This is a genomic window from Streptomyces sp. NPDC002730 (assembly GCF_042888805.1).
Classification (GTDB): Bacteria; Actinomycetota; Actinomycetes; order Streptomycetales; family Streptomycetaceae; genus Streptomyces.
The window spans coordinates 110,214-165,749 of sequence record NZ_JBIAQG010000006.1; the positions used below are offsets into that span (position 1 = coordinate 110,214).

At 70.3% G+C, this 55,536-nt stretch carries 55 protein-coding genes, 1 tRNA gene and 1 pseudogene (2 of these 57 running past the window's edge); 23 read left to right on the plus strand and 34 right to left on the minus strand.

Going from position 1 to position 55,536, the window contains the following annotated elements:
- On the minus strand, positions 1 to 244 hold the 5' end (the start) of the coding sequence (locus ACFYXH_RS16795; RefSeq protein WP_389563197.1) for an aldehyde dehydrogenase (NADP(+)). It extends 1,295 nt beyond the left edge of the window; only the first 244 of its 1,539 coding nucleotides appear in the window; its start codon is at positions 242 to 244; its stop codon lies off the left edge, out of view.
- 129 nt (positions 245 to 373) lie between these two features.
- Here ACFYXH_RS16795 and ACFYXH_RS16800 point away from each other — a divergent pair, with 129 nt between their 5' ends.
- From ACFYXH_RS16800 to ACFYXH_RS16825, 6 genes are all read left to right on the plus strand, one after another.
- Positions 374 to 1,144 carry an IclR family transcriptional regulator gene (locus ACFYXH_RS16800; protein ID WP_362688503.1) on the plus strand — a complete coding sequence of 257 codons (771 nt, stop codon included), beginning with the start codon at positions 374 to 376 and terminating at the stop codon, positions 1,142 to 1,144.
- Entirely contained in the window at positions 1,144 to 1,629 is a 486-nt protein-coding gene (locus ACFYXH_RS16805) for a GNAT family N-acetyltransferase (RefSeq protein ID WP_389563199.1), read from the plus strand. The genes ACFYXH_RS16800 and ACFYXH_RS16805 overlap by 1 nt, the downstream gene beginning before the upstream one ends.
- A 78-nt stretch (positions 1,630 to 1,707) precedes the next feature.
- A complete protein-coding gene (locus ACFYXH_RS16810; protein WP_389563201.1) occupies positions 1,708 to 2,742 on the plus strand; it encodes a hypothetical protein in 1,035 nt (344 codons plus the stop codon).
- Positions 2,739 to 3,998: a sensor histidine kinase gene (locus tag ACFYXH_RS16815; protein WP_389563203.1), complete on the plus strand. Its 1,260-nt coding sequence runs from the start codon at positions 2,739 to 2,741 to the stop codon at positions 3,996 to 3,998. The genes ACFYXH_RS16810 and ACFYXH_RS16815 overlap by 4 nt, the downstream gene beginning before the upstream one ends.
- The gene (locus ACFYXH_RS16820) at positions 3,995 to 4,651 is read left to right on the plus strand and encodes a response regulator (protein ID WP_389563206.1); all 657 of its coding nucleotides are present in this window, start codon (positions 3,995 to 3,997) and stop codon (positions 4,649 to 4,651) included. Before ACFYXH_RS16815 ends, ACFYXH_RS16820 begins: the two co-directional genes overlap by 4 nt.
- A gap of 92 nt (positions 4,652 to 4,743) precedes the next feature.
- Positions 4,744 to 6,192 (plus strand): peptidoglycan D,D-transpeptidase FtsI family protein, encoded by a 1,449-nt coding sequence (locus ACFYXH_RS16825; RefSeq protein WP_389563208.1) that lies wholly within the window; start codon positions 4,744 to 4,746, stop codon positions 6,190 to 6,192.
- A gap of 91 nt (positions 6,193 to 6,283) precedes the next feature.
- Here the strand turns inward: ACFYXH_RS16825 and ACFYXH_RS16830 are convergent, their stop codons facing one another.
- Entirely contained in the window at positions 6,284 to 7,690 is a 1,407-nt protein-coding gene (locus ACFYXH_RS16830) for an NCS2 family permease (protein ID WP_389563209.1), read from the minus strand.
- 226 nt (positions 7,691 to 7,916) lie between these two features.
- Here ACFYXH_RS16830 and ACFYXH_RS16835 point away from each other — a divergent pair, with 226 nt between their 5' ends.
- The gene (locus ACFYXH_RS16835; RefSeq protein WP_389563211.1) at positions 7,917 to 9,137 is read left to right on the plus strand and encodes an MFS transporter; all 1,221 of its coding nucleotides are present in this window, start codon (positions 7,917 to 7,919) and stop codon (positions 9,135 to 9,137) included.
- Positions 9,138 to 9,271: 134 nt separating this feature from the next.
- Here ACFYXH_RS16835 and ACFYXH_RS16840 read toward each other — a convergent pair whose 3' ends face one another.
- Entirely contained in the window at positions 9,272 to 10,435 is a 1,164-nt protein-coding gene (locus ACFYXH_RS16840; RefSeq protein ID WP_389563213.1) for a hypothetical protein, read from the minus strand.
- Positions 10,432 to 11,376, minus strand: coding sequence for a 5-dehydro-4-deoxyglucarate dehydratase (locus ACFYXH_RS16845; RefSeq protein WP_389563215.1), 945 nt, complete (start codon positions 11,374 to 11,376; stop codon positions 10,432 to 10,434). Before ACFYXH_RS16845 ends, ACFYXH_RS16840 begins: the two co-directional genes overlap by 4 nt.
- A gap of 236 nt (positions 11,377 to 11,612) precedes the next feature.
- On the opposite strand from ACFYXH_RS16845, the gene ACFYXH_RS16850 reads away from it, so the two are divergent.
- From ACFYXH_RS16850 to ACFYXH_RS16860, 3 genes are read left to right on the plus strand one after another with little or no spacing between them, the layout of a single operon-like run.
- On the plus strand, positions 11,613 to 12,437 hold the full coding sequence (locus ACFYXH_RS16850) for an NAD-dependent epimerase/dehydratase family protein (RefSeq protein WP_389563216.1): 825 nt from the start codon (positions 11,613 to 11,615) through the stop codon (positions 12,435 to 12,437).
- Positions 12,438 to 12,493: 56 nt separating this feature from the next.
- A complete protein-coding gene (locus ACFYXH_RS16855; RefSeq protein WP_327322824.1) occupies positions 12,494 to 12,712 on the plus strand; it encodes a hypothetical protein in 219 nt (72 codons plus the stop codon).
- A gap of 47 nt (positions 12,713 to 12,759) precedes the next feature.
- Positions 12,760 to 13,974 carry a TerD family protein gene (locus tag ACFYXH_RS16860; RefSeq protein WP_389563218.1) on the plus strand — a complete coding sequence of 405 codons (1,215 nt, stop codon included), beginning with the start codon at positions 12,760 to 12,762 and terminating at the stop codon, positions 13,972 to 13,974.
- A gap of 75 nt (positions 13,975 to 14,049) precedes the next feature.
- Here ACFYXH_RS16860 and ACFYXH_RS16865 read toward each other — a convergent pair whose 3' ends face one another.
- The 7 genes from ACFYXH_RS16865 to ACFYXH_RS16895 form a co-directional block, all read right to left on the minus strand.
- A complete protein-coding gene (locus ACFYXH_RS16865; RefSeq protein WP_215093417.1) occupies positions 14,050 to 14,280 on the minus strand; it encodes a hypothetical protein in 231 nt (76 codons plus the stop codon).
- Between the two features lie 39 nt (positions 14,281 to 14,319).
- Complete coding sequence (locus ACFYXH_RS16870; RefSeq protein WP_389563220.1) at positions 14,320 to 15,336, minus strand: 1-aminocyclopropane-1-carboxylate deaminase; 1,017 nt, start codon at positions 15,334 to 15,336, stop codon at positions 14,320 to 14,322.
- A 23-nt stretch (positions 15,337 to 15,359) separates the two neighbouring features.
- On the minus strand, positions 15,360 to 16,016 hold the full coding sequence (locus ACFYXH_RS16875; protein ID WP_389563222.1) for a GntR family transcriptional regulator: 657 nt from the start codon (positions 16,014 to 16,016) through the stop codon (positions 15,360 to 15,362).
- Positions 16,017 to 16,113: 97 nt separating this feature from the next.
- Positions 16,114 to 17,691, minus strand: a complete 1,578-nt coding sequence (locus ACFYXH_RS16880) for a TROVE domain-containing protein (protein ID WP_389563224.1) — start codon at positions 17,689 to 17,691, stop codon at positions 16,114 to 16,116.
- A 343-nt stretch (positions 17,692 to 18,034) separates the two neighbouring features.
- Positions 18,035 to 18,104 (minus strand) — tRNA-Lys (locus ACFYXH_RS16885).
- A 200-nt stretch (positions 18,105 to 18,304) separates the two neighbouring features.
- Positions 18,305 to 19,753: an alkaline phosphatase PhoX gene (locus ACFYXH_RS16890; RefSeq protein ID WP_389563226.1), complete on the minus strand. Its 1,449-nt coding sequence runs from the start codon at positions 19,751 to 19,753 to the stop codon at positions 18,305 to 18,307.
- A gap of 691 nt (positions 19,754 to 20,444) precedes the next feature.
- The gene (locus ACFYXH_RS16895) at positions 20,445 to 21,893 is read right to left on the minus strand and encodes a hypothetical protein (protein ID WP_389563227.1); all 1,449 of its coding nucleotides are present in this window, start codon (positions 21,891 to 21,893) and stop codon (positions 20,445 to 20,447) included.
- 262 nt (positions 21,894 to 22,155) lie between these two features.
- Between ACFYXH_RS16895 and ACFYXH_RS16900 the strand changes: the two genes are divergently transcribed.
- A complete protein-coding gene (locus ACFYXH_RS16900) occupies positions 22,156 to 24,006 on the plus strand; it encodes an endonuclease/exonuclease/phosphatase family protein (RefSeq protein ID WP_389563228.1) in 1,851 nt (616 codons plus the stop codon).
- Between the two features lie 64 nt (positions 24,007 to 24,070).
- Here the strand turns inward: ACFYXH_RS16900 and ACFYXH_RS16905 are convergent, their stop codons facing one another.
- On the minus strand, positions 24,071 to 24,778 hold the full coding sequence (locus tag ACFYXH_RS16905; RefSeq protein ID WP_389563888.1) for an antibiotic biosynthesis monooxygenase: 708 nt from the start codon (positions 24,776 to 24,778) through the stop codon (positions 24,071 to 24,073).
- A 103-nt stretch (positions 24,779 to 24,881) separates the two neighbouring features.
- Entirely contained in the window at positions 24,882 to 25,556 is a 675-nt protein-coding gene (locus ACFYXH_RS16910; protein WP_389563230.1) for a hypothetical protein, read from the minus strand.
- A 258-nt stretch (positions 25,557 to 25,814) separates the two neighbouring features.
- Between ACFYXH_RS16910 and dapA the strand changes: the two genes are divergently transcribed.
- Complete coding sequence (dapA, locus tag ACFYXH_RS16915; RefSeq protein ID WP_389563232.1) at positions 25,815 to 26,711, plus strand: 4-hydroxy-tetrahydrodipicolinate synthase; 897 nt, start codon at positions 25,815 to 25,817, stop codon at positions 26,709 to 26,711.
- 88 nt (positions 26,712 to 26,799) lie between these two features.
- Here dapA and ACFYXH_RS16920 read toward each other — a convergent pair.
- From ACFYXH_RS16920 to ACFYXH_RS16945, 6 genes and pseudogenes are all read right to left on the minus strand, one after another.
- Positions 26,800 to 26,895: pseudogene (locus tag ACFYXH_RS16920) on the minus strand (muconolactone delta-isomerase); the annotation flags it as partial.
- An 18-nt stretch (positions 26,896 to 26,913) separates the two neighbouring features.
- Positions 26,914 to 27,903 carry a 2,3,4,5-tetrahydropyridine-2,6-dicarboxylate N-succinyltransferase gene (dapD, locus tag ACFYXH_RS16925; protein ID WP_389563234.1) on the minus strand — a complete coding sequence of 330 codons (990 nt, stop codon included), beginning with the start codon at positions 27,901 to 27,903 and terminating at the stop codon, positions 26,914 to 26,916.
- An 87-nt stretch (positions 27,904 to 27,990) separates the two neighbouring features.
- Positions 27,991 to 28,941 (minus strand): hypothetical protein, encoded by a 951-nt coding sequence (locus tag ACFYXH_RS16930; RefSeq protein ID WP_389563236.1) that lies wholly within the window; start codon positions 28,939 to 28,941, stop codon positions 27,991 to 27,993.
- Complete coding sequence (locus ACFYXH_RS16935; RefSeq protein WP_389563237.1) at positions 28,934 to 29,539, minus strand: RNA polymerase sigma factor; 606 nt, start codon at positions 29,537 to 29,539, stop codon at positions 28,934 to 28,936. Before ACFYXH_RS16935 ends, ACFYXH_RS16930 begins: the two co-directional genes overlap by 8 nt.
- Positions 29,540 to 29,749: 210 nt before the next feature.
- Positions 29,750 to 30,286 carry a TetR/AcrR family transcriptional regulator gene (locus tag ACFYXH_RS16940; protein ID WP_389563238.1) on the minus strand — a complete coding sequence of 179 codons (537 nt, stop codon included), beginning with the start codon at positions 30,284 to 30,286 and terminating at the stop codon, positions 29,750 to 29,752.
- Positions 30,286 to 30,624 carry a DMT family transporter gene (locus tag ACFYXH_RS16945; RefSeq protein ID WP_389563240.1) on the minus strand — a complete coding sequence of 113 codons (339 nt, stop codon included), beginning with the start codon at positions 30,622 to 30,624 and terminating at the stop codon, positions 30,286 to 30,288. Before ACFYXH_RS16945 ends, ACFYXH_RS16940 begins: the two co-directional genes overlap by 1 nt.
- A 95-nt stretch (positions 30,625 to 30,719) precedes the next feature.
- Here ACFYXH_RS16945 and ACFYXH_RS16950 point away from each other — a divergent pair, with 95 nt between their 5' ends.
- Positions 30,720 to 31,223 carry a MarR family winged helix-turn-helix transcriptional regulator gene (locus tag ACFYXH_RS16950; protein WP_389563241.1) on the plus strand — a complete coding sequence of 168 codons (504 nt, stop codon included), beginning with the start codon at positions 30,720 to 30,722 and terminating at the stop codon, positions 31,221 to 31,223.
- 134 nt (positions 31,224 to 31,357) lie between these two features.
- Entirely contained in the window at positions 31,358 to 32,368 is a 1,011-nt protein-coding gene (locus ACFYXH_RS16955) for a hypothetical protein (RefSeq protein ID WP_389563243.1), read from the plus strand.
- A 32-nt stretch (positions 32,369 to 32,400) separates the two neighbouring features.
- Here ACFYXH_RS16955 and ACFYXH_RS16960 read toward each other — a convergent pair whose 3' ends face one another.
- From ACFYXH_RS16960 to ACFYXH_RS17000, 9 genes are all read right to left on the minus strand, one after another.
- Positions 32,401 to 32,766 carry a VOC family protein gene (locus ACFYXH_RS16960; protein ID WP_389563244.1) on the minus strand — a complete coding sequence of 122 codons (366 nt, stop codon included), beginning with the start codon at positions 32,764 to 32,766 and terminating at the stop codon, positions 32,401 to 32,403.
- A 55-nt stretch (positions 32,767 to 32,821) separates the two neighbouring features.
- Positions 32,822 to 33,160 (minus strand): metal-sulfur cluster assembly factor, encoded by a 339-nt coding sequence (locus ACFYXH_RS16965; RefSeq protein ID WP_326649154.1) that lies wholly within the window; start codon positions 33,158 to 33,160, stop codon positions 32,822 to 32,824.
- Positions 33,157 to 33,621 (minus strand): Fe-S cluster assembly sulfur transfer protein SufU, encoded by a 465-nt coding sequence (gene sufU / locus ACFYXH_RS16970; protein WP_327322844.1) that lies wholly within the window; start codon positions 33,619 to 33,621, stop codon positions 33,157 to 33,159. Before sufU ends, ACFYXH_RS16965 begins: the two co-directional genes overlap by 4 nt.
- A gap of 11 nt (positions 33,622 to 33,632) precedes the next feature.
- Entirely contained in the window at positions 33,633 to 34,889 is a 1,257-nt protein-coding gene (locus ACFYXH_RS16975) for a cysteine desulfurase (protein ID WP_389563246.1), read from the minus strand.
- The gene (gene sufC / locus ACFYXH_RS16980; protein WP_327322846.1) at positions 34,886 to 35,650 is read right to left on the minus strand and encodes a Fe-S cluster assembly ATPase SufC; all 765 of its coding nucleotides are present in this window, start codon (positions 35,648 to 35,650) and stop codon (positions 34,886 to 34,888) included. Before sufC ends, ACFYXH_RS16975 begins: the two co-directional genes overlap by 4 nt.
- Before the next feature lie 7 nt (positions 35,651 to 35,657).
- Positions 35,658 to 35,978, minus strand: coding sequence for a non-heme iron oxygenase ferredoxin subunit (locus tag ACFYXH_RS16985; RefSeq protein WP_215093443.1), 321 nt, complete (start codon positions 35,976 to 35,978; stop codon positions 35,658 to 35,660).
- Positions 35,978 to 37,159, minus strand: a complete 1,182-nt coding sequence (gene sufD, locus ACFYXH_RS16990; protein ID WP_389563248.1) for a Fe-S cluster assembly protein SufD — start codon at positions 37,157 to 37,159, stop codon at positions 35,978 to 35,980. Before sufD ends, ACFYXH_RS16985 begins: the two co-directional genes overlap by 1 nt.
- Positions 37,160 to 37,220: 61 nt before the next feature.
- Positions 37,221 to 38,642 carry a Fe-S cluster assembly protein SufB gene (gene sufB / locus ACFYXH_RS16995; RefSeq protein WP_327322849.1) on the minus strand — a complete coding sequence of 474 codons (1,422 nt, stop codon included), beginning with the start codon at positions 38,640 to 38,642 and terminating at the stop codon, positions 37,221 to 37,223.
- A complete protein-coding gene (locus ACFYXH_RS17000; RefSeq protein WP_389563250.1) occupies positions 38,639 to 39,379 on the minus strand; it encodes a helix-turn-helix transcriptional regulator in 741 nt (246 codons plus the stop codon). The genes sufB and ACFYXH_RS17000 overlap by 4 nt, the downstream gene beginning before the upstream one ends.
- 148 nt (positions 39,380 to 39,527) lie before the next feature.
- Here ACFYXH_RS17000 and ACFYXH_RS17005 point away from each other — a divergent pair, with 148 nt between their 5' ends.
- From ACFYXH_RS17005 to ACFYXH_RS17020, 4 genes are all read left to right on the plus strand, one after another.
- The gene (locus tag ACFYXH_RS17005) at positions 39,528 to 40,454 is read left to right on the plus strand and encodes an ABC transporter ATP-binding protein (RefSeq protein WP_389563252.1); all 927 of its coding nucleotides are present in this window, start codon (positions 39,528 to 39,530) and stop codon (positions 40,452 to 40,454) included.
- Entirely contained in the window at positions 40,451 to 41,236 is a 786-nt protein-coding gene (locus ACFYXH_RS17010; protein ID WP_389563253.1) for an ABC transporter permease, read from the plus strand. Before ACFYXH_RS17005 ends, ACFYXH_RS17010 begins: the two co-directional genes overlap by 4 nt.
- A 49-nt stretch (positions 41,237 to 41,285) precedes the next feature.
- The gene (locus ACFYXH_RS17015; RefSeq protein WP_389563255.1) at positions 41,286 to 42,395 is read left to right on the plus strand and encodes a hypothetical protein; all 1,110 of its coding nucleotides are present in this window, start codon (positions 41,286 to 41,288) and stop codon (positions 42,393 to 42,395) included.
- Positions 42,396 to 42,467: 72 nt separating this feature from the next.
- Positions 42,468 to 43,427: a heme A synthase gene (locus ACFYXH_RS17020; protein ID WP_389563256.1), complete on the plus strand. Its 960-nt coding sequence runs from the start codon at positions 42,468 to 42,470 to the stop codon at positions 43,425 to 43,427.
- A gap of 62 nt (positions 43,428 to 43,489) precedes the next feature.
- On the opposite strand, the gene ACFYXH_RS17025 is transcribed toward ACFYXH_RS17020, so the two are convergent.
- The 3 genes from ACFYXH_RS17025 to ACFYXH_RS17035 form a co-directional block, all read right to left on the minus strand.
- Positions 43,490 to 44,575, minus strand: coding sequence for an amidohydrolase family protein (locus tag ACFYXH_RS17025; RefSeq protein ID WP_327322855.1), 1,086 nt, complete (start codon positions 44,573 to 44,575; stop codon positions 43,490 to 43,492).
- A 65-nt stretch (positions 44,576 to 44,640) separates the two neighbouring features.
- Entirely contained in the window at positions 44,641 to 44,961 is a 321-nt protein-coding gene (locus tag ACFYXH_RS17030; protein WP_389563257.1) for a hypothetical protein, read from the minus strand.
- Positions 44,962 to 45,110: 149 nt separating this feature from the next.
- Positions 45,111 to 46,058, minus strand: coding sequence for a heme o synthase (locus ACFYXH_RS17035; protein WP_389563259.1), 948 nt, complete (start codon positions 46,056 to 46,058; stop codon positions 45,111 to 45,113).
- A gap of 317 nt (positions 46,059 to 46,375) precedes the next feature.
- Between ACFYXH_RS17035 and tkt the strand changes: the two genes are divergently transcribed.
- The 5 genes from tkt to pgl are packed head-to-tail and all read left to right on the plus strand — an operon-like array spanning position 46,376 to position 53,006.
- The gene (tkt, locus tag ACFYXH_RS17040; protein WP_389563262.1) at positions 46,376 to 48,496 is read left to right on the plus strand and encodes a transketolase; all 2,121 of its coding nucleotides are present in this window, start codon (positions 46,376 to 46,378) and stop codon (positions 48,494 to 48,496) included.
- Between the two features lie 34 nt (positions 48,497 to 48,530).
- Entirely contained in the window at positions 48,531 to 49,649 is a 1,119-nt protein-coding gene (gene tal / locus ACFYXH_RS17045) for a transaldolase (protein WP_389563264.1), read from the plus strand.
- A 5-nt stretch (positions 49,650 to 49,654) separates the two neighbouring features.
- Complete coding sequence (gene zwf / locus ACFYXH_RS17050) at positions 49,655 to 51,187, plus strand: glucose-6-phosphate dehydrogenase (protein ID WP_389563266.1); 1,533 nt, start codon at positions 49,655 to 49,657, stop codon at positions 51,185 to 51,187.
- The gene (gene opcA / locus ACFYXH_RS17055; protein ID WP_389563267.1) at positions 51,184 to 52,227 is read left to right on the plus strand and encodes a glucose-6-phosphate dehydrogenase assembly protein OpcA; all 1,044 of its coding nucleotides are present in this window, start codon (positions 51,184 to 51,186) and stop codon (positions 52,225 to 52,227) included. Before zwf ends, opcA begins: the two co-directional genes overlap by 4 nt.
- Complete coding sequence (pgl, locus tag ACFYXH_RS17060) at positions 52,224 to 53,006, plus strand: 6-phosphogluconolactonase (RefSeq protein WP_389563269.1); 783 nt, start codon at positions 52,224 to 52,226, stop codon at positions 53,004 to 53,006. The genes opcA and pgl overlap by 4 nt, the downstream gene beginning before the upstream one ends.
- Positions 53,007 to 53,231: 225 nt before the next feature.
- On the opposite strand, the gene ACFYXH_RS17065 is transcribed toward pgl, so the two are convergent.
- The 3 genes in view from ACFYXH_RS17065 to ACFYXH_RS17075 are tightly spaced (each overlapping or abutting the next) and all read right to left on the minus strand, a layout consistent with a single transcriptional unit that may run on beyond the window.
- On the minus strand, positions 53,232 to 53,642 hold the full coding sequence (locus ACFYXH_RS17065) for a DUF3052 domain-containing protein (RefSeq protein ID WP_389563271.1): 411 nt from the start codon (positions 53,640 to 53,642) through the stop codon (positions 53,232 to 53,234).
- A complete protein-coding gene (locus tag ACFYXH_RS17070; RefSeq protein ID WP_389563272.1) occupies positions 53,639 to 55,192 on the minus strand; it encodes a PH domain-containing protein in 1,554 nt (517 codons plus the stop codon). Before ACFYXH_RS17070 ends, ACFYXH_RS17065 begins: the two co-directional genes overlap by 4 nt.
- A protein-coding gene (locus ACFYXH_RS17075; protein ID WP_389563274.1) for a PH domain-containing protein crosses the window boundary here: on the minus strand, positions 55,189 to 55,536 show its 3' portion. The gene runs 153 nt beyond the window's last position; 348 of the gene's 501 nt are visible here — the last part of the coding sequence; its start codon lies off the right edge, out of view; its stop codon occupies positions 55,189 to 55,191. The genes ACFYXH_RS17070 and ACFYXH_RS17075 overlap by 4 nt, the downstream gene beginning before the upstream one ends.

Genomic DNA, 55,536 nt, shown 5'->3' on the forward strand with positions numbered 1-55,536 from the left:
GGCGGGTGGGGCCGAGCGCGGTCTCCGCGTCGGCGGCCTCGATGACATGTTCACCGGCCTCGTCGAGCAGGTCGGCGGCGGCGCGCAGCAGCCGCGCGCGTACACTCCGGTCGGCGAGTGCGGGGCGGGTGGCGTGTGCGGCGCGGACCGCGCGGTCGATCTCCTCAGTGGTTGACTCGACCGCAACCTGCTCACGCGGCTTCCCGGTTCGGGGGTCGACACTCCAGACTGGTGCTGCTGCCACCGCGGCTTCCTTCCCGGTCTTCTGCCATCCCTCAGGATTTGTTCGGTATTCTGAACAGTGTTCCCGATGGTGAATATATGGGGACTCTATTTCCGGGCGTTCTGCGCGGTCAAGAAGGGGCGAAGAGCAATGTCAACTGCGGATTCCGGCGGAGCACAGGTCAAGTCCGCGGTGCGGACGGTGGAATTGCTCGAGTACTTCGCCGGGCGCCCCGGCATGCACTCCCTCGCCGCGGTCCAGGAGGCCGTCGGCTACCCCAAGTCCAGCCTCTACATGCTGCTGCGCACCCTGGTCGAGCTCGGCTGGGTGGAGACGGACGCGACGGGCACGCGGTACGGCATCGGCGTGCGCGCCCTGCTGGTGGGCACCTCCTACATCGACGGCGACGAGGTGGTCGCGGCCGCCCGCCCCACCCTGGACCGGCTCTCCGACGACACCACCGAGACCATCCACCTCGCCCGGCTCGACGGCACCAACGTCGTCTACCTCGCCACCCGGCAGTCGCAGCACTATCTGCGCCCCTTCACCCGCGTCGGCCGCCGGCTGCCCGCGCACTCCACCTCGCTGGGAAAGGCGCTGCTCGCCACCCACAGCGACGAGCAGGTGCGCAAGATGCTGCCGGAGACCCTGGCGCCGCTGACCGAGCACACCATCACCGACCGGGAGAAGCTCATCGAGGAGCTGCACCTCGTCCGCGAGCAGGGCTACGCCGTGGACCGCGAGGAGAACACCCTCGGACTGCGCTGCTTCGGCATCGCCATCCCGTACCGCACCCCGGCGCGGGACGCCATCAGCTGCTCGGTGCCGGTGGCCCGGCTGACCCCCGCGCATGAGCAGATGATCAAGGACGCGCTCTTCGACGCGCGCGACCGGCTGACGCTGGCGACCCGGCGGCTCTGATGTCCCCATTGTCCCCGCGCGTCACGCTGCGCAAGGTGACCGACAGCGATCTGCCGGTCTTCTTCCGGCACATGAGCGACCCCGAGTCGAACCTGATGGCCGCCTTCACCAGCAAGGACCCCACCGACCGGGCCGCTTTCGACGCCCACTGGGCGCGGATCCTCGTCTCCGACGCCGTCATGCGGACCGTCCTCGCCGACGACGTGGTCGTCGGCCACACCGCGGTGTACGGACCGCCCGAGGAGCGCGAGGTCACGTACTTCATCGACCGCGCGTACTGGGGCCGCGGCGTGGCCACCGCCGCGCTGCGCGCGCTGATCGCACTCGTACCGCAGCGTCCGCTGCACGCCCGCGCCGCCGCCGACAACGCCGGCTCGATCCGGGTCCTGCAGAAGTGCGGATTCACCGTGACCGGCGAGGACCGGGGTTACGCGCATGCCCGCGGCGCCGAGACCGACGAGGTGCTCCTCACCCTGGCGGACTGACCCTCTCCGCCGCGCGGCGGAGAGGGATCGTCGCAGCGCAGGAGGTGCGGGGCTCCCGGAACCGGGAGCGTAAGCGGCATGAGCCCGCACAGTGTTCCCCGGTCCCGCCCCTTCCCGAAGGCAGGGGCAGGCCCCCGCACCCCCGAGCGGCGGCTTCGCAGCGCACCCGAGCGGCACAGCCCCGCACGCCGACTGCTGCGGGCGCTGGCCATAGCCTCCTGCGTCCCCTATCTCTCGCTCAAGATCGCCTGGATCGCGGGCAGCAGGATCGGCATCCCCGACGGCAGTAAGTTGCTTGAGAGCCGCGGTCTGATGGCCGCGGCCAACAGCGTCACCGTCCTGATGGACGGCGCCGTCATCGTCCTGGCGCTGCTGCTCACCCAGGCATGGGGCCGCCGCGTCCCCGCCTGGCTCCTCGCCACGCCCATCTGGATCGCGGGCGGTCTGCTCGCCCCGATCATGGTCGGCTTCCCGGTGCAGCTGCTGACCCACGCCGTCACCGGAGACGGGTCCCAGAAGGTCGGGGACCGACCCTTCCTCGACGAGTGGGTCTTCGGAGTCGTCTACACGGGCTTCATTGTCCAGGGCCTGGCCCTTGGAACGCTCTTCGTGCTGTATGCGCGAGAGCACTGGAGCCATATGTGGCGGGGCCGGGTCTGGGACCTGCCCAGGGCAGCCACCGGGCGGACGCTGAAGGTGACCGCCGTGGCCGCCGCCGTGCTCGCGCTCTTCCCCGCCACGATGCGCCTGCTGTGGGCCTGCGGCGCGACGACCGGTCTCTCCGCGACGCGGATCGAGCAGCGTACGGCCGACTTCTACGTACTCGAAGGGATCAGCGCCCTGTTCGTGGCCGTCGCCGTGGCCGGAGCGCTGCTGCTCGCCTTCCGCCGGGGCCCCGGACTGCCGCTGAAGATTCCGCTGGCCATGGCCTGGCTGGGCTCCGGCGCGGTGGGCTGCTGGGGCATCTGGCTGCTGATCGCCGCGGTGCTGCCGGGAGGCGAAGAAGGCGAGCGGGCATCGGGGTTGATGGCCCTGACCTACGCTGTGGGCATGATCGTCGGTCTGCTCGTCGTCACCGGGACCGCCTCGTTCCTGCGGCGGCGCGGCGCGTGAGAAAAGTGCTGAAGGCGTTCGGCCGGGCGCTGTTCGGGACGCGGGCCAGGCTGCGCTGGCTCCATCTGGTCCTGGGCGGCGCCCTGTTGATGCCGTACTGGCTGGTGGGCACGGTGATCGTCGGCCCGCTCGTCGGTGCCGAGAGCATGTTCCCCAACTCCGTTGCCCTGCAGTTCGGTGCGTACGGAATTGCCCTGCCGATAGCCGCGGCGACCGCGCTCTTCCCGATGGCCAGACCGCTCTCGGTGGCCGCAGCGAAGGCGCTCTGCGGGGTGCCCGCCGAGCGGTTCGCGGAGGGGCCGGCGCGCTCGCGGGCCGCGCGGCTGCGGACCTCGGGCTGGTTCACGCTGCATGTGGGGATCGGTGCGCTGATCAGCGGTGCCACGCTCGCGCTGCCGCCGTTCGCCGTGACGTTGATCCTGCTGCCGCTCTCCGGAGGGCTCAGGGACTGGGTTATGGTCCCCGACTACCTCGACCACGCCTGGGCACTGGCCCTGTGCCCGTTCGCCGGGATCGCCATGCTGACCGCGCTCGCCGCCTGCGCGGCGGCGGCCGGGGCGCTGCTGGCCCGCCAGGCGCCGGTACTGCTCGGCCCCACGCCCGCGGACCGGCTGCAGGCCGCCGAACGCCGGGCCACCGAACTCGCCGAGCGCAACCGCCTGGCCCGCGAGCTGCACGACTCGGTGGGCCACGCCCTCAGCGCCGTCACCCTGCAGGCGGGCGCGGCCCGCAAGGTCCTGGACAGCGATCCGGAGTTCGTACGGGAAGCACTGGCCGCGATCGAGGAGACCACGCGGCGCACGGTGGGCGAACTGGACTCCGTACTGGGCCTGTTGCGCCGAGACGATGAAGCTGCCAACACCGCCCGGCTCACCGGGCCGACCCTGGACACCCTGGACGGTCTGATCGCCCGCAGCGGCGTCCCGGTGTCGCTCACTTCCGACGGCGACCTGGCCGCCGTCCCCGCGCTCGTCTCGCGCGAGGCGTACCGCATCGTCCAGGAGGGGCTGAGCAACGCCCTGCGCCACGCCGGGGCGTCCCCGGTGTCCCTGTGGATCGCCCTGCGCGGCGAGGAGTTGGAGATCACGATGGAGAATCCGCTGCCCGACAGGGCCCCGGTCATCCGCCCGGGAGGCGGCCGTGGTGTGCGCGGTGTCGCCGAGCGGGCCGCGCTGCTCGGCGGACACGCGCAGGCGGGCCCGCAGGACGCGGTGTGGCGGCTCTCGGCCCGGCTCCCGCTGGCGGGCCGCCGATGAGCGCGATCCGGGTCGTCCTCGCCGACGACGAGCGCATGGTCCGTACGGCGCTGCGCGTCATCCTCGACGCCGAACCCGATCTGGAGGTGATCGGCGAGGCGGCGACGGGCGCGGAGGCGGTGTCGGTGGCGCGTGCGCTGCGGCCCGATGTGGTGCTGATGGATGTGCGGATGCCGGAGATCGACGGCATCCGGGCGACCGAGCAGATCCTGGCCACGCTCGACGGGCCGCCGCGGATCGTGGTCGTGACGACCTTCGAGAACGACTCCTATGTGTACGACGCCCTGCGCGCCGGAGCGGCCGGATTCCTGCTCAAGCGCGCCGCGGCGGAGGAGCTCGTCCAGGCGGTCCGGCTGGTCGCCCGCAGTGACTCGCTGCTCTTCCCGGCAGCTGTGCGTTCACTGGCCGCCGAGTACGGCCGCAGCCGGCCCGCGGCTCCCCCGCCGTGGGCGGCGCGGCTGACCGAGCGCGAGGCCAAAGTGCTGCGGCTGATGGCGACGGGCCTGACCAACGCGGAGATCGCCGGGCGGATGGGCGTAGGACCTGCGACGGCGAAGACCCATGTGGCGTCGGTCCTGGCGAAGACGGGCACCCGGGACCGTACGCAGGCGGTGATCGCGGCGTACGAGTCGGGCTTCATCTCGCCGCGCTGAGGCCCGTCCGCCGGCCGCTCCGGATGAGGAATTCCTGAGAAACCGGGCAGGCAGGGAACGTCGTCCTCCGCCCCGTTCGTCCCTTCTACGGGATGAACAAGACGATCAGGAATGCCGCGGTCTTCAGCCTGCTGCTGGTGCTCGCCCTACTGCTGCGGGCGACCTGGGTCCAGGCGTACGAAGGCAGAGCGCTGGCGGACGACGACCACAACCGACGGAAGATCATCGCGCAGTACGCGCAGCCGCTCGGCGACATCATCGTGGCCGGGTCACCGGTCACCGGCTCGAAGAGGACGGCGAGCAGTGATCTCGCGTACAAGCGCACCTACACCGACGGCTCGCTCTACTCGGCCGTCACGGGCTACAGCTCGCAGGCGTACGGAGCCACGCAGCTCGAAGGCATCTACAGCGAGGTCCTCGACGGGACCGACAGCCGGCTGAAGAACCCGGTCGACGCGCTCACCGGGAAGCAGCAGAAGCCCGGCGATGTGGTGACGACCATCGACCCGGCGGTGCAGAAGGCCGGCTACCGGGCGCTCGGCGACACAAAGGGCGCGGCCGTCGCCATCGACCCGAAGACCGGCAAGATCCTGGGAATGGTCAGCACACCCTCGTACGAGCCGTCGAAGATCAGCGGGATGACGGACGGCGACGTCTGGCAGAAGCTGCTCGCGGACCAGGACAAGCCGCTGGTCAACCGGGCACTGCGGCAGCCGCTGCCGCCCGGCTCGACGTTCAAACTGGTTGTCGCGGCCGCGGCGCTGGAAGACGGTCTCTACGGCTCGGCCGACGAGAGGACCAAGAGCCCGAATCCCTACACACTGCCCGGCACGCGCACGGTCCTGGAGAACGAGAACACCGCCGCGCCCTGCGAGAACGCCTCCATCCGCACGGCACTGCAGTACTCCTGCAACAACGTCTTCGGGAAGATGGCCGCCGATCTGGGGCAGGACAAGGTCAGGTCGATGGCCCAGAAGTTCGGCTTCAACGACACGGCGCAGGACGTGCCGGTGCGGGCCTCGGCGAGTCTGTATCCGACGGGCATGGACAAGGCGCAGACGGCGCTGTCGGGTATCGGCCAGTTCGATGTGACCGCGACGCCGCTGCAGATGGCCATGGTCTCCGCGGCAATCTCCAACGACGGTGTGCTGGAGTCGCCGCACATGGTCTCGAAGGTCGTCGACGCGGACAGCAACACGCTGCAGTCCTTCGAGGACGAGAAGTCGCAGCGGATCGTCTCCTCCTCGACCGCCGAACAGCTGCGCAGCGCGATGGTGACGGTCGTGAACGACGGCACCGGGACCAACGCCAAGGTCGACGGGGCCGAGGTGGGCGGCAAGACGGGTACCGCGCAGCACGGCGAGAACAACAGCAAGACGCCGTACGCCTGGTTCACCTCGTACGCAAAGGACTCGTCCACCGGCAAGGAGGTCGCGGTCGCCGTGATGGTCGAGGATTCGGGCGCGGCCCGCTCGGAGGTCAGCGGCAACGGTCTGGCCGCGCCGATCGCGCAGAAGATGATGGCGGCGGCCCTGAAGTGAGGGTTGGGGACCCTCACTTCAGGGCGGGCCCTCACTCCGGGGCGGGGCTGCCCTCACGCCAGGGCGGAGGCTGCTTGCCATCGGGGCCAGGCTACTTGGCGCCGAGCAGCTGCTCGACCGGGTCGATCGCGAAGTAGACGGCGAACAGCGCCGCCGTGCCCCACAGCAGCCAGTGCACCTCGCGCGCCCTGCCCAGCACCGCCTTGATGACGACGTAGGCGAGGAAACCGGCGCCGATGCCGTTGGTGATGGAGTACGTGAACGGCATGACCGCGATCGTCAGGAAGGCCGGGATGGCGATGTCGTACCGCTCCCAGTCGATGTGCCGCACCTGCGCCATCAGCAGGAAGCCGACAGCGACGAGCGCGGGTGCCGCGGCCTGCGCCGGGACGACGGTGGCGAGCGGGGTGAGGAAGAGCGCGAGGCCGAACAGCGCGCCGGTGACCACGGAGGCGAGGCCGGTGCGGGCGCCCTCGCCGACACCGGCCGCGGATTCGATGTACGAGGTGTTGGAGGAGGCGGAGGCCGCGCCGCCCGCGACAGCCGCCACGCCGTCGATCAGCAGCACCCGGCCGAGGTTCGGGACCTTGCCGTTCTCGTCGAGGAGACCCGCCTCGTTGGAGACACCGACGACGGTACCCATGGTGTCGAAGAAGTCGCTCAGGATCAGTGTGAAGACCAGCAGGACAAGGGTGACGACGCCGATCTGCTCGAAGGCGCCGAAGGGGCTGAAGTTGCCGACGAGCCCGAAGTCGGGGGCGGAAACGATGTCGTCGGGCATAGCCGGCACGGTCAGGCCCCAGGCGAGCGGCTCGATGTCGGCGATCTCGTTGATGACGACCGCGAGGACCGTCGTCGCGACGATGGAGATGAGGATGGCGCCCTTCACCTTGCGGGCCATCAGCGCGACGGTGAGCAGCACGCCGAGACAGAAGACCAGGACGGGCCAGCCGGAGAGGTGACCGCTCGCGCCGAGCTGGACGGGTACGGAGCCGGTGTCGCCGGGGATGCGGGTGGCGAAGCCCGCGTCGATGAAGCCGATGAAGGCGATGAAGAGGCCGATGCCGACGCTGATGGCCTGCTTGAGCGACGGCGGGATGGCGTGCATGACGGCTTCGCGCAGCCCGGTGACGACCAGGACGCAGATGAGGATGCCTTCGAGGAAGACCAGGCCCATCGCGTCGGGCCAGCTCATCAGGGGCGCGATCTGGAAGGCGACGACCGCGTTGAGCCCCAGTCCGGCGGCGATGGCGAGCGGCAGATTGCCGCCGAGGCCCATGATCGCGGTCATCACCGCGGCCACCAGGGCAGTGACGGTGACCAGTTGGGGACCGGAGAGATGGGCGCCGAACTTGTCCTCGGCACTGCCCAGGATGATCGGGTTGAGGACGAGAATGTAGGCCATCGTGAAGAACGTGGCGAAGCCGCCGCGTATCTCTCGCCCGAAGGTCGAACCTCGTGCGCTGATCTGGAAGTAGCGGTCGACCTGTGCGGACATGGCTCTCCTCGGGGTATCCATCCGGCCTGCGGGTAGCTGGATTGTGCCCACGGGAGGAGCGTTTCAGGTTATGCGCGTGTTACGTGATATCCGTCCCAGCGCTTGATCGTCGCGACGCGGCGCCCAGCGTAGGTCAACTGCCCGATCCGGTAAGGCGTCCTTAGCCGACACGCTGGCCGTACGAGGAGCCGTACGAGCGGCCGGGCAAGGGGCTGGAGGGTCGAGCGTGGGCTGGACGGCGGGAGCGGTGCTGCGGGACCGCAACGCGGGGCTGTATCTGTCCGGGGTGGTCGTGTCCGGTTTCGGCACCTCCGCGATGTGGCTGGCGGCGGGCATCTGGGTCAAGTCGCTGACCGGGTCGGACAGTCTGGCGGCCCTGACGACCTTCGCGATGTGGGCGCCGATGCTGGTGGGGCCGCTGCTGGGGACGGTGGCCGACCGGGTACGCCGCAAACCGCTGCTCATCTGGACGAACCTCGCGATGTCGTTACTGCTGCTGCCGCTGCTCGCCCTCGACTCGGCGACGCGCGTGTGGATCCTGTTCGCAGTGCTGACGGTGTACGGCGTGAGCTGGGTCGTGCACGACGCCGCCGAGGCGGGCCTGGTGGCGGCGGCCGTCGACAGCCGTCTCCTCGGCGACTTCAACGGCCTGCGGATGACCGCGAACGAGGGCATGAAGCTGATCGCGCCGCTCGCCGGGGCGGGGCTCTTCGCCCGGTTCGGCGGGCCCTCGGTCGCCCTGCTGGACGCGGTGTCCTTCGCGCTGGCCGCCGGGATCTTCGCGCTGCTGCGGGTGCGCGAGGAGAAGCCGGCCCGCGCGGACGGGGGCAACTGGCGTACCGACACCGCCGAGGGCGCCCGTTGTCTGTGGCGTTCGCCGGTGCTGCGGCCGCTTGTCCTCGCCGGTGGTGCGGCCATGTTGCTGGCGGGCCTGAACGGCGCGCTGATCTTCGCCGTCACCGACAAGGTACTCGGCCACTCCCCCGCGTTCGTGGGCCTGTTGTACGCGGTGCAGGGCGTCGGTTCCGTACTGAGCGGGCTGCTGGCCGGGCCGTTGCTGCGCAGGCTGCCGGAGCGGACGTTCGTCGCCGCGGGCATCGCGGTGTTCGCCGTGGCCGTGGCGCTGCGCTCGCTGCCGTACGACGCGGTGGCGCTGATGTGCAGCGCGGCGATCGGGCTCGGGCTGCCATGTGTGCTGATCGCCGCGATGACGGCGGTGCAGCGCGAGACGCCGGACGCGGTCCTGGGCCGTACCGCCGCCACCGCCAACACTTTGATCTTTGTGCCGAACGCGGTGGCGCTGGCGGTGGGCGCGGGGCTGGTCACGGTTGTCGACGTGCGGGTGCTGCTGCCGGTGATCGGCGCGGCGGGGGTGGCGCTGGCGGTTGCGCTGACGCTGCTGGGGCTCCGCCCCGGACCCCACGCCTCAATCGCCGGCGGGGCTTGATTTTTCATTCAAGCCCGTCCGGCGATTGAGGACAACGCCCGAAGGGCGTACGGGGGTCTGGGGGCTTGCCCCGCAGGTGGCGGAGCCGCATATCGACACAGCGGGAAGGGTGGGTCGGGGAACAAGCCAGGCCTTCAGGCCAGCCGGGACAGCGCGTCCGACACCAGCGTCAGGTCCGCGTCGGAGGCCAGTCCGGCGTGGTAGAGCCGCAGTTGGTTCGCGCCGAGCCCGGCGGCGCGGGCGGCGTCGTCCGCGAGCGTGCCGGGGCTGCCGCCCATGCCGCCGACGACCGTGAAGTTGGCGGCCAGCACGGAGTCTTCGGCGCGCTGGTCCGCGAAGGGTGTCAGCAGCCGAGGCCCGCCGGTGCAGGGCACGACCACGCCGTCGGCGACGGACAGGATGTGCGCCGGATCGACGCCGGCGTTCGCACCGCAGTGGTACGCGACGGGGTCGGCGTGCAGCAGTACCTGGAAGCCGTCCGGGGCGGCGGCCCGCACCGCGGCGACCGTGTCCTCCTGGAGCGTACGGGCAGTTCGTGTCCGGAACTCCAGGGTGACCGCGGCGAGTTCGGCGCCGAGCAGCTTCTCGATCCCGGCGTCGGCCGGCGCCGCGCCCTGCCAGACCGGCTCCAGGCCGTGCCGTACGGCGGCGGCCAGCAGGTTGGGCTCCAGGCCCTGTTGTACGTAGCCGTCGCGGCAGGCGGTACAGAAGCAGAGAGACATCAGATACTGCGCCGCGTCGCCGAGGCCCACGCCCGCGATCTTGTCGTGGGCGTGCAGATGCGCGAGGCCGTACCAGCCGCAGGACTCCAGCTCGGTGCCGAGCGCACCGGGCCGTGTCGCCGCCTCCGCCGCCAGCTCCACCAGCAGGGCGCGGACGGCGGGCTGCGCGATACAGGGCGCCCAGGGGTAGCGGTCGCCGTAGGCGTTGACCACGCAGGTGTCCGGACGCTCGGCGCCGAGGCGGGAGTTGTGGGCGAGGACCACCCAGGTGTGCACCTCGAGTCCGGCTTCGGTGAGGGCGGCGGCCGCCTCGCCGTAGGCGTCGCCGGGAGCCCAGGCCCCGGCGGCGTACGGGCACAGCTCCCGGCCCGCCCAGCGCGCCTCGTCCATCTCGTAAAGCACGGCGGCGTGCTGTGCGGTGATGATCCGGTGCCGGGGGTGGCGCGGCGTCAGGGCCCGGGTGGAGTGGTAGGCGGCGGCCAGGGTGACCTGCTGGACGCCGAGGTCCGCGATCCGGGAGGCGGCGTGCGGGTCGCCTACGACGTCCCACGGGTAGAGGAAGGCGGAGGTCTTCACGCGCGCTCCTCCAGCAGGGCGCGGCCGCGCTCGATCAGTGCCGCCAGGGCCCTGATGTGGAGGGCGAGGGGTTCGCTCAGCGGCGGCCGCACCTCGCCGACGTCCAGACCTCCCAGCCGCACGCCCGCCTTGACGAGCGACACGGCGTAGCCGCGCCCGAGATTGCGCAGTTCGACCAGCGGCACGTAGAAGCTGTCCAGCAGTCTGCCGACCGTCTTGTCGTCGCCGGTGGTCAGCGCGCGATGGAAGGCGAGCGCGATGTCGGGCGCGAAGGCGAAGACGGCGGAGGAGTACAGGGTGATGCCGATGCCGCGGTAGGCGAGACCGGTGAGTTCGGCGGTGGGCAGCCCGTTGAAGTAGAGGAAGTCCTGGTCGGGCAGGTCGCGGCGGACGGCGCTGACGATGCGCTGCATCAGATCGAGGTCGCCGTAGCCGTCCTTGAGGCCGATGATGCCGTCGACCTGCGCGAGTTCGACAACGGTCTCGGGAGCGAAGACGGCGTTGTCGCGCTGGTAGACGATGACGTCGAGCGAGGTGGCGGCGGCGAGCGCGGTGTAGTGGCGCAGCAGTCCGCGCTGGTCGGCGACGACGAGGTACGGCGGCATGGCGAGGAGCCCGTCCGCGCCCGCCTCTTCGGCGAGCTTCGCGAACTGGACGGCGAGCGCGGTGCCGTAGCCGGCGCCGGCGACGACGGGCACCTCGCCCGCCGTCTCCTCGACGGCCGCGGCGATGCAGTCGCGGAATTCCTCCGGGGTCAGGGCGTGGAACTCGCCCGTACCGCAGCAGGCGAAGACCGCGGCCGCGCCGGCGTCGATACCGGTTCTCACGTGGGCGCGGAAGGCATCGAGGTCGAGGGTGCCGTCCGGCCCGTACGCGGTGACGGGGAAGAACAGCGGTCCTTGGGCCCGGGTGAGCCGGGCGGCGAGCGGGGCTGAGGTCACGGGCGCTCCCTGGGCCGTACACGGAGCCTCTGCGACCCGTGCACAATTCTGATCGACGTCCACATTCCTGAACGCCGTCACGCTAGGGCAGCCGGATGGCACCGGTCAAGACGGAAAACCGCAACTCAGAGGCGGAGTCGGCCCCTCCGCGCCACACTTGACGGTGCCCTGACCGCAGCGTGTCCATGCATGTGAATGCCGTCTACGGACCTGAGCATTTTCGAGGAGATCCGCCCATGCCCGCTCCCCGCACCGTCCTGCTCACCGGCGCCGCAGGCGGCCTCGGCACGCTGATGCGGGGGCTGCTGCCCGCGTACGGCTACGAGCTCCGCCTCTTCGACGCCACTCCCATCGAGGGGGTGCCGGATGCGGTCACCGCCGACCTCGCCGACAAGGAGGCGCTGCGCGAAGCGGTGCGGGGCGTCGACGCGATCATCCACCTCGCGGGGATCTCGCTGGAAGCCCCCTTCGAGAAGATCCTGCGCGCGAACATCGAAGGGACGTACAACCTCTACGTGGCGGCCCGCGAAGAGGGCATCGAACGCATCGTCTTCGCCTCCAGCAACCACGCGGTCGGCTTCACCCCGCGCCCGCACGGGCTGCCGCCCTTCGCGTCGCACCAGCTGATCCCCATCGACACCCCGCGGCGCCCCGACACCTTCTACGGCCTGTCCAAATGCTTCGGCGAGGATCTGGCCCAGCTCTACTGGGATCTGCACGGCCTCGAGACCGTCTCCGTCCGCATCGGCTCCTGCTTCATGGAACCGACGTCCGTACGGATGCTGTCGGTCTGGATGAGCCCGGGCGACGGCGCCCGCCTCTTCCACGCCGCCCTCACCGCCGAGAACGTCGGCCACGCCGTCGTCTACGGCTCCTCCGCCAACACCCGCCTGTGGTGGGACCTCACGACGGCGCGCGCTCTCGGCTACGAGCCGCAGGACGACTCGGAGCAGTACGCCGAAAAGCTCGTCGCGCAGCAGGGCGAACTCGACCCGGACAACCCGGACCACGCACACCTGGGCGGCCACTTCACCACCAACCCGCCCCAGTGGCCGTACTGATCACGCCCAGGAAATTCGCGTGCCGAGCGGGCCGTGCCCCGGCCAGGATGTGGGCCATGGCCAAGCCCTTCGGATTCAGCTACGCGCAGCACGGCGACGGCAGCGTCGTCATCACCCACCGCGGCCGCGCGGCCGGCACGCTGCGCGGCGCCCGCGCCGAGAAGTTCCTGGCCGAAGTGGAGTCGGGCGACGCCCAGCTGGTCATGGCCCGCTGGACCGGCGCGTACAAATTCGGCAATGAGCGCACGGCCCGCAACCACCCGCGCAACAGATAGCCCGAAGGTAAGGGAACGGTAAAGCGCCCTCAATCGTTATCCCTGGCATGACAGCTATGACCCCCGGCTCGAACATCCCTCTCTCCGTCGCCCGCGTGGTGGTGGACGTCGCCGCCCCGGTGCGGCTCGACGTATCGGGCCTGCTGCTCACCGCCGACGGCAAGGTGCGCTCCGACGACGACTTCATCTTCTACAACCAGCCGGCGGGCCCCGGTGTCAGCTACCGCTCCGGTGGCGGCAGTGCGCCCGACGCGATCGTGGTGGACACCGCCGCCGTCCCGCCCGGTATCGAGAAGATCGTCGTCACGGCGAGCCCGGACGCCGCGGGACAGACCTTCCAGGGCATCGAGCCGACCGCCACCATCCGGAGCGCCGACGACGGCAGCGCGCTCGCCACCTTCACACCGCCGCAGCTCGGTGCCGAGACCGCGCTGGTCGTCGTGGAGATCTACCTCCGTAACGGCGGCTGGAAGGCCCGTGCCGTCGGCCAGGGCTATGCGAACGGGCTGGCGGGCATCGCCACCGACTTCGGCGTCTCCGTCGATGAGGAGCCCGCCGCCGCACCCGCTCCGGCCGCCACACCCGCCCCTGTGGCCGCACCGGCGCCGGCGCCGGTCGACCCGCGCCTGGCCGCGGCTCCGCCCGCCCCCTCCATGCCCCCGGCCGCACCCGCCGCCGGCGCCGGAAAGATCAACCTGGACAAGGGCCGGGTCAGCCTCCAGAAGAATCAGACCGTCTCCCTGGTCAAGGGCGGCCGACCGCTGCTCTCGCAGGTCAAGATGGGCCTCGGCTGGGAGCCCGCGTTCGGCGGCAAGGACATCGACCTCGACGCCTCCGTCATCGCCTACGGCCCCAACCGCAACCACCTGGACAGCTGCTACTTCGGCAAGCTCTCGATCCTGAACGGCGCGATCAAGCATTCCGGCGACAACCTGACGGGTGAGGGCGCGGGCGACGACGAGGTGATCGTCGTGGATCTGGGCCGGCTTCCTGCCGAGGCGACGGGCCTGGTCTTCACCGTCAACTCATTCTCGGGACAGAAGTTCACCGAGGTGGCCAAGGCCTACTGCCGACTGATCGACGCGGCGACGGGCGAGGAGCTGGTCCGCTTCGATCTCACCGGCGCGGAGCCGCAGACCGGCGTCATGATGGCAAAACTGATCAAGCAGTTCTCGGGCGAATGGGACATGACCGCCATGGGCGATTTCGTGAAGTCCCGCACCGTGCGCGGCATGGTGAAGCCGGCCGCCCAGGCACTGTGATCCGCCGAGCACCGTGACCTGCGCCGCCGGGGCCGCCATCGCTGCTAGGTGATGGCGGGCCCGGGGGCCAGGTCCTCAGAGTTTGGCCAGCTTGGAGTATGGGCTCAGGATTCTTCCCTGACGCCCCGAGAAGTCGACGAGCACAGCGGCGTTGTCGCCCTCGACTGCGATGACTCTTCCGAGTCCGAACTGGTCATGCGAGACCCGGTCCCCCACTTCGTATTGCTCAATGGGTGGGGCAGCCGCGGCCGGTTTGTTGAAGGGACTGGAGGGCAGGTAGCGCCGGGATCCGGCTGACTTTGTCATTACCTCGAGTATGCGCCCTCGGGCCCCCGCCACGCCACGTCAGAACAGCGCGCTATACGCATTGAGCGCGGGCTGGCCGCCGAGATGGGCGTAGAGCACGGTCGCTTCGGACCCGATCTCACCACGTGTGACCAGGTCTGTCATCCCGGCCATCGACTTCCCCTCGTACACCGGATCCGTCACCATCCCCTCCGTACGGGCCGCAAGACGCATCGCCTCCAGCGTCGTGGCGTCCGGGATGCCGTATGTCCCCGCGTGGTACCGCGCGTCCAGTTCGATGTCCTGATCCGGTAGCTCGCGCTCCACTCCGATGAGTGAGGCGGTATTGCGTGCGATGCGCCCGATCTGCTCCCGGGTCCGCTCCGGGGCGGCCGAAGCGTCGATGCCGATCACGCGCCTCGGCCGGCCGCCGGCCTCCTCGAGCGCCGCGAAGCCCGCGATCATTCCGGCCTGTGTACTGCCGGTGACCGAGCAGACCACGACGGTGTCGAAGAAGACCTCTGACGCCCGCTCCTGCTCGGCCACTTCGTACGCCCAGTTGGCAAAGCCGAGCCCGCCCAGCGGATGATCGGAGGCACCGGCCGGGATCGCATACGGACGGCCGCCGCTCTCCTCGACGTCGCGCAGTGCCTGCTCCCAGCTCTCCTTGACGCCGATCCCGAACCCGGCGCGCACCAGCCGGACGTCGGCGCCCGCGAGCCGGCTGATCAGGATGTTGCCAACCTTGTCGTACACGGCGTCCGGCCAGTCGACCCAGCTCTCCTGCACCAGTACGCAGCGCAGCCCGGCGTGGGCGGCGACGGCCGCGACCTGGCGGGTGTGGTTGGACTGCACTCCGCCGATGGACACCAGGGTGTCGCAGCCCTTGGCGAGGGCGTCGGCGACGAGGTACTCAAGCTTGCGCGTCTTGTTGCCGCCGTAGGCGATACCGGAGTTGCAGTCCTCGCGCTTGGCCCACAGTTCCGCGCCGCCGAGGTGGCGGGTCAGCCGGTCGAGCCGGTGCACCGGCGAGGGACCGAACAGCAGCGGATAGCGCTCGTACGACGTGATCGACACGCTGACTCCCTTGATTCGGATGATCAGAGAAGGTCCGGTTCGTCCGCAAGCTCTTCGAGCGCGCGCCAGATCCGCGCGGTGACCCGGGCCGCCTCGTCGGCATCGCCGGCGGCGCACGCTTCGATGAGCCGCTCATGCAGCTCGGCCGACCGCAGCGCGCTCGCCTCGGCGAACTGCCGCCACTCCAGCCTGCGGATCAGCGGGGTGTGGCGCGCGATCGTCGCCGCGACGGCGCGGTTGCCGCAGGCCCGTACGAGTACGTCATGAAGTTCGTCGTCGGCCTGCAGCGCCTCGCCGACGGCACCGGTGCGGGTCGCGCTCTCGAAGCGGCTGTTCGCCTGGCGCATCTCGGCGATGTCCTCGCCCGTGAGCAGCGGTACGGCGGCACTCGCGGCCAGCTCGTGCATGGCGCGCACGACGACGGCGGCCTCGCGCACGGCGCGCGGGTCGAGCCGCGTCACCCGCGTATAGCTCTGCGGCTTGGTCTCGACGAGCCCTTCCTCCGCGAGCCGTGCGAGCGCCTCGCGCACCGGGGCGCGCGAGAGCCCGAGCCGCTCGGCGAGGCCGGCGTCGCGCACGGGATCTCCCGGCGGCAGCTCGCCGCGCACGATGGCGTCCCGGATCGCCGCGTACGCCGTGTCGCGCAGCAGAGTCCGCCGTACCGGCCGCAGTGCACCCATGAACTGACATGTTAGATGTCAGCTCATAGGCGCACAACGGCCGCACTCATCCCCGGCTCACTTCCCGGGCTTCACGCCGAGGACTCAATTCCAGGGCTCACTTCCAGGGCCAGTCGGCATCCCGGCCCCGCTCGAGCAGCGGCACCATGCGGAAGGCCGCGTCAGTGAGTCCCCCGAAGGTGTGCCGGTTCGGCTTGCCCGACGGCGCGTGGCCGGCCCGGTAGCCCGCCAGGTTCCAGGTGTAGACCGGGATGTCCGCCGGGACCTGCTCGGTCGGGTCGCCGTGGTAGTTGTACGCCGCCTGCTCGTCGGTGACGATCAGCACCCGGTCGTGCTTCTTGTAGTGCCTGCGGACCGCCTCGGTGGTGTTGGTGCCGCCGAGGTCGCCGAAGCGCTCAAGGACCTTCAGTACGGACTCGCCCTTGCGGTACCTCACGGACGCGCTGCTCGTACCGAACTCGACGAGATCCGCGCGGTCCGCCCGCATCGCCACCGCCGCGCCGAACACCGCCGCCGCGTCGGCGCGGTTGAGCTCGGAGCGGTCCGAGAGCCGTGCCCACATGGAGCCCGAACGGTCGACCAGGATCAGCGTCCGGCCGGGCAGCGCGGGCACATTGGCCAGCGAGTGGCCGAGCGCCCGCTCCAGCGGGTACGACCAGCGCAGCGACGGCGCGTGCTGGTACGCGGCGAGGTAGCGGAAGGGGAACTGCCGCGATGCGGCGACCACTTCGGGATCCGAGATCTCCGCGGCGACCTGCGCGGCGACCTGGTCCGAGACGCCGGCCTCGTCGAAGTTCCGCAGGTTGCGGACCAGCGCCATCGGACCCATGGACGGGATGACGGCCTCCCAGGCCGCCGCGTCCATCGGACCCTGCAGCCAGCCCGCGAGCGCCTCCCAGGTCATGCCCGCCTCGGCGAGGCGCGCCGCGCCGTCGGGCGCGGTGATCACCGCGCGCCGCTCGGCGGCCGGCACCGCCATCAGCGCCCGGTGGGCGGTGAGCGTGCGGTTCGTGGCGGGCGGCTCGGCCGTGTCCGGGTTGTGCCGGCGGTCGAGGGCGTACTGGAACAGCGCGCCCTGCCACGGCTTCCCGGGGTCGGGCGAGGCGTGAACGAGGTTGAGGATGTCGCCGAAGCGGTAGCCCTTGGAGGCGGTGTCGTACTTCAGCAGCGACTTTCCGCTGTAGAGGCGGGACACGGCGTCCGCGATACCGCGCTTGACGGGCTTGGGGACATTGCGGCCGTACTGCGAGGTCCAGTAGCCGAGCATTTCGCCGGGCTCGTCAGCACGCCGTAGTACGGAGTCGACGACCTGACGGTTCGTCGGACCCGCGGTCACGGACGCGTCGAGGCGCGCCTTGACGTATTCGGCGGCGCCGACGATGGAGGCGGTCCGCATATTGCCCTCGCCGCGCAGCCACGCGAGCAGGCCGGCGGTCCACTCCGGGTCCTCGACGGCGAGTCGGCGTACGAGAGCGGTGAAGCGGTTGTCACGGTCGCCGCCGGACTCGTAAAAGGTCTGCTGTGAAACGAAGTTGGCGACGGCGAGCAGAAAGAGCTCGGAGCGTGCGTCGCGCTCGGCGCCGATGCCGCCCTGGTGGGTGCGGACGGCGCGACCGGTCGACCGCACGGGCGAGACGGCCCCTGCCTTGGTGGTACGGGTGTTGAAGCGTGCCATGTGAATTCCCCCGAATTCCTGGGGGAAGCGCAGCAAAAGGGTGCCCGAGATCAGGAGTCGGCGACGGACTTGTGCCGGGCGTGATTCCGGATTTCACCACCAGCCGTGGCTGGGCGGGATTCGAACCCGCAGCCTCCCGGTCCGAGGAAGTAACCGTTGCCTGCGCACCGGGCACCCCGAATGCTGAGCCTCCCGAGATCAAGAGTGGCTGCGGCGTGATTTCGTTGGAAGAAGTAGCCGCGGCCTTCGCACCGGGAGGTGCATGAAATTGTGGTGTGTCCAGAGATCGAGGCCGGCGGAACCGACAAGGTGCTCTGCCAACTGAGCTACACCGGCCCGAAGCCGGTGACGGGACTCGAACCCGCGGCCTCCCCATTAAGAGTGGAAGTAGGTCCTGCCTTCGCACCTGGACGAGGATCACTTTAGGAGAGCAACGTCCGGGTGCGCCAAGGGTTTTCCGGGGCAGCGACGGTCGCCGCGAAGAGGGTGCGTGAACACCTCGCCGCGGCGGGCTGCTACGCCCGTACCGGCACGAGGACGGTACGGGCGTACAACCGGGGCGGCTTCAATGGCGCCGTCAGAGCTGCCGTCAGAGGTGCCGTCAGAAGTGCTGCTACTGGCGCTTCCAGGGCCCCGTGATCGCGAGCATGATGCCCGGGGTCTGGATGTTGGCGTAGAGCGTCCGGCCGTCGGGCGAGAAGACGACTCCGGTGAACTCGCTGTACTCGGGCTCCGCTGCGGTGCCGATGTTCAGCTCGTTGCGCGCGATCGGGTACGTACGGCCGCGCTCGGTCGCGCCGAAGAGGTGCTGGACACCCTCGCCGTCCTCGGCGATGACCAGGCCGCCGTACGGCGAGACGGTGATGTTGTCCGGGCCGTCGAAGGCGCCGTCCTTGGACGGGTCGGAGTTGACGCCGAGCAGCACCTTCAGCGTGAGGGTGCGGCGCTTGGGGTCGTAGAACCAGACCTGGCCGTCGTGCTGGACGGGGCTCTCCTCACGGGCGTACGAGGAGACGATGTACACGCCGCCGTCGCCCCACCACATGCCTTCGAGCTTGCGGGCGCGGGTGATGTCCTTGTCGGCGAACTGCGTGCGCACGGAGACGGTGCGGCCGTCGCGGTCGGGCACGTCGACCCAGTCCACGCCGTAGACCGTGCCGATCTTCGTGGCGCGGGACAGATCGTCGACGAAGCGGCCGCCGGAGTCGTAGCACTTGGTCGCCTGGAGTGCGCCGGCGTCGTCGGCGAGCATGCGCAGCTGTCCGCGGCCGTGCCTGAAGCCGTGCGGCGGGACCCAGCGGAAGAGCAGGCCGTTGGGGCCGGAGGCGTCCTCGGTCAGAAAGGCGTGGCCGCGCTTGGGGTCGATGACGACGGCCTCGTGGGCGTACCGGCCGAAGGCCTTGATGGGCTTCGGGGCGCGGTTGGCGCGCCGGTCGCAGGGGTCGACCTCGAAGACATAGCCGTGGTCCTTGGTCATACCGTTCTTGCCGGCGAGGTCCTCGGTCTCCTCGCAGGTGAGCCAGGTGCCCCACGGGGTGCGCCCGCCGGCGCAGTTGGTGGAGGTGCCGGCGATGCCGACCCACTGGGCGACCTCGCCGCTGCGGTGCACCTCGACGACCGAGCAGCCGCCGGAGGCCGCCGGGTCGTAGACGAGGCCCTCGCTGAGCGGCACCGGGTACTTCCAGCCGGAGCGGGGACCCTTGAGCTCGTGGTTGTTGACGAGGAGGGTCACTCCGCGCGGGCCCTCGAAGGTGGCGGTGCCGTCGTGGTTGGAGGGGGTGAACTCGCCCGAGTCCAGCTTGGTGACACCGCTGTGGGTGATGATCCGGTACGAGAATCCGGCGGGCAGCGCGAGGATCTTCTCAGGGTCGGACAGCAGCGGTCCGTAGCCGGGGCCGTGGCTGCCGTGCCCCCCGTGTCCGGCCTGCTCCGCGGTGTCGGCGGCGTCCTCCGCGGCGAGAGCGCCGGGTGCGGTGGCGAGCGTACCGACGGCGCCGGTGAGGACGACTCCCGCGCCGGTGAGCGCGGACTGTCTGCTGAATTGCCTGCGGGTGAGCGGCATCGAGGTCTCCTGGGGGACGCATCCGACTGGCTGATGACGGCCACACACTTCCGCCCGCGCATAAACGGCACTTGAACACCGGCCTACATCGAGGCCCCGGGGGTTCAATTCCTGCCCCTGCCGGACGTCTGCACCGCAAAGCCGGCGCCCCGGGGTGCTCCAGGGCCTGCCCCAGTCGTCGGCCTGCGCCGCAAAGCCGGCGCCCCGGGCCCGAGGAACTCGCCCGGCCACGGGCGACATCCACACAACCACCGGCCCACCACCGCGCCGTGCGCACATCCTTCGCCGCTGCGCCGCGAAGCCGACGCCCGGGGCCCGAGGAACTCACCCGGCCACGGGCGACATCCACACAACCACCGGCCCACCACCGCGCCGTGCGCACATCCTTCGCCGCTGCGCCGCGAAGTCGGCGCCCCCGGGGCCCAATCCCTGCCCCGCTCGCCGCACGTCTCCGCCGCGAAGCCGACGCCCCGGGCCCGAGGAACTCACCCGGCCACGGGCGACACCCACTGAACCACCAGCCCGCAGCCGCGCCGCGAAGCCGGCGCCCTCGGGCCTCCCAGTCGTCGGTCTGCGCCGCGAAGCCGGCGCATCCGGGGTGCGGGGTACGGAGTAACCCCGCACCCTCCGCCCGGGGGGCCGGGGGCCTGCCCCCGGTTACGGGAAGGGGCGGGCTGGGGGAAAACCCCCCTCAGCCACCCGGCCGCGACCGCGCCTTGAACGCCGCCTTGCGGGCTTCCTTCGCCGCCCTCTTGTCCGGGTGCAGCCGGCCCATCGCCTCCAGTACGTCCGCAGTCGCCGGGTGATCCACCCGCCACGCCGCATCGAAGAAGCCGCCGTGCTGGCCGACCAGTCCCTCCACCAGGTCCCGGAGTTCCTCCAGGTCCCCCTCCGTGTCCAACTGCGCCGCGATCGTGTCGATCGCCAGCCAGAAGATCATCGACTCCGGCGGCGGCGGCACGTCCGACGCACCACGCTCCGCCAGCCATACCCGGGCCAGGCCACCCAGTTCCGCGTCGTCGAGGACCGCGCGGACCGCCGGCTCGGCCTGCGGGCCCACCAGGGTCAGCGCCTGCTGGCAGTGGAGGCGGCGCAGTGGAGCTCCCGCGTCCGCGCCGTGCGCCGCCGTGAGGAGTTCGCGCGCGGAGTCGGCCGGGGTGCGCCGGGCCAGCCACTGCTCGGTCTCGGCCCGTGCCGACAGCTCCGGATAGTGCGCGAGGCCGTCCAGGAGTGCGTCCGCGTTCTTGTCCGCCAGGTCCCCGACCGCCGGCGCGTTGATGCCCGCCTCCCGCATCCGGGCCCTGACGCCGTACAGGCCGAGCGGAGTGAGTTTGACCATCCCGTACCGGGACACGTCCTCGTCGTCGACCGGAGGCGCGGGCTCCTCGCCCTCCTCCGCCATCAACGCCTCGTCCACCGGCCGGTATTCGACCAGACCGATCGGCTCGAGCAGCCGGAACTGGTCGTCCAGCCGCATCATCGCGTCCGACACCTGCTCCAATACGTCGTCGGTGGGCTCGCCCATGTCGTCGGGCACGATCATCGACGCGGCCAGCGCGGGCAGCGGCACCGGCTCATCGCCCGCACCGCCCTCGGAGACGGTCAGGAGATACAGGTTCCCGAGGACCCCGTCGAGGAACTCGGACTCCGCCTCCGGGTCCCAGTCGAGCGTCTCGAAGTCGATCTCGCCGTCCTCGCCGATGGCGCCGGCCAGGTCCTCCAGAACAGGAGCGGTGGCGTCCGCGTGCACGGCCTCCAGGGCGTCCTGCCAGATCGCGAGGATGTCCTGCGGTCCGCCCGAGACGATCAGTTCGAGGTTCTCCCCCGCGCTGACCGTGCCGTACTCCGCATCGTCGTCCTGCGGCTCCTGGACTTCCACCAGCCCGGCGTCGACGGCGAGACGCCATGCCTCGCTCGCGTACGCCGGACCGTCGTCTTCGGCACCGAGCCCCAGCTCCTCCGCGGCCACGGGCAACTGCTCGTCGACGAGTTCGCCGCCGGCGCCGACCCGCGTCCCGGGACCCGCCCAGCGGGCGAGCCGGACGGCCCTGGTCAGCAGCGGCGTGGCCAGCGCGTCCCGCGCCAGCTCCGCGTCCGAGTGCAGCCGCACCGGCGGCAGGGTGGGGCGGTCTTCCGACATCTGGCGGTTCTCCTCGGGGCGTACGGGTGCGGGCGGCCCGGTGGGCGGCCCCCAGCGTAGACGCATTTCACCGGGTTTCGCCGAGCCCGGGCAGTACGCGCAGGGCATGCCGGGCGTCGCGCAGGCTCCCACATACCGATTCACCCACCCGTCGGTCGCCGTACACCCGTCAACCCTTGACAACTCCCCTACAAAACCAAGAGATTGACGCGCGTAGAACCATTTTGCGCCACCCCTCATCCCTCACTCCCGGAGTTCGTTGATGCCTTCCTCCGTCGTACCGAGAACCACCGCCGTCTCGGCCGTCGTCGCCGTCGCGCTGGCCGCAGGCCTGCTCGCAGGCTCCTCCGCGGCCTCCGCGGCCTCCGCCGCCGCCTCCGCCGGTGAGGTCCGGATCCATGACATCCAGGGCTCCACCCGGATATCCCCGCTGGTCGGGCAGCAGGTGACCGAGGTATCCGGCATCGTCACTGGCGTACGTACCTACGGCTCCAAGGGCTTCTGGTTCCAGGACCCGCAGGCCGACGCGGACCCCGCCACCAGCGAGGGCGTCTTCGTCTACACCGGCTCCAACCCGACCGTCACCGTCGGCGACCAGGTGCTGGTCTCCGGCACCGTCGGCGAGTACATCCCGGGCGGCACCTCCTCCGGCAACCAGTCGCTCACCCAGATCGCCAAGCCGACCGTCACCGTGGTCTCGTCCCAGAACCCGCTGCCCGCGCCGGTCACCGTCTCCGCCCGGTCGGTCCCCTCGGCGTACGCCCCCGCCGGTGACGCTGCGGCCGCCGGCAGCATCAACGCGCTGCCGCTGAAGCCCCGCGCCTACGCCCTGGACTACTACGAGTCGCTCGAGGGCAGCAACGTACGCATCGGCACCTCGCGCGTCGTCGGCGCGACCGACCCGCACGCCGAGCTGTGGGTGACGGTGAAGCCGCACGAGAACCCGGTCCGGCGCGGCGGCACGCTCTACAGCTCGTACACCGCGCAGAACACCGGGCGGCTCCAGATCCAGTCGCTGACGCCGCTCGCCGAGAAGCCCTTCCCCACGGCGAACGTCGGGGACGTACTGTCCGGCACGACCGAAGGGCCCCTGGACTTCAACCAGTTCGGCGGCTACACACTGACCGCGCGGACCCTCGGCACAGTGCAGAACCGTGGCCTGAAGCGTGAGGCGACGCGCAAGCAGCGCGACGGCGAGCTCGCGGTCGCCACCTACAACGTGGAGAACCTCGACCCGTCCGACCCGCAGGCGAAGTTCGACGCGCTGGCGGCCGCGGTCGTGACCAACCTCGCCTCGCCCGACATCCTCGCCCTGGAAGAGATCCAGGACGACAACGGCGCCAAGAACGACGGCACGGTCTCGGCCGAGGAGACGCTGAAGAAGTTCACCGCGGCGATCACCGCGGCCGGCGGTCCCGCGTACCAGTGGCGCACCGTCAACCCCGAGAACAACAAGGACGGCGGCGAGCCGGGCGGCAACATCCGTCAGGTCTTCCTCTTCAACCCGGCGCGGGTCTCCTTCACCGACCGCCCGGGCGGCGACGCGAAGACGGCGACCGCTGTCGTACAGGAGGGGGGCCACGCGGCCCTGACCCTCTCCCCCGGCCGGATCGACCCGTCCAACGCCGCCTGGAGCGACAGCCGCAAGCCGCTGGCCGGCGAGTTCACCTTCCGCGGCCGTACGGTCTTCGTGATCGCCAACCACTTCGGCTCGAAGGGCGGCGACGAGTCGCTGACCTCGCACCACCAGCCGCCGAACCGTTCCTCCGAGGCCAAGCGCCTCCTGCAGGCGCAGGCCGTGAACGCCTTCGTCAAGGACATCCTGAAGGCCGACCGCCGCGCCGATGTCCTGGCCCTCGGGGACATCAACGACTTCGAGTTCTCCGCGACGACGAAGGCTCTGACGGACGGCGGTGCGCTCTACCCGGCGGTCAAGTCCCTGCCCTGCTCGGAGCGTTACTCGTACGTCTTCCAGGGCAACAGCCAGGTTCTCGACCAGATCCTGACGAGCCCGTCGATCCATGACTTCGCGTACGACAGCGTGCACATCAACGCGGAGTTCGCGGACCAGAACAGCGATCACGACCCGCAGGTCCTGCGCTTCCGCCCGTAGTCGCTCGCAGTACCGCCGAAACACCGCAGTACGGCAGTACGTTCAGTACGGCAGTACCAGTCGGCTACACGCCCGCGCTGAGGCTCAGCGCGGGCGTGTACCGGTTCACGCCGCCACCTGTCACGCCGGGGAAGCTCCGCACCTTCTCCCACTGCGGAGTCCTCGACCCGACCCCGTCGCCGGGCGCGGCCAGCGCCTCGCGGTGTGCCTCGGCGCTCTCCCACTCGGCGTAGTTGAGCACCCGGGTCCCGTCGACGCCGATGTGGAAGTGCCCGGAGATCCCGCCCGGCTGCGGGTGCGGATCCGTTCCCAGGGCTTCGAAGACGCCGTCCACCCAGGCTCGTTGGCGCTCGGCGTCCGGCCCGTCGAACTCCACGTCCACGATCACCACACAGCCCGGGATCCGCCGGTCGTCCGTCCCGAGGCCGCCGCTGCGGTAGAGCTCGTAGGAGTGCGGCCCGAGCCGCTGGATGCCGGGCACGGCCGCGTCGATCTCCTCGTTCCTGTCGTCCCGGTAGGCGCGGAGGAACTCCTGGTAGGCGTCCTCGTCCTGCCACTGCGAGTAGTGGAGGAGCGTCCTGCCGTCCTCGCCGACGCAGACGCTGTACGAGAGCAGTCCGGCACAGGGCCAGTCCCGGCTCTGCCAAGCCTTGGAGATGGCCTCGACGGCGGCCCGCTGCCGCTCGGGGGTGCCGACGTCCCAGGTGGACGCTTTGACGAGGCCGACCCCGGCGCGGGTGAGGTCGGGCCGGGAGTCGGGCTGCACGGTCACGGTCATGGCGATGCCTCCTCGCTCGGCACGCCCCTTGTGGCGCGCCGCCGATCGCCATCCTGAAACGTGAACCATGGTTGAGGTCAACCCCGGTCAACTGCGGTCAACCGCCCACGCCCACATCGTTGTTGGGCGCGCCGTCCCCCACCGGCGGCAGATCGCCGCGCTCGACCGGCGCGGTGGGCACCTGCTGCGGCAGGATCTCGTCCAGCTCCCGGTCGTCCGCGTGGTGGGCAGCGTTGGCGGCGCGCCGCAGGGTGTCGCGGTCCACGGCCCCGTCGGCGCCGATCCGTACGACATGGCCGTCCTCGGCCCGCGCGTACTCGTGCGCGTTGCCGGACGTCCGGTACCAGAACGTGCCGTCCCGCTCGCACTTCACGGACCCTCCCTCCGCCGGATACACGGAGCGCTCCGCGCAGTTGGCCTCGGTCAGCGTTCCCCGGTCGACCCCCAGCTGTATCCGGCCGCCGCTCTTGGAGACGTACGCGCTGGAGAAGCCGTCGCCGCCGGAGACTCCGACAGACTGCTTCGCGAGGCTGTAGCCGTCGACGTCAGTGGCGTAGATGTGCTCCATCGCGGACTGCATATACCGGGCCCGCGCCTCCAGTTGGGACCGGTCGGGCGCCGGTCGTGCGGATCCCGACGGTTTCGAGGATCCTGCCGGTCCCGAGGGGTCTGAGGCTCCTGAGGCTCCTGAGGCAGCCTTCTCGGTGCCGCAGCCGGTCAGGACGAGAGGCAGCAGCAGAATCAGCGGGAGGTGGCGCACGGCTCGGATCATGGACACATCCTGCCGGGCGCGGCACAACGAACCGGCCGTGGCCGCGATCACCGTTCGGTGACGGGTAGCGGAGCGCGCGGTTCGCACGCCGGCGGCGTGCCCGGCGGTACCGGCTCACGACGAAGGATTCAGGAACGGACAGACCGCGTCGACACCACCTCCAACGCCGAATGCACACTCAATCGTTCAGCTCTGCTTGCCTCTCACCGCAAGAAAATCTAAGTGGACCTTCACGCTCTGCACGGCCGAAACTGCCGTATGACCACATCCCGCCCTTTCGGCCGCGCACTCTGCGCGATGATCACGCCCTTCACCGACGCCGGTGAGCTGGACCTGGACGGCGCCCGGAATCTGGCAGACCGTCTGGTGGCCGAGGGCTGCGACGGCCTCGTGGTGAACGGCACCACAGGTGAGTCGCCGACCACCTCGGACGCGGAGAAGACCGCGCTCGTACGGGCGGTGGTGGAGGCGGTCGGCGACCGCGCGTCCGTCGTCGCGGGCGTGGGCAGCGCGGACACCCGGCACACCGTGGAGCTGGCGCAGGCCGCCGAGGCGGCGGGCGCGGACGGGGTGCTGGTGGTGACGCCGTACTACAGCCGTCCGCCGCAGGCGGCTGTCGAGGCGCACTTCAGGCGGGTCGCGGACGCGGTCGGCATCCCGCTGATGCTGTACGACATCCCGGGCCGCACCGGCACCCGTATCGAGCCGGACACGCTGATGCGCCTGGCCGGGCATCCGCGGATCGTGGCCGTCAAGGACTGCGCGTACGACCTGCTCGGCTCGACGAAGGTGATCGCCCGGACCTCGCTGGCGTACTACTCGGGCAGCGAGGAGCTGAATCTTCCGCTGTACGCGGTGGGCGGTGCGGGTTTTGTCAGCACGGTCGCGAATGTCGCGCCGCGGCAGCTGCGGGCGGCGCTCGACGCATACGACGCGGGGCAGGTCGCGGAGGCCGCCCGCCTGAATCAACTCACCGCCCCGCTGGCCGAGTTGATGATGGCGTCGGGCCTGCCCGGCACGGTGACCGTGAAGGCACTGATCGAAGCGGGGCCGGTCCGGGAACCGCTGCAGCCCGCCGGCCGCGAGGCGACCGACGGCCTGCGCAGGGCGTACGAGGAGCTGCTCGCATCGACGTCCAGCCCGTCCGGCGTCTGAGGGCCGGGGGGCGGGCGGAGCCCCGAGGGCGCTCGCGGACAACCTCATGAGAACGGCCCCTGACCGACTTTCCTGGTCAGGGGCCGTTCACAGGGCGCCACGGTCGCACCAGCTGGCCGGCGGCGGCCAATTCCTTGGCGCGGACGGCTTCGGCGGCGCGGCGCCGGTCAACCTCGGCCGGGTCATGATCCCAGGTTGGGCGTCAGTTGTGGCTGTGCAGGACCTCGTTGAGGCCGCCCCAGACCGCGTTGTTCGGGCGGGCCTCGACGGCGCCGGTGACCGAGTTGCGGCGGAAGAGGATGTTGCTCGCGCCGGACAGCTCGCGGGCCTTGACGATCTGCCCGTCGGGCAGGGTGACCCGGGTACCGGCGGTGACGTACAGACCGGCCTCGACGACGCACTCGTCGCCGAGCGCGATGCCGACGCCCGCCTCGGCGCCGATCAGGCAGCGCTCGCCGATGACGATACGGACGTTGCCGCCACCGGAGAGCGTGCCCATGGTGGAGGCGCCGCCGCCGATGTCGGAGCCGTCGCCGACGACGACGCCCGCGGAGATCCGGCCCTCGACCATCGACGTGCCGAGCGTGCCGGCGTTGAAGTTGACGAAGCCCTCGTGCATCACGGTGGTGCCCGCGGCGAGGTGCGCGCCGAGGCGGACGCGGTCGGCGTCGGCGATGCGCACGCCCTTGGGCGCGACGTAGTCCGTCATCCGAGGGAACTTGTCGATGCTTGTCACGGCCAGGTGCAGACCCTCGGCGCGAGCGTTCAGCCGGACCTTCTCGACGTCGTCGACGGCGACCGGGCCGAGCGAGGTCCAGGCGACATTGGCGAGCAGGCCGAAGAGGCCGTCCAGGTTCTGGCCGTGCGGCTTGACCAGGCGGTGCGAGAGCAGGTGCAGACGCAGATACGCGTCGTGCGCGTCCAGCGGCTTGTCGTCGAGCGAGGCGATGACCGTACGGACGGCGACGACCTCGACGCCGCGGCGGACGTCCGGGCCGAGCGCCTTGGCGGCGCCCTCGCCGAGCAGCTCGACGGCACGCTCGGCGGTCAGCCGCTCGGTCCCGGCGGGGCCGGGCTCGGTGGACAGCTCGGGGGCGGGGAACCAGGTGTCGAGGACGGTGCCGTCGGCGGTGAGCGTGGCGAGCCCGGCGGCGACGGCGCCGGTGGTGCGAGGAGCAGTGGTGTCGGTCATGACAGAAAACTTAACCGGCCGGGGCGGGCGGGTGCGAACCGGTCTCAGGTGACGGTCGCACGTCCGCCCCGTCCCGCCCCCGGCCGGTCAGGGGCGCAGGCTGTGATTGTCGAGGACGGCGGTCTTCACGAGGGCGCTGACCCACACCAGGGTGTCCTTCGTGGTGACCTTTCCATCGAGCTTTCCACCGGCGAGATAGAGCTTGCGCTGACCGCGGTACTCGAATGTCTTCGGGTCGAGCAGCAGCTCCTCCCGCAGGTTCAGGTCACGGGTGAACGTGGAGCCGGGCTCGTACACGGCCAGGGCGGGCCGGCCGATCGCGTCCTTGACGGGCCGGTGGTCGATCTTGACGCCGGGGATCTCGCCCAGTGCCCGGTGGAGCGAGGCCCGTACCTTCGGTGGAATGAAGTCGACCTCGGAGAACAAGATCATGATCCGCCGGTAATTGGCGGTGTCCTTCGAGCCCTGAAGATTGTCCTCGATCGTGATCACGCCCCGAAGGGCCTGGAACAGCTTCTGCGGGTCGTCGGGCAGCTTCGCCACCTTTTCCCGCAGACTCTTCGGCGACCCCCAGTTCGCGTGCCCATTGCGATCGATCTGCTGGGGATTGAGCAGCGTCCGGAACAGCTTGCCGCTGCCGTACTGAGTCCAGCTCTCGTTCTCGATCGTTCCCCAGGGAGCACGCTTGCCCCATGCGTACTCGGTGGTCGGGTTGAGGTCGTTGACGAAGTTGAGCGGCGCCTGCTTCTCCACGACCTTCCGGTAGATCCACTGGCCGTCCCGCGGCTCGGCGACCGATCCGTATTCGCTCTGCGGCCGCGGCTGCTGCGTCCCCGCTCCCGCCCCGAGCTGGGTCGCCAGAACCGCCGCCGCCGTCACCGCGGCCGCCGCGCCCACCGCAGCGAGCTTCCAGTTGCCCCGGAAGCGACGGGTCCGGCCCGCCTCCTCGAGCAGCTTCTGCCGACCGGGGGCCAGTCGGTCGCGGTCCGGCGTCGGCGCGTCCGCGCGGAATCCCTGGAGCGTCTGCATCTCATCCATGGCTGGCCGCCTCCGGGACGATGTCGTGTACGAGGGTGGGGTCCAGGTCTCCCAGCGCCCCCCGCACCTTGCGGCGGGCGCGGTTCAGCCGGGAGCGGACGGTGCCCACCGGGATGGAGAGCGCATCGGCGACCTCCTGATATCCGAGATCCGCCCAGGCGACCAGCAGCAGGACATGGCGGTCACCGGCCGACAGGGACGCGAGGGCGCCGGCCAGCGAGGTGTGCGCGGCCTGGGCGGTGACCCGGCTGTCGGCGCGGTCGACCCACGACTCGGCGACCGGGTCGTTCCCGGTGCGGGCCAGCGCCCTCAACGCCCTGACCTCCGCGCGGCGCTGTTTGCCGATGAGGTTGGCGGCTATCCCGTACAGCCAGGGCCTGGCGTTCTCCCGGCCCAGGTCGTAGCGCGACCGGGTCCGGAAGGCGCTGAGGAAGGTGTCGGCGGTGATGTCGTCGGCCGCCCCGTCACCGAGGCGGCGGGCGGCATAGCGGTGGATGTCCGGCGCGTACCGGTGGTAGAGCTCGGCGAAGAGATCGGGCCGCTCCAACGACCCGGCGATGATCCCGGCGTCGCCGCCGGGATTGAGTGGGCCGCTCACGGGCTCTCCGTCTCTGCCGTTCGGGCCTGCGGGGTTGTGGTCACACCCCCTGTTACCCGGAGCGCGGAAAGGGGTTCACGGAGCTCCGGCCGCTCCCGCGACAGCCGCGCAGACGGGACCGGGAATGGGGATGGGACCGGCGGCCCCGACGTCAGGCACCCCGCTCTCGCCCGTCAGAACACGCCCGCGCGCCGCCGGTAGCCGTTCCGCTCAGCCGATGATCCGCGCCAGTATCTCGCGCGCGAACTCCGCCTCGTACGGCACATCGGTCAGCAGCACCTGCAGGCAGATGCCGTCCATCAACGCCACCAGCGCCCGCGCGGTGACCGGATCGGTCCGCCGGGCCAGGATCTCGGCAAGTCCCTGGCACCACTCCGCCGCGACCGGCCGCAGCGCGGGCCGCCGCAGGGCAGCCAGATAGAGCTCGTACTCCAGCTCAACCCCCGTGCGCTCACCCGCGAGCCACTCCCCCATCAGCCGCGCGAGCTCCTCCGCGATATCGGCGTCCGGGTCGGCGAGCGCGCCACTGTCCCGTACCGCCGCCGCGAACCCCTCGTTGGCCTGGCGCAACGCGGCAACCAACAGCTCGTCGAGGGAGGCGAAGTGGTACGTCGTCGAGCCGAGTGGCACATCCGCCTCGGCCGCCACGGTGCGATGGCTGAGCCCGGCGATCCCGTTGCGCCCGACCACCCGGATCGCGGCGTCGATGATGCGCTCGCGCCGTTCGGGGTCGTACCGGCGCGCCATCAGTGGGCTCCGCCCATGCTGAGCACCACGACCCCGGCGATCACCAGCGCGATGCCCGCGATCTTGACCAGGCTGGTCGACTCGCCCAGGAACACCATGCCGATGACGGCGATCGCGGCCGTGCCGACGCCCGCCCAGATCGCGTACGCGGTGCCCACCGACAGCGTCTTCAGCGTGCGCGCGAGCAGTGAGAAGGCGAGCAGATAGCCCACGACGGTGAGCAGCGAGGGCCACAGCCTGGTGAAGCCGTCGCTGTACTTCATGGCCGTCGTCCCGGCCACCTCCGCCGCGATCGCCGCGGCCAGCAGTCCGTATCCCATGCGTACGAGTGTACACATCGTTGCGTACAGCAGTACACAACGACGGGATCGTGCAATATATGTACGGGCGCAAGCAACAGGCGACCAGGTATCCCCAGGAAAGGTGGCGGACGATGTCCGACCAGGAACGCGGACCGCTGCTCGGGCAGCTCGCAGGCATCTACCGCGACTACCTCACCGCCGTCGTCCTGCACGGCCAGGCGGCGGCCGAGACCCTCGGGCAGAACCCCACCGATGTGTACGCGCTCAACGCCCTGGAACTCGCGGGGCCCCTGACCACCGGCGGGCTCGCCGAACGCATCGGACTCTCGCAGAGCGCCACGACCCGGCTCGTCGACCGCCTCGAGCGGGCCGGCTGGGTGCACCGCGGCCCCGATCCGGCCGACCGCCGACGGGTCGTGGTCGAGGCCGTGCCGCTCACCCCCGAGCAGGACGAGGCGGCGTTCGGCGCTGCCCGCCGCCGGATGGCCGAGGTCTTCGACGGCTTCAGCGCCGACGAACTGCGCGTCCTCTTCCGCTACTTCGAGCAGGCCGCGCCCGCGCTGCGCGAGGCGAAGGCCGAGACCAGGAGCGGGACGCGGGCCGCGACGAAGGGCAGGGCGAAGGGGGCGCGGTGACCCGTGCCGGCCCGTCCCGCTACGGTGTCCCGTCCGACCAGGCACATGTTCGACCAGGCACAAGACGCGCGGGAGACACACCAGTGGCATACGGAAACACGCCGCACGCAGGCCCTCCAGGCTGGGGCGGCTGGATGCCTCCGCCGCCACCCAAGCCCGGAGTGATTCCGCTGGCTCCGCTCGGCCTCGGCGATGTCCTGGGCGGTGCCTTCGCGACGATCGGCCGTTACTGGAAGCAGCTGTTCGGCATAGCCGCGGCCGCCTACGGAGCGGCGGCCGCCGTGGTCGCCGTAGCGGCGGTTGCCGCCTATGCGGTCGTGGGGAGCCACCTCCCCCGCGTCTTCGCCGACGAACGGACCCCCGTCTGGGCGGACGTCCGGCCCCTGCTCATCGCCTTCGGCTGCGTCTGGCTCATCGGCGTGCTGGCGATGCTGTTCGCCACGACGATGGTCTACGCCGGCTGTTCGGCGATCGTGCAGGAAGCGGTACTGGGCCGGCCGACCACCTTCGGCGCCATCTGGCGCCGGGCCCGCGCCCGGGTCCCCGCGGTGATCGGCACGGTCTTCCTCACCGGCCTGATCCTGCTGGTCCCGTTCGCGCTGTTCCTGCTGGCCTTCGTCACCATGATGATCGCGCTCCTCGCCGCGGGTACCGGGCCGCTCATCGTGCCGCCCTTGGCCTTCCTGGGCTCCTTGGTGACCACACCGCTCGCGGCCTGGCTCTGGGTGAAGTTCAGCCTGGCACCGGCTGCCGCTGTCTTCGAGGGCCAGGGTTCGCTCGCGGCGATGCGCCGCTCCTCGCAGCTCGTACGCGGCGGCTGGTGGCGGATCTTCGGCAGCATGCTGCTCGCGTTCCTCATCGCCGCGGTGGCGAGTTACCTCATCCAGCTGCCGGTGAACCTGCTGGGAATGTTCCCCGGCGCGATCGGCACCTCGGACCTGGGCTCCGACCCCACGGCCTTGCAAGTCGTGGTCTCCATGGGCGGCCTGCTGATCGTGCTGATGGTGAGCCAGCTGATCGGCCAGATCTTCGTCACCGCCTTCCCGCAGCTGGTGGCCGGCCTGCTCTACGTCGACCAGCGCATCCGCAAGGAGAACCTGGCCCCGACCCTCGCCGAGGCCGCCGCCGTACCACCCGCGTACTAGTCGATCCGGTCGGACCAGTCGATCCGGTCCATCTAGTCGATCAGCGTCCTCTTCGGGCGCAGCACACAGAACTCATTGCCCTCGGGGTCGGCGAGCACCACCCAGGTGTCCTTCGGCCGCTGCCCGACATCGGCCCGCCGCGCCCCGAGCCCGATGATCCGCTCGACCTCGGCGGCCTGGTCGTCGGGCGTGAGATCGATGTGCAGCCTGTTCTTGACGGTCTTCCGCTCGCCCACAGGCACAAAGGTGATCCCCGGCAGGGCGGACTCGTCGGCCCCGATGACGATCTCGTCCTCGGCCTCGAAGACCACCTTCCAGTCCAGGACCTGGCTCCAGAAGCGGGCGAGCGCCGGCAGATCGTGGGAGTCGATGACGACGGTGTACAGAGAAACGGCCATGCCCGCCAGTCTGCCTGGCGGGCATGGCCGTTTGCCGGATCTCGAGGTGTCCGGCTCAGACGTTGAAGCCGAGCGCGCGCAGCTGCTCGCGGCCGTCGTCCGTGATCTTGTCCGGGCCCCACGGCGGCATCCAGACCCAGTTGATCTTCAGCTCATTGACGATGCCGTCCGTCGCCGCCTTCGCCTGGTCCTCGATGACATCGGTCAGCGGGCAGGCCGCGGACGTCAGCGTCATGTCGAGGGTGGCGATATTGGCGTCGTCGATGTGGATGCCGTAGATCAGGCCGAGATTGACGACGTCGATACCCAACTCGGGGTCGACGACGTCGTACAGCGCCTCGCGGACTTCTTCCTCGGAGGCCGGCTTCAGCGCGGCTCCTGCGTTCTCGGTCATGCCGTCTTCCTCTCCGCGCCGTCTCCCAGTGCCTGGGCGGTCGCGTCCTTCCACGCCATCCAGCTCAGCAGAGCACACTTCACACGGGCCGGGTACTTGGAGACGCCGGCGAACGCGACCGCGTCCTCCAGCACCTCCTCCATCGCGTCGTCCGGCTCGATCTGCCCCTTGGACTGCATCAGCTCCAGGAAAGTCGCCTGGATCTTCTGCGCCTCGGCAAGCTCCTTGCCGACCAGCAGCTCGTTCAGCACGGAGGCGCTGGCCTGGCTGATGGAGCAGCCCTGGCCCTCGTAGCTGACATCCGCGATGAGCGAGCCCTCGTACCGCACACGGAGTGTGATCTCGTCGCCGCACGTCGGATTGACGTGGTGCACCTCGGCGTCGCCATCCCGCAGACCGCGCCCGTGGGGGTGCTTGTAGTGGTCCAGGATGACTTCCTGGTACATCGAATCCAGCTTCACGCGTCAGTCCCTCATCCGAAGAAGTTACGGACGTGCTCCAGGCCGTCGACCAGAGCGTCGACCTCGGACGGCGTGGAGTACAGATAGAACGACGCTCGCGTGGTCGCAGGAATTCCGTACCGCAGGCAGACCGGCCGTGCGCAGTGGTGGCCGACCCGGACCGCGATGCCCTGCTCGTCGAGGACCTGGCCCACGTCGTGCGGGTGGATGTCGCCGAGCACGAAGGAGATCGCCGCGCCGCGCTCCTCGGCCGTGGTGGGGCCGATGATGCGCAGGTCCGGGACCTCGAGCAGCCGCTTCACCGCGTACTCGGTGAGGGCGTGCTCATGCTGGGCGATCTTGTCCATGCCGATCGAGGTGAGGTAGTCCACGGCCGCGCCGAGGCCGACGGCCTGGGCGATCGGGGGCGTACCGGCCTCGAACTTGTGCGGCGCGGGAGCGTAGGTGGAGGAGTGCATCGAGACGGTCTCGATCATCTCGCCGCCGCCGAGGAACGGCGGAAGGTCCTCCAGCAGCTCCTGGCGGCCCCACAGCACGCCGATGCCCGTCGGGCCGCACATCTTGTGGCCGGTGAAGGCCACGAAGTCGGCGCCGAGCGCCTGTACGTCCAGCGGCATGTGCGGCGCGGCCTGCGAGGCGTCGATCAGGACCAGCGCGCCCACGTCCTGCGCCCGGCGCACGAGCGCGTCGACCGGGTTGACCGTGCCCATGATGTTGGAGACCAGCGTGAAGGAGACGATCTTCGTCTTCTCGGTGATGATCTCGTCGATGTTCGACAGGTCGAGACGGCCGTCGTCGGTGAGGCCGAACCACTTCAACTTCGCGCCGGTGCGCTGCGCGAGCAGCTGCCACGGGACGATGTTGGAGTGGTGCTCCATCTCCGTGATGACGATCTCGGTCTCGTGGTCCACGCGGTAGGGCTCGTCCGCCCAGCCGAGCATGTTGGCCACGAGGTTGAGCGACTCGGAGGCGTTCTTGGTGAAGATCACCTCGTCGCGGCTCGGCGCGTTGATGAAGGCGGCGACCTTGTCGCGGGCACCCTCGTACAGCGCCGTGGCCTCCTCGGCGAGCACGTGAATACCGCGGTGGACGTTGGCATTGTGCTGTTCGTAGTACTCGTTCAGCACATCGAGCACCTGGCGCGGCTTCTGGGACGTCGCCGCGTTGTCCAGGTACACGACCTTCTTCCCGTCGTGGATCAAGCGGTCCAGGATCGGGAAGTCCTTGCGGATCGCCTCGGTGTCGAGGAGGCCCGGCAGCTGTGTCACGCGGATACGCCACCCTTCGTGTATGCCTCGTAGCCCTCGGCCTCGAGCTTGTCGGCGAGCTCGGCGCCGCCGGACTCGGCGATGCGGCCGTTCGCGAACACGTGCACGAAGTCGGGCGTGATGTAGCGCAGGATGCGCGTGTAGTGGGTGATCAGCAGGGTGCCGACCTCACCGGTCTCACGGACGCGGTTGACGCCCTCGGAGACCTGACGCAGCGCGTCGACGTCCAGACCGGAGTCGGTCTCGTCGAGGATCGCGATCTTCGGCTTGAGGAGCTCCAGCTGAAGGATCTCGTGGCGCTTCTTCTCACCGCCGGAGAAGCCCTCGTTGACATTGCGCTCGGCGAAGGCCGGGTCCATCTGGAGCTGCTCCATCGCGGACTTGACCTCCTTCACCCAGGTACGCAGCTTGGGGGCCTCGCCGCGGATCGCCGTCGCCGACGTACGCAGGAAGTTGGAGACCGAGACGCCGGGGACCTCGACCGGGTACTGCATGGCCAGGAACATGCCGGCGCGGGCGCGCTCGTCGACGGTCATCTCCAGGACGTCCTCGCCGTCCAGAGTCACGGTGCCACTGGTGATCGTGTACTTGGGGTGGCCCGCGATGGAGTACGCGAGGGTCGACTTGCCGGAGCCGTTGGGGCCCATGATGGCGTGGGTCTCGCCCTGCTTCACGGTCAGGTCGACGCCCTTGAGGATCTCCCGGGGGCCGTTCTCGGCCTCGACGGAGACGTGCAGGTCGCGGATTTCAAGCGTTGCCATGGGTGACTCAGGACTCCTGGGTGACGGAGACGAGCACATCGTCCCCTTCGATCTTGACGGGGTATACGGGCACGGGGCGCGTCGCGGGCAGTCCGGACGGCTTGCCGGTGCGGAGGTCGAAGCTGGAGCCGTGGAGCCAGCACTCGATCTGGCAGTCCTCCACCTCGCCCTCGGACAGCGAGACATTCGCGTGCGAACAGATGTCGTTGATCGCGAACACTTCGCCGCACGTGCGGACGACGGAGACCGGCGTGCCGTCGAGTTCCACCCGCTTCGGGGTGTCCTCCTCCAGCTCGCTCAGCCCACAGGCTCGGACGAAGGCTGCCATCAGACGGACGCCTCCAGCTCCGCGTCGATCTTGGCGAGCAGGCGCTCCTCGAGGTCGGGCAGGCCGATCTTCTGGACCAGCTCGGCGAAGAAGCCACGGACCACCAGGCGGCGCGCCTCGTCGGCCGGGATGCCACGGGACTGCAGATAGAAGAGCTGCTCGTCGTCGAAGCGGCCGGTGGCGGAGGCGTGACCGGCGCCGACGATCTCGCCGGTCTCGATCTCCAGGTTCGGTACGGAGTCGACGCGCGCGCCGTCCGTGAGGACGAGGTTGCGGTTCATCTCGTACGTGTCCGTGCCCTCGGCCCTGGCCTCGATCAGGACGTCGCCGATCCACACCGCGTGCGCGTCCTGGCCCTGCAGCGCGCCCTTGTAGGCGGCGTTGGAGCGACAGTGCGGGGCGTTGTGGTCGACCATGAGGCGGTGCTCCTGGTGCTGACCCCGGTCGGTGAAGTACAGACCGAAGAGCTCGGCCTCGCCGCCGGTGCCCGCGTAGGAAACGCGCGGGTGCAGGCGTACGACATCGCCGCCGAAGGTGACGACGATCGACTTGAAGGAGGCGTCCCGGCCGACCAGCGCATTGTGCTGGGAGACGTGGACGGCCTTGTCGTCCCAGTCCTGGACGGAGACGACGGTGAGCTTCGCTCCGTCGCCGAGCAGGTAGTCGACATTGGAGGCGAGCACCGCGTCACCGGTGTGGTCGATGACCACGACGGCCTCGGCGAAGGCTCCGAGCTCGATGACCTGGTGGGCGTAGGCGGTGCCGCCCTCGCCGTGCACGGCGATGCGGACCGGCTCGGTGAGCACGGTGTCCTTGGGCACGGTGACGACCGAGGCCGTCTCGAAGGAGGAGTACGCCTGGGCGGCGACACGGTCCACCGGGGTGCCCGCCCTGCCGAGCCGCGCGTCGTCACGGCCGACGGTCTCGATGGTGACGCCCTCGGGGGCGTCGATCGCGACCTTGATGGCGCTGCCGGTCGCGACGGCGGTGCCGTCGTGCAGACCGGCCAGCCGCTCCAGCGGAGTGAAGCGCCACTCCTCCTCGCGGCCGTGCGGCACGGGGAAGTCCGCCACGTCGAAGGACGGCGGCGCACTCATGCGGGTGGCGACGGTCGACTCGGCGGCCACCGCGATCGAACCGGCAGTGGTGGAGCCCGCCGGAATGTTCTGAGCCTCAGCCATGGCTGTCGTCTTGCTCTCTTCCTACGTCGAAAAACAGTCGCTGCTCTGGGAGGGCGGGGCCTTAGCCGACCGACCCCTCCATCTGCAGCTCGATCAGCCGGTTGAGCTCCAGCGCGTACTCCATGGGCAGTTCCTTGGCGATCGGCTCGACGAAGCCGCGCACGATCATCGCCATCGCCTCGAACTCCGTCATACCGCGGCTCATCAGGTAGAAGAGCTGGTCGTCGGAGACCTTGGAGACGGTGGCCTCGTGGCCCATGGACACGTCGTCCTCGCGGACGTCCACGTACGGGTAGGTGTCGGAGCGCGAGATCGTGTCGACCAGCAGCGCATCACAGAGCACATTGGACTTCGCGCCCGGCGCGCCCTCGCCGATCTCGATCAGACCGCGGTAGGAGGTACGGCCGCCGCCTCGCGCCACCGACTTGGAGACGATGTTGGAGGAGGTGTTCGGGGCCATGTGGACCATCTTGGCGCCGGCGTCCTGGTGCTGGCCCTCGCCCGCGAAGGCGATGGACAGGGTCTCGCCCTTGGCGTGCTCGCCCATCAGGTAGACGGCCGGGTACTTCATGGTGACCTTGGAGCCGATGTTGCCGTCGACCCACTCCATGGTCGCGCCCTCGTACGCCACGGCGCGCTTGGTGACCAGGTTGTAGACGTTGTTCGACCAGTTCTGGATCGTCGTGTAGCGGCAGCGGCCGCCCTTCTTGACGATGATCTCGACGACCGCGCTGTGCAGCGAGTCCGAGGAGTAGATCGGGGCGGTGCAGCCCTCGACGTAGTGGACGTAGGCGTCCTCGTCGACGATGATCAGCGTCCGCTCGAACTGGCCCATGTTCTCCGTGTTGATACGGAAGTAGGCCTGCAGCGGGATGTCGACCTGCACACCCTTCGGCACGTAGATGAACGAGCCACCGGACCACACGGCGGAGTTCAGCGAGGCGAACTTGTTGTCGCCGACCGGGATGACGGTGCCGAAGTACTCCTGGAAGAGCTCCGGGTGCTCCTTCAGCGCGGTGTCCGTGTCGAGGAAGATGACGCCCTGCTCCTCCAGGTCCTCACGGATCTGGTGGTAGACGACCTCGGACTCGTACTGGGCGGCGACACCGGCGACCAGGCGCTGCTTCTCCGCCTCCGGGATGCCGAGCTTGTCGTACGTGTTCTTGATGTCCTCGGGCAGGTCCTCCCAGGACTCCGCCTGCTTCTCCGTGGACCGCACGAAGTACTTGATGTTGTCGAAGTCGATGCCCGACAGGTCCGAGCCCCAGCTCGGCATGGGCTTCTTGTCGAACAGCCGCAGGCCCTTGAGTCGCAGCTTCAGCATCCACTCCGGCTCGTTCTTCTTCTCCGAGATGTCGCGGACGACCGCCTCGGAGAGGCCGCGCTTGGCCGCGGCGCCGGCCGCGTCGGAGTCGGCCCAGCCGAATTCGTACGTACCCAGGCCCTCGAGTTCGGGGTGGGCAGTCTCCGTGGGGAGAGTCATGCGGGGTTCCTCCCGGCCGTGCTTGCAGATGCTGATGGTGTGGTGGTCTGGGGTGAGCTGTGCGGGATGAACGTCGTGCAGACGCCGTCACCATGGGCGATGGTGGCCAGACGCTGTACATGCGTTCCCAGAAGACGGGAGAAAACCTCTGTCTCCGCCTCGCACAGCTGCGGGTACTGCTCGGCGACATGGGCCACCGGGCAGTGGTGCTGACAGAGCTGCCGGCCGACCGGTGCGTTACGCGCCGTAGCAGCGTACCCGTCGACACTCAGGGCCTTGGCCAGCGCTTCGGTGCGCTCCTCAGGTGCCGCGGCGTCCACCGCCTTGCGGTAGGCCTCCGCCTGCGTGCCCATACGGTCACGGGCGAAGGCGGCGACGGCCGCCTCTCCCGCCGCTCCGCCACCCGCGGCCCGCTCGATCCACCGGAGCGCGTCGACGGCCAGCGTGTCGTACGACTGGTCGAAGGCGTCCCGGCCGCAGTCGGTGAGGGCGAACACCTTGGCGGGTCGCCCCCGGGTGCGCGCGCCGTAGATCCGTTGCTCACGGGGCTCAACGACATTGTCGGAGACGAGCGAGTCGAGGTGACGGCGTACGGCTGCCTGGGTGAGGCCGAGGCGTGTCGCGAGGTCGGCCACGGTGGACGGGCCGTGGTCCAGCACGGACCGCGCGACCCGGTTGCGTGTGGAGCGCTCCCCGGTCGCGAGTTCCTCGTGAGGAGCCTCGCCAACGTTTTTCACAACGCCATTGTTGCGTAATTCCTCTGACCGTGACAACCGACGTCCAAGGGGTGATCCGGTGCGCTTCATCACTAAGGGTTACCTAAGCACCGGGGCGTCCCGGGCCCCGCGCCCCGGGGCCCCCGGCCCCCCGCCTAGACTTCCCGGCATGCGAAGCGAGCCCGTCGTCCAGATCCGTGGCCTGGTCAAGCGGTACGGATCCAAGACGGCCGTGGACGGCCTCGATCTCGAGGTCCGCCAGGGCTCCGTGACCGCCGTCCTCGGCCCCAACGGAGCCGGCAAGACCACCACGATCGAGACCTGCGAGGGCTACCGGCGCGCCGACGCGGGCACGGTACGCGTCCTGGGCCTCGACCCCGTCGCCGACGCCGGCAGACTCCGCCCCCGGATCGGCGTGATGCTCCAGTCCGGCGGCGTGTACTCGGGGGCCCGCGCCGACGAAATGCTGCGCCATATGGCCAAGCTGCACGCGCGTCCGCTGGATGTGGACGCGCTGATAGAACGGCTGGGTCTCGGCAGCTGCGGCCGTACGACCTACCGGCGGCTCTCCGGCGGCCAGCAGCAGCGGCTCGCGCTGGCGATGGCCGTCGTCGGCCGCCCCGAACTCGTCTTCCTGGACGAGCCGACCGCCGGCCTCGACCCGCAGGCCCGCCGGTCCACCTGGGAGCTCGTGCGCGAACTCCGTGCCGACGGCGTCTCGACCGTTCTCACCACCCACTTCATGGACGAGGCCGAGGAGCTCGCCGACGACGTCGCGATCATCGACGCGGGCCGGCTCATCGCCGAGGGCAGCCCCGAGGAGCTGTGCCGGGGCGGCGCCGAGAACACGCTGCGTTTCACCGGGCGGCCGGGGCTGGACGTCGGCTCGCTGCTCAAGGCACTGCCGGACGGTACTGCGGCGGCCGAGCTCACTCCCGGGGCGTACCGGATCACGGGCGAAGTCGGTCCGCAGCTGCTGGCGACCGTCACGTCCTGGTGCGCACAGCACGGTGTGATGCCGGACGGGATCGCCGTCGAGCGCCACACCCTCGAGGATGTCTTTCTGGAGCTCACCGGCAAGGAGCTGCGTTCATGAGCCTCGGTACGTACACGCCGAAGCCCGGCGCCGCGCCGCTGCCCCGCATGATCGCGGCGCAGACCGCGTTCGAGACGAGGATGCTCCTGCGCAACGGCGAGCAGCTGCTGCTCACCGTCGTCATCCCGTCGCTACTGCTGGTCCTCTTCTCCACGGTCGACATCCTCACTCTGCCCACGGAAACAACGGGCGGCAGCGGCAAAGCCGTCGACTTCCTGGCGCCCGGCGTGCTCGCACTCGCCGTGATGTCAACCGCCTTCACCGGCCAGGCCATCGCGACCGGCTTCGAGCGGCGGTACGGAGTCCTCAAGCGGCTCGGCGCATCGCCGCTCCCCCGATGGGCCCTGATGAGCGCCAAGACGCTCTCCGTCCTGGTCACCGAAGTCCTCCAGATCGTGCTGCTGACCGTCATCGCCTTCGCGCTCGGCTGGTCCCCGCACGGCAACCCCGTCTCCGTACTCCTGCTGCTCGTCCTCGGCACCGCCGCCTTCTCCGGCCTCGGTCTGCTGATGGCCGGGACACTCAAGGCCGAGGCCACCCTGGCCGCCGCCAACCTGGTCTTTCTGCTGCTCCTGGTGGGCGGCGGAGTGATCGTGCCGCTGGACAGGTTCCCGGACGGCGTCCAGTCGGTGCTCGCGCTGCTGCCGATCTCGGCGCTCTCGGACGGTCTGCGCGATGTGCTCCAGCACGGCGCGGGAGTGCCGTGGGGCGATCTCGGGATCCTCGCCGTCTGGGCTGTGCTCGGACTCGGGGCCGCCGCGCGGCTCTTCCGCTGGGACTGACCCACGGGCCAGTATGAGCCTGCCAAGATCCGCACGGTGGGAGGCCTCGATGGAGCGGACTGCCGCACTGCGACTGGACGCGGAGTGGGCGAAGGTCAGGTCCGGCAGGGCCGGAGCCTCCCCCCGGGAGCGCGAGCGCATGCTGACCGACCTGATCGCGGCGCTCGCCGCGCACGCCGCGGACGACCTCTCGCTCACCGCCCGGCTGAGCCTGCGGTACGGCGATCTGGCCCGCCACCACTTCGACACCGGTCGCCGCGAGGACGCGCTGACCGCCGTCGACGAGGCGATCCGGCGCTGCGAGGAGCCGGCCAGACATGACGAGGAGCACGCTCGCTGGTACGCCCGCGCGCTGATCAGTCAGGCCGTCTATCTGGCCGAGCCGCTCAGCGACGAGCTGGGTCTGCCTCGCTACGCCCTCCATCCGATGGGCGAGCAGCCCTCGTCCGGTGACCGCGAGGACGGACTCGCCGCCCTGGCGGCAACCCGCCGTGCCATCGAGGTCTGGGAGCGCCTCGACCGCTCGGACCCGCGCAACCAGGAGGGCCTCGCTCAGGCGCATGCCTTCCTCGGCGACCGGTTGGAGGAGCTGGGCCTGCCGGTGGAGGCTGCGTCCTGGGCCGTACGGGCCGAGCGTGAGTTCCACGCCCTGTGGTCCGCGCCCGACCCGCGCGAGGCGGCGCACGCGGTGGCCCTTGAGCACCTCGACGACCAGCTGGAACGCAGACTGCGGGGCTGCCCTTTCGACGGCGGCCTGACATATCTGCGGGCGCAGGACCTGCTTCCGGAGCGGCTGCTGCCGCTCGCGGTCCTGGCGGCACGGATCGAGGGCGTGGATCCGGATGCGATCGCCGAAGGGCTGGGGCTGGACGGCGCGGAGGTCCGGCGGATCCTGCGGGCGCGGTCGTGGCGGGCGGTGTGGCGGTTCGACGTACGGGACGGCGCCGATGGGTCCTGGACCCCGATGACGTACCCGTGGCGTGGCACGGACGCCGTCACGGACCGCAGCGCGGAGGCGGTGGCGGCGGAGCTGACCGACGCGTTCCTGCACTCGCCCGACCGCCCGCCGTCCTCGGTGCACTGGCGGATCGCCGTGTGGTGGGAGGAGGAGGACCATCTCGACGGCTCGCGCTTCCGGCTGGCGTACCCGCCGTCCTGACCGCACCGGCAGGATCCGCCGGACCGGACCCCTCGTGAAAACGTGCACAATCGTCCGCCTACGATAGGGCCCGTGCAGACCCCTCTCGCCCATATCGCCCAGCGCTGGACGCCCACGCCCCAAACGCTCCGGCGCGCCGCGCTCTCCGCCGTCGTGATGAGCGTGGTCATCATCGTCACCGGCGGCGCGGTCCGGCTGACCAGCTCCGGTCTCGGCTGCGACACCTGGCCGAAGTGCACGGACGACAGCCTCTTCGCCACCCCCGAGCAGGGCATCAACGGCGCGATCGAGTTCGGCAACCGGATGCTGACATACGTCCTGTCGGCGGCGGTCGGCTGGGCGATCGTCGCGGCCCGCGCCACCAAGCCGCTGCGGCGCGGGCTGACCCGGCTCGCCTGGTCACAGTTCTGGATCGTGATGGGCAACGCCGTGCTCGGCGGCATCACGGTCTGGGCGGGCCTCAACCCCTGGACCGTGGCCGGGCACTTCCTGCTCGCCACCGGGCTGCTCACGGTCGCCACCATTACCTGGCAGCGCACCCGCGAGGGCGACGGCACACCGCGCCCGCGCGTCCCGCGCCCGGTCCGCAAGCTGTCCTGGGCGATCGTCGCCGTCTCGGCGCTGCTCGTCGCGCTGGGCACGACGGTGACCGGTTCCGGCAAGCACGCCGGCGACAGCAGCGACGTACCGCGGATGCCGTGGGACTGGGCGGCCGCCGCGCATATCCACGCCTTCGCCGCCTGGGCGGTCTGCGCGCTGGCCGTGGCGATGTGGCTGGTGCTACGGGTGGTCGACGCTCCCGACGACACCCGGGCGCGCGCCCGCGACCTGCTGATCGTGCTGCTCGCCCAGGGTGCCATCGGCTATGTCCAGTACTTCACGCAGGTCCCGGAGGCGCTGGTCGCCGCCCATATGCTCGGCTCCGCGCTGATGTGGATCGCGGTGGTGCGCCTCGCGCTGAGCCTGCGCGAGCGTCCGCAGACCAACGCGGAGACCCCGGCCCGAACCGACTCGGCGCTCTCCAGCGTCTGACGGACAAGCATCTGACAGGCAGGCGTCCGACGGGCAATCGTCCGGCGGTCAGGGCCTGGCCGTCAGGCGTCCGACAGTGCGTAGACGCGGCGGGCATTGCCCGCCGCGATCATCCCGGCGACCCGTTCCGCGTCCGCACGGGCCCAGGCGCCGTCGCCGACCCAGCCGCCGAGCACCCGGCTGAGCGCCTCCCGGAAGATCCGGGCGCCCACCACATGCAGCTCCGGCAGCCCGCGCGCACCGCTGGAGAAGAGCAGCTTCCCGAACGGTGCGAGCTCCAGGATCTCCGCGAGTACGGCGGCGGCCCGAGCCCCTGTGTGTACGAGAGCGGGCCCGAGATCGGCGTACACATGCGGGAAGACGCTTGCCAGATGCGCGGCGTGCCGGTGGTACGGATAGCCGTGCAGCAGCACCAGATCGGTGGAGAGACCGGCGGTGGCGGCCGCGAAGCCGGTGAGCAGCATCGGATCCTCCACCCCGACATGCAGCTGGAGCGGCAGCCCGGAGGCGACCGCGATCCACAGCAGATGCCGCACCAGTACGGGATCGGTGAGCCGCCCGCCGACCTGCCGCGCGGCCAGCCAGCGCCCGGCGGCCCCGCGCACCTCCCCGGGGCCCGGCGGCTCGGGGGCGAGGGCGAGTCCGTGGCCCACGGCGGCGACGGAGGTGAAGGCGACGGCGGAGGCGGCGGCCCCGTGCACGGCCTCGGCGAGGTTCGCGAGGAAGCTCTCCACGGTGCCCGAGGTGTCGGCGACCTGCTCGGCGAGGAGTTCGAGTCGTACGATCTCGCGCGCCTCGGCCGAGCCGGCCGCGGCGATCTCGCGCGGGCCCGTGAGATCCCCCGGCAGCCCGGTGTCCACCAGATACGTGGAGATTCCGCTGCCCCGCAGCAGCCGTCTGCCCGCCTCGAGCACGCCGAGCTCGCGGCGGCGGGCGAGATAGCGGGCGGGCGGGCAGTGCGGCTCAAGACCCAGCAGCGGCGGGCACCAGCGCCGTACGGCGAAGCCGGTCTGGGTGTCGAAGAACGTGGTGCCCGGCGCGGGTGGCCCCGCAGTCCTGCCCAGATGCGCCTCGAAGGTGCCGAGGCCCAGCTCCGTACGGAGCACTCCGTGGCAGTACTGGTCCACGAGGGTCGGGGTGTCGATCATCCGGTCTCCCTGTCATGGACCGTGCTTCCACAGTCCTAACGGGTGACACCCCGACGAGGTGTTGCTCAGTCGTTGGACGGACCGCCGACCTGGATGCCCGCCATCCGGGTCCACTCGTACGGCCCAGTGCGGACCTTCGCCGCGAACTCGCCGTCGAAGGACTCGTGCAGCGTGATCCCGGCCTTCTCGGCCGCGGCCTGCGCGATGGGGTGGCTGGGCGCGACAAGGTCGCCCCAGGCGCCGTCCTCGCCGACGAGCACGATGCGGGTGCCCGCCTGACCGATGTACTCGAGCTGCCCCTCGGCGCCGCCGTGCGCCTTGGTGAAGGCGCCGATCTGCTTGGCGAGCTTGGCCGCCTTGCGCTCTGCCTGCTTGGTGTCTGCCATGCAGCGATGCTACTTGCGGGTACGGCGCCCTGGCGACGCCGGGGTCACGTGGTGTGGGCCACTGGGCCTCCGCCCCCGGGCCCCGGTCCTCAAGCGTGCCGGACGGGCTGGAAACTGCTGCCGCCGAACAAGGCTGGATGTGCCGGCCGCTAGCTCAGGAAGGGATCCACCGCGACCGCCACGAAGAGCAGTGACACATAGGTGATGGACCAGTGGAAGAGCCGCATCTCCTTGAGCTTGCCGCCCGTCGCCCCGGACTTGGCACGGCGCTGCAGCGAGTGTGCCTCCCAGAGCCACCAACCACCGGTGACCAGCGCCACCGCGGTGTAGAACCAGCCGGTGTAGCCGAGCGGCGTCAGCAGCAGCGAGACGGCAACCATCACCCAGCTGTAGAGGACGATCTGCCGGGCCACCACCGTGTTGGAGGCGATGACCGGAAGCATCGGCACGCCCACGCGCGCGTAGTCCTCCTTGACCTTCATCGACAGCGGCCAGTAGTGCGGCGGCGTCCAGAAGAAGATGACCAGGAAGAGGATGACCGCGGCCCACGACATCGAGTTGGTGGCGGCGGACCAGCCGATCAGGACCGGCATACAGCCGGCGATACCGCCCCAGACGATGTTCTGTGCGGTACGGCGCTTAAGGATCATCGTGTACACGATGACGTAGAAGAGCAGCGCGCCCAGCGCCAGCGCGGCGGACAGCCAGTTGACGAGAAGCCCGAACCAGAGCGTGGAGACGACGGCGAGGGCGAGACCGAAGACCAGGCACTCGCGCGGCGACACCATTCCGGTGACCAGCGGACGCTGCGACGTACGGTCCATCAGGGCGTCGATGTCGCGGTCGATGTACATGTTCAGCGCGTTGGCGCCGCCTGCGGAGAGGTAGCCGCCGATGCACGTCGTGAGCACGAGCCAGAGGTCGGGAACGCCCTGCGCGGCCAGGAACATCACCGGAACGGTGGTGATCAGCAGCAGCTCGATGATCCGCGGCTTGGTCAGCGCCACGAATGCCTTGACGCGGGCCCCCAACGGACGATGGCCCCCCGGGCTGGGAGTCAAGACGACCCCTGCGGGTCGGGACTCGACGGCCGTCACGCACACCCCTGACAGAGAAATCCCAGCAAGCTCCCGGCGTGAAGACCCGGTAAAGACTTGCGCGTACCACGCCACTCTAGACGTTGCCCAGACGCCGATCTTCGCGGGGGTGGGCTCGTGTTGAGCGGCGGCAGCACGGCGCGCGTATACACGGCCGACAGGCGGAGACGACGCTGTGACGGCACCCTGGCTGTGTCCGACTTTTTGAAAGGCATGCACTCGAAAAGAGGTGCGTTGCTCCGGGGGTAGGCTCGACAACGCCCGGTGCTTCCGTCGTCACCGGGATACGAACATGTGGAGAGGAGCCCTGACCCAGGGTGAGCACCAAGCCGACCACCACAGACCTCGAGTGGACCGATCTGGACCAGCGGGCCGTTGATACCGCCCGCGTCCTGGCCATGGATTCCGTACAGAAGGTCGGCAACGGCCACCCCGGTACGGCCATGAGCCTCGCGCCCGCCGCCTATGTTCTGTTCCAGAAGCTCATGCGGCACGACCCCGCCGATCCGGACTGGACCGGCCGCGACCGGTTCGTCCTCTCCGCGGGGCACTCGTCTCTGACCCTGTACATCCAGCTCTACCTGGCCGGGTACGGCCTGGAGCTCGACGACCTCAAGTCCTTCAGGACCTGGGGGTCGAGGACCGCGGGCCACCCGGAGTACGGGCACACGCCGGGCGTGGAGACGACGACCGGCCCGCTCGGCCAGGGCGTCGCCAACGCGGTGGGCATGGCCATGGCCTCCCGCTACGAGCGCGGCCTGTTCGACCCGGACGCAGCTCCGGGCACCTCGCCGTTCGACCACACCATCTGGGCCATCGCCGGTGACGGCTGCCTCCAGGAGGGCATCTCCGCCGAGGCGTCCTCTCTGGCCGGGCACCAGAAGCTGGGCAATCTGGTGCTGCTGTGGGACGACAACCACATCTCCATCGAGGGCGACACGGAGACGGCCGTCTCCGAGGACACCCTCAAGCGGTACGAGGCGTACGGCTGGCACGTCCAGCGTGTCGAGCAGAAGTCCAACGGCGACCTCGACCCGGCCGGTCTCTACAAGGCCCTGAAGGCGGCGCAGGCCGAGACGGAGCGCCCCTCCTTCATCGCGGTCCGCTCGATCATCGCCTGGCCCGCCCCGCACGCGCAGAACACCGAGGCCGCGCACGGCTCGGCGCTCGGTGAAGAGGAGGTCGCGGCCACCAAGCGCGTCCTCGGCTTCGACCCGGAGAAGAGCTTCGAGGTCTCCGACCAGGTCCTCGGGCACACCCGTGAGGCGCTCGACCGCGGCCGCGAGGCCCAGGGCGAGTGGGAGAAGACGTTCGCCGCGTGGCGCACCGCCAACCCGGAGCGCGCCGCCGAGTTCGACCGGATCCGCTCGGGCGAGCTCCCGGCGGGCTGGGAGGAGGAGCTCCCGGAGTTCGAGACCGGCAAGGGTGTCGCCACCCGCGCCGCTTCCGGCAAGATCCTTCAGTCGCTCGGCGCGGTCATTCCCGAGCTGTGGGGCGGCTCCGCCGACCTGGCGGGCTCGAACAACACGACGATCGACAAGACGTCGTCGTTCCTGCCCGACGGCAACCCGCTGCCGGGCGCGAACAAGTACGGCCGCACGATCCACTTCGGCATCCGTGAGCACGCCATGGCCGCGACCATGAACGGCATCGCGCTGCACGGCAACACCCGTATCTACGGCGGCACCTTCCTGGTGTTCTCGGACTACATGCGCAACGCCGTACGGCTCTCGGCGCTGATGCACCTGCCGGTGACGTACGTGTGGACGCACGACTCGATCGGTCTCGGCGAGGACGGCCCCACCCACCAGCCGGTGGAGCACCTGGCCTCGCTGCGCGCGATCCCGGGCCTGAACATCGTCCGTCCGGCCGATGCCAACGAGACCGCCATCGCCTGGCGCGAGATTCTCAAGCGCTACACCAAGGAGTTCGGCAAGGGCGCCCCGCACGGCCTTGCGTTGACCCGCCAGGGTGTGCCGACGTACGAGGCCAACGAGGATGCCGCCAAGGGCGGTTACGTCATGTTCGACGCCGAAGGGCCCGATGGGCAGAGCACGGCGCCGCAGGTCCTGCTGATCGGCACCGGCTCGGAGGTCCAACTGGCCGTGGCGGCGCGCGAGCAGCTGCAGGCCGAGGGCGTCCCGACCCGGGTGGTCTCGATGCCGTCCGTCGAGTGGTTCGAGGAGCAGGACCAGGCGTACAAGGACAGCGTCCTGCCGCCGGCCGTGAAGGCCCGTGTCGCGGTCGAGGCCGGTATCGGTCTGACCTGGCACCGCTTCGTCGGCGACGCGGGACGCATCGTTTCGCTGGAGCACTTCGGCGCTTCGGCCGACGGCAAGGTCCTCTTCCGCGAGTTCGGCTTCACTGCCGAGAACGTGGCCTCTGTCGCCCGGGACTCGCTTGAAACTGTCAATGGGCTGGAAGCCGCCGCGCGCTGACGCCGGTATACGACAAGTAGGAGATGCAACTCTCATGACAGACGCACTCAAGCGCCTCTCCGACGAAGGCGTCGCGATCTGGCTCGACGACCTGTCGCGCAAGCGGATCACGTCCGGCAATCTCGCCGAACTGATCGACCAGCAGCACGTCGTGGGCGTCACCACCAACCCCTCGATCTTCCAGAAGGCCATCAGCAGCGGTGACGGTTACGAGCAGCAGCTCGCCGACCTCGCCGTGCGCAAGGTGACCGTCGAGGAAGCCGTACGGATGATCACGACGGCGGACGTCCGCGACGCCGCCGACATCCTGCGACCGGTGTTCGACGCCACCGGTGGCCAGGACGGCCGGGTCTCCATCGAGGTCGACCCGCGCCTGGCCCACAAGACCGCGGCGACCATCGCCGAGGCCAAGCAGCTGGCCTGGCTGGTGGACCGTCCGAACACGCTCATCAAGATCCCGGCGACGAAGGCCGGCCTGCCGGCGATCACCGAGGTCATCGGGAAGGGCATCAGCGTCAATGTCACGCTGATCTTCTCGCTGGAGCGCTACCGCGAGGTCATGGACGCCTATCTGGCCGGTCTGGAGAAGGCGAAGGCCGCCGGCCTGGACCTCTCCAAGATCCAGTCCGTGGCGTCCTTCTTCGTGTCCCGTGTGGACACCGAGATCGACAAGCGGCTCGACGCCCTGGGCACCCCGGAGGCCAAGGAGGCCCGCGGCAAGGCGGCCCTGGCCAACGCCCGTCTCGCGTACCAGGCGTACGAAGAGGTCTTCAGCAGCGACCGCTGGGCCGCGCTCGACAAGGCGCAGGCCAACAAGCAGCGTCCGCTGTGGGCCTCGACCGGCGTCAAGGACCCGGCGTACAAGGACACGATGTACGTCGACGAGCTGGTCGCCCCGGGCACGGTGAACACCATGCCGGAGGCCACGCTGGAGGCCACCGCCGACCACGGTCAGATCACCGGTGACACGGTGCGCGGCACGTACGAGCAGGCTCGCGCCGAGCTCGACGCCATCGAGAAGCTCGGGATCTCCTACGACGAGGTCGTGCAGCTGCTCGAGGACGAGGGCGTCGAGAAGTTCGCGACGTCCTGGAACGATCTCCTCAACTCGACCGAGGCCGAGCTCAAGCGCCTCGCTCCTTCGGAGGGCTGACCAACTTGTCCGGTCTCAGCGGAGCCAACCCGCTCCGTGACCCCGCAGACCGACGGCTCCCGCGTATCGCGGGGCCGTCGGGCCTGGTCATCTTCGGTGTCACGGGCGATTTGTCACGTAAAAAGTTGATGCCAGCCGTCTATGACCTGGCCAACCGCGGGTTGCTGCCGCCGGGCTTCTCGCTCGTCGGTTTCGCCCGCCGTGAGTGGAAGGACGAGGACTTCGCACAGGAGGTCCACGACGCCGTCAAGGCCCACGCCCGTACGCCGTTCCGCGAGGAGGTCTGGCAGCAGCTCATCCAGGGGATGCGCTTCGTCCCGGGCAACTTCGACGACGACGACGCCTTCGAGCAGCTGAAGTCGACCATCGAGGACCTCGACAAGAAGCAGGGCACCGGCGGCAACTTCGCGTTCTATCTCTCCGTACCGCCGAAGTTCTTCCCGAAGGTTGTCCAGCAGCTCAAGAAGCACGGGCTCGCCGACCAGAAGCAAGGCTCCTGGCGTCGCGCGGTCATCGAGAAGCCGTTCGGCCACGACCTGGTCTCCGCCCAGGAGCTCAACCAGGTGGTGCACGAGGTCTTTCCGCCCAACGAGGTCTTCCGGATCGACCACTACCTCGGCAAGGAGACCGTCCAGAACATTCTGGCGCTGCGCTTCGCCAACACCCTCTTCGAGCCGATCTGGAACCGGTCGTACGTCGACCACGTCCAGATCACCATGGCCGAGGACATCGGCATCGGCGGCCGCGCCGGCTACTACGACGGTATCGGCGCCGCCCGTGACGTCATCCAGAACCACCTGCTCCAGCTGCTCGCGCTGACCACGATGGAGGAGCCCGCCTCCTTCGACGCGGACGCGCTCGCGGCGGAGAAGACCAAGGTGCTGGGCGCGGTGAAGCTGCCCAAGGATCTGTCCAAGAACACGGTGCGCGCACAGTACGCGGCGGGCTGGCAGGGCGGCGAGAAGGCCGTCGGCTATCTCGAGGAAGACGGCATCGACCCCAAGTCGAAGACCGACACCTACGCGGCCATAAAGCTCGGGATCGACAACCGCCGCTGGGCCGGAGTCCCGTTCTACCTCCGTACCGGCAAGCGGCTCGGCCGCCGTGTCACGGAGATCGCGGTGATCTTCCAGCGCGCCCCGCACTCCCCCTTCGACCACACGGCCACGGAGGAGCTGGGCCAGAACGCCCTGGTCATCCGCGTCCAGCCGGACGAGGGCGTGACCCTGCGGTTCGGCTCGAAGGTGCCCGGCACCTCGATGGAGGTGCGGGACGTCTCGATGGACTTCGCGTACGGCGAGTCCTTCACGGAGTCCAGCCCCGAGGCGTACGAGCGCCTCATCCTCGATGTCCTGCTCGGCGACTCCAACCTCTTCCCGCGCGTGGAGGAGGTCGAGCTGTCCTGGAAGATCCTCGACCCGATCGAGCAGTTCTGGGACAAGCACGGCAAGCCGGCGCAGTACCCGGCCGGGACCTGGGGTCCGGTCGAGGCGGACGAAATGCTCGCACGAGACGGACGGAGCTGGCGTCGGCCATGAAGATCGACCTTACGGACACCACAGCCAGCAAGATCAACAAGGCGCTGGTGCAGGGGCGGCGGGCCGTCGGCACGCAGGCCGTCGGCATGGTGCTCACCCTTGTCATCGTCACCGACGAGGAGAACGCCTACGACGCGCTGAAGGCGGCCAACGATGCGTCCCGCGAGCACCCCTCGCGAAAGCTCGTCGTCATCAAGCGGGTCTCGCGTTCGCCGCGCGACCGGGCGAAGGCACGCCTGGACGCCGAGGTGCGGGTGGGCGCTGACGCGGGCACCGGCGAGACGGTCGTCGTGCGGCTGTACGGCGAGGTCATCAACCACGCCCAGTCGGTGGTGCTGCCGCTGCTGCTGCCGGACGCGCCGGTGGTGGTCTGGTGGCCGGTGAACGCGCCGACCGACCCGGCCAAGGACCCGCTGGGCGCGCTGGCACAGCGCCGGGTGACGGACACGTACGCCTCCGAGCAGCCGGTGCAGGAGCTGGCGGGGCGTGCCGAGGCGTACACCCCCGGCGACACCGATCTGGCCTGGACCCGGATCACGCCGTGGCGCTCGATGCTCGCGGCCGCTCTGGACCAGGTCAGCTGCGAGGTCACCGCGGCGGAGGTGGAGGGCGAGGAGTTCAACCCGAGCTGCGAGCTGCTCGCCATGTGGCTCGCGGACCGGCTGAAGGTGCCGGTGAAGCGCTCGTTCTCCGCCGGTCCCGGCCTCACCGCCGTACGGATGGAGACCTCCTGCGGTCCGATCGTGCTGGACCGGGCGGACGGCTCGCTGGCGACGCTGTCGATCCAGGGCCAGCCGGACCGGGCGGTGGCGCTCCAGCGGCGTGAGACGGCAGAGCTGATGGCGGAGGAACTGCGGCGGCTCGACCCGGACGACATCTACGCGTCGGCGCTGCGGTTCGGCGTGGACCGGCTGGCCACTCCGGCGGACAACGGGGCTGACGATACGTCGAAGGCCGGTGCGGCGAAGTCCGATGCCAAGCCCGCCTCCTCCGCCGCCGCCAAGAAGGCCGCTCCGGCCAAGAAGGCGGCGGCCAAGTGAGTGCTCCGCAACTCGTCGTCCACCGTGACAAGGAGTTGATGGCGCAGGCCGCCGCGGCCCGGCTGATCACGAAGATCGTGGACGCCCAGTCCGCGCGCGGCTCGGCGTCGGTGGTCCTGACGGGCGGCCGCAACGGCAACGCCCTGCTGGCCGCCCTCGACAGCTCACCGGCCCGGGACGCGATCGACTGGCCGCGGCTCGAACTGTGGTGGGGCGACGAACGGTTTCTCCCGGAGGGCGACCCGGAGCGCAATGTCACGCAGGCCCGCGAGGCTCTGCTGGACAGGGTGTCGCTGGATCCGGCCCGGGTGCATGCGATGCCCGCGTCGGACGGCGAGTACGGCAACGACGCGGACGCGGCCGCTGCCTCGTACGCAGCCGAACTCGCCGCCGCGGCGGGCCCGGAGGACCACGGCCCGGTGCCGACGTTCGACGTACTGATGCTGGGCGTCGGCCCGGACACGCATGTGGCGTCGCTCTTCCCGGAACTGCCTGCGGTCCGTGAGACGGAGCGCACGGTGGTCGCCGTCCACGGCGCGCCGAAGCCGCCGCCGACCCGTATCTCGCTCACGCTCCCGGCGATTCGCGCGGCACGCGAGGTGTGGCTGCTGGCGGCGGGCGAGGACAAGGCGAAGGCGGCGAGGATCGCGCTGTCGGGCGCGGGCGAGGTGCAGGCTCCCGCGGCAGGAGCGTACGGACGCAGCCGGACGCTGTGGCTGCTGGACGCCGCGGCGGCCGCACAGCTGCCGCGCGGCCTGTACCCGCCGGCGTCACCCTGACCGTGGGAGCTCCGCCCCGGACCCCGCGCCTCAATCGCCGGCGAGGCTGAACTTTCCCGCCGACGAGGCTGGTTTTCCCTGCCCAACGGGCGGGAAAAGCCAGCCCGTCCGGCGTTTGAGGACACTCCCCTACGCCCTGAGGGCGGAAGGGCGTCCGGGGTCTGGCGGCGCAGCCCCCCGTCACGGGGAAGGGGCGGGTAGCGGAACAAGCCCCGCCGCAGGCGCTCACCCCGCCCGGTTCTCCACGCGCCGCACGAACTTCAGCCCGGACCAGTCCTCCCCCAGCGCGGCGACCTTCACATCGACGATGCCGAGCGGGAGGAACAGGTCCCGCAGCGCATTCTCGGTGATGTCGCTCTTATGGCCGGCGGCCTTGCGCGGCCATGCGATCCAGAGCATCGCCGGGTCCGCCAGGTGCTCGACGAGCGTCGTCGCATCGGCTGCCAGATCACCGTACGTACGGTAGAAGGCCAGCGTCACATCGGCGTCCCGCGAGCCGCGCTCGCCGACCCTGACACCTTCGGGCAGCTCGGGAATCGTCCAGTCCCCGGGCCGGTGTCTGAGCGCGACGCGCTGGCCCGGCTTGATGCCGAGCTTCTTGGCCAGCGGAGTGCCCGAGTAGCCGGATGTGGTCATACGGGGATTGTCGCGCCGTCCTCGGCCGCACCGCAGCCCGTCGTCCGCTCCTCCCGTATCAGGAACGGTTCCAGCAGCCCCGGTACCGCTTCCGCGGCGAAGGCCAGGCCCTCGCCCTCCGCCGCGTCGTACACCGAATAGGCCCCGGCCCCCGCGGCCGTCGTCGCCGTCAGTGTCAGCACTCCGGCCCGACGCTGGAAGACCGACTGCTTCAGCGTCCAGCCGATGACCCCGCTCCGCTGCAGCGCGACCGTCGCGCGACGGACCGTGCCGGAGCGGGCGACCAGATAGGCGCCGCTGATGCCGTGGCCGAGGTTGCGGTACGCGTCCAGCGCGAGGATCACCGCGATCGGCACCGCCACCGCCGCGCAGGCGGCCGCGAGATACAGCAGGACGGGAGTGACGCGGGCGCCCAGGACAGCGAGCACCAGCACCGGCGGCAGCGACGCCGCCAGCGCCCATCGCAGCCGGCGGGTGCGCGCCGCCCGTGGGTGGCCGATCAGCCGGGCCGCGCTCGTCGGGGCCACGGTCTCGCGCAGCACCTGCGCGGACACCTCGTCGGCCACCGCACGCGGCGCAGCCGGCAGCAGCACCTTGAGGTCCGCGTGTTTGTCATCGTCGTCCTTGACGAGCCCGGTGGCGACGGCGTCCACCCGGGCGGCGCCCAACATCCGCACGCCCAGCGGCTCGACGAGTTCGACGCCGCGCAGCCGCCTCTCCTCTATGGAGATCGAGCGGGCGGTGAACAGACCACGCCGCACCCGCAACGTGCCGCCGGGCTCACGCTCCAGGCGGTAGTTCCACCACATCTCGATCCAGAGGCCGAGAGCGCCGACGACGCCCGCGACCCCGGCCGCGACAACGAGCACCACGAGCATCCAGACGACCGGGGTGTCCCGGAAACGGTCCCCGACCCAGTCGATGACCTTGCCCTGCGCCCCGAACCACTCGCTGACCTGCATCACACCGCCGACCGCCGCGCCGCCCAGCAGCGGGGCGACGAAGGAGACCGGCGCATACCGGATCCAGGACGGGTCGAGTGCGGCGAGCGTGCCCTCGCGGTGGGTGCCGGACGGGTCGACGGCCCGCGCCAGCAGCTCCCTGCGCAGGCGCTCGCCGTCCGCCCTGCTGACCGGGTCCAGCTCCAGCGTGGACTCGCCGCCCGCACTGTGCTCGCCGGTGCCGATACGCACCTTGACCAGGCCGAGGACACGCAGCAGCGGGTTGGCGGTCAGATCGACGCTGCGGATGCCCTCACGGGCCAGCGAACGGCGTTTGACCAGCAGCAGTCCCGTGTGGAGTTCGGCGCGCTCGGGGCCGATGCGGTAGCGGGTCCGGCGCCACCGTACGTAGTCCGCGCCCGTGCCCGCGGCGATGAGCAGAAGCGCCCCGGCCAGCACCCGGCCGAACGCCTGCCACAGCGGCATGGCGCCCGCGAGGCCGAGGGCGATGGGCAGCCCGGCGCCCGCGGCCACGCCCGCCATGACGAGCGCGGTGACCAGGACCGTACGCCGGTCGAGTCGCCGCCAGCCGTCCTGCGGGGAACTCATGTCGCGTCCCCGGGCGTGGCCTGGGTGATCCGGGTCAGCTGCTCGGCGAGCTCCGCTGCGAACTCATGGTCGAGCCCCTCGATCTTGATCGCACCTTTGGAGGAGGCGGTGGTGACGATGACCGTGGCGAGCCTGAACGCCTGTTCCAGCGGCCCGCGCAGCGTGTCCACGGTCTGGATCCGGGACATGGGTGCGATCCGCCACTCCTGCCAGAACGCGCCCGTACGGACATAGACCGCTTCGTCCGTGACCTCCCAGCGATGCACCCGGAACCACCACGCGGGGAAGAAGGCGGTGCAGGCCAGGCCCAGCGCCCCCAGCACCCAGGCGACCGTCAGCAGCCA

Bases quoted from the DNA above. Each gene is read 5' to 3' on its own strand.
- ACFYXH_RS16930 (WP_389563236.1), bottom strand. From the start codon at position 28,941: ATGGATGAGATGCAGACGCTCCAGGGATTCCGCGCGGACGCGCCGACG.
- ACFYXH_RS17070 (WP_389563272.1), bottom strand. From the start codon at position 55,192: ATGAGTTCCCCGCAGGACGGCTGGCGGCGACTCGACCGGCGTACGGTC.
- ACFYXH_RS16950 (WP_389563241.1), top strand. From the start codon at position 30,720: ATGTCCGACCAGGAACGCGGACCGCTGCTCGGGCAGCTCGCAGGCATC.
- ACFYXH_RS17010 (WP_389563253.1), top strand. From the start codon at position 40,451: ATGAGCCTCGGTACGTACACGCCGAAGCCCGGCGCCGCGCCGCTGCCC.
- ACFYXH_RS16850 (WP_389563216.1), top strand. From the start codon at position 11,613: ATGCCCGCTCCCCGCACCGTCCTGCTCACCGGCGCCGCAGGCGGCCTC.
- ACFYXH_RS16960 (WP_389563244.1), bottom strand. From the start codon at position 32,766: ATGGCCGTTTCTCTGTACACCGTCGTCATCGACTCCCACGATCTGCCG.
- dapD (WP_389563234.1), bottom strand. From the start codon at position 27,903: ATGACCGACACCACTGCTCCTCGCACCACCGGCGCCGTCGCCGCCGGG.
- ACFYXH_RS17025 (WP_327322855.1), bottom strand. From the start codon at position 44,575: ATGATCGACACCCCGACCCTCGTGGACCAGTACTGCCACGGAGTGCTC.
- ACFYXH_RS16825 (WP_389563208.1), top strand. From the start codon at position 4,744: ATGAACAAGACGATCAGGAATGCCGCGGTCTTCAGCCTGCTGCTGGTG.
- ACFYXH_RS16855 (WP_327322824.1), top strand. From the start codon at position 12,494: ATGGCCAAGCCCTTCGGATTCAGCTACGCGCAGCACGGCGACGGCAGC.
- ACFYXH_RS16955 (WP_389563243.1), top strand. From the start codon at position 31,358: ATGCCTCCGCCGCCACCCAAGCCCGGAGTGATTCCGCTGGCTCCGCTC.
- ACFYXH_RS16865 (WP_215093417.1), bottom strand. From the start codon at position 14,280: ATGACAAAGTCAGCCGGATCCCGGCGCTACCTGCCCTCCAGTCCCTTC.
- tal (WP_389563264.1), top strand. From the start codon at position 48,531: ATGACAGACGCACTCAAGCGCCTCTCCGACGAAGGCGTCGCGATCTGG.
- ACFYXH_RS16820 (WP_389563206.1), top strand. From the start codon at position 3,995: ATGAGCGCGATCCGGGTCGTCCTCGCCGACGACGAGCGCATGGTCCGT.
- ACFYXH_RS16810 (WP_389563201.1), top strand. From the start codon at position 1,708: ATGAGCCCGCACAGTGTTCCCCGGTCCCGCCCCTTCCCGAAGGCAGGG.
- ACFYXH_RS16890 (WP_389563226.1), bottom strand. From the start codon at position 19,753: ATGCCGCTCACCCGCAGGCAATTCAGCAGACAGTCCGCGCTCACCGGC.
- sufC (WP_327322846.1), bottom strand. From the start codon at position 35,650: ATGGCAACGCTTGAAATCCGCGACCTGCACGTCTCCGTCGAGGCCGAG.
- ACFYXH_RS16945 (WP_389563240.1), bottom strand. From the start codon at position 30,624: ATGTGTACACTCGTACGCATGGGATACGGACTGCTGGCCGCGGCGATC.
- ACFYXH_RS17030 (WP_389563257.1), bottom strand. From the start codon at position 44,961: ATGGCAGACACCAAGCAGGCAGAGCGCAAGGCGGCCAAGCTCGCCAAG.
- ACFYXH_RS16985 (WP_215093443.1), bottom strand. From the start codon at position 35,978: ATGGCAGCCTTCGTCCGAGCCTGTGGGCTGAGCGAGCTGGAGGAGGAC.
- ACFYXH_RS16880 (WP_389563224.1), bottom strand. From the start codon at position 17,691: ATGGCACGCTTCAACACCCGTACCACCAAGGCAGGGGCCGTCTCGCCC.
- ACFYXH_RS16860 (WP_389563218.1), top strand. From the start codon at position 12,760: ATGACAGCTATGACCCCCGGCTCGAACATCCCTCTCTCCGTCGCCCGC.
- ACFYXH_RS17065 (WP_389563271.1), bottom strand. From the start codon at position 53,642: ATGACCACATCCGGCTACTCGGGCACTCCGCTGGCCAAGAAGCTCGGC.
- ACFYXH_RS16910 (WP_389563230.1), bottom strand. From the start codon at position 25,556: ATGATCCGAGCCGTGCGCCACCTCCCGCTGATTCTGCTGCTGCCTCTC.
- opcA (WP_389563267.1), top strand. From the start codon at position 51,184: ATGAAGATCGACCTTACGGACACCACAGCCAGCAAGATCAACAAGGCG.
- ACFYXH_RS16805 (WP_389563199.1), top strand. From the start codon at position 1,144: ATGTCCCCATTGTCCCCGCGCGTCACGCTGCGCAAGGTGACCGACAGC.
- sufD (WP_389563248.1), bottom strand. From the start codon at position 37,159: ATGGCTGAGGCTCAGAACATTCCGGCGGGCTCCACCACTGCCGGTTCG.
- ACFYXH_RS16940 (WP_389563238.1), bottom strand. From the start codon at position 30,286: ATGGCGCGCCGGTACGACCCCGAACGGCGCGAGCGCATCATCGACGCC.
- ACFYXH_RS16800 (WP_362688503.1), top strand. From the start codon at position 374: ATGTCAACTGCGGATTCCGGCGGAGCACAGGTCAAGTCCGCGGTGCGG.
- sufB (WP_327322849.1), bottom strand. From the start codon at position 38,642: ATGACTCTCCCCACGGAGACTGCCCACCCCGAACTCGAGGGCCTGGGT.
- ACFYXH_RS16875 (WP_389563222.1), bottom strand. From the start codon at position 16,016: ATGGGTGCACTGCGGCCGGTACGGCGGACTCTGCTGCGCGACACGGCG.
- ACFYXH_RS16830 (WP_389563209.1), bottom strand. From the start codon at position 7,690: ATGTCCGCACAGGTCGACCGCTACTTCCAGATCAGCGCACGAGGTTCG.
- ACFYXH_RS16965 (WP_326649154.1), bottom strand. From the start codon at position 33,160: ATGACCGAGAACGCAGGAGCCGCGCTGAAGCCGGCCTCCGAGGAAGAA.
- ACFYXH_RS17015 (WP_389563255.1), top strand. From the start codon at position 41,286: ATGGAGCGGACTGCCGCACTGCGACTGGACGCGGAGTGGGCGAAGGTC.
- ACFYXH_RS17005 (WP_389563252.1), top strand. From the start codon at position 39,528: ATGCGAAGCGAGCCCGTCGTCCAGATCCGTGGCCTGGTCAAGCGGTAC.
- dapA (WP_389563232.1), top strand. From the start codon at position 25,815: ATGACCACATCCCGCCCTTTCGGCCGCGCACTCTGCGCGATGATCACG.
- ACFYXH_RS16900 (WP_389563228.1), top strand. From the start codon at position 22,156: ATGCCTTCCTCCGTCGTACCGAGAACCACCGCCGTCTCGGCCGTCGTC.
- ACFYXH_RS16895 (WP_389563227.1), bottom strand. From the start codon at position 21,893: ATGTCGGAAGACCGCCCCACCCTGCCGCCGGTGCGGCTGCACTCGGAC.